Below are 55118 nucleotides of genomic sequence, written 5' to 3'. Positions count from 1 at the left end.
GTTTGAATGGTACCTTTAGCTTCGGGCTGACGGGCAATGCTTTCGATGGCTTTGCCGGTGCAGATACCGTCACCAACAGCGGCACCCAGAGCGCCTAAACCAACGGCCAGGCCGGTAGCGATGGCAGCAGCAGCAGTTACTTCCATTCCTTTTCCCCTCCTTTCTAAAGTGTTTAATACGCAAAACCTAGTGGTGGTCAGCATCGTGGTGAGCAGCAAACTGTGATACGTAGGCAATGGTCAGCATGGAGAATACGAAGGCTTGCACAAAACCTACAAAAACTGAGAATGCCAGCCAAATAACCGACGGGATAAATCCACCGAAGACATAGGCGTTAATGTTGATCAAACCTAACAATACCGCGATCAGTACCTCGCCGGCAAAGATGTTGCCGTAAAGACGGAAAGCCAGCGTCACCGGCCGGGCCACTTCTTCAATCAGGTGCAGCACCACAAAGGGCTTGAAGGGCTGGAAATAGTGGCCGATGTGGCCGCCGATACCGTTAGATTTGATGCCGTGGTAATGAATTAAAAAGACAACAATTAAGGCTAAGCCAAAGGTGGTGTTTTTGTCTGCCGTGGGCGAACTTAAGGTTGGTATCAGGCCCAGCAGGTTGGCAAAGGCAATGTAAGTAAACAGGGTTATGACAACGGGCAACATGGCATTGCCTACTTTGCTTTTGCCCAGGTTGGCAAATACCTGCCCGCCCAGGAATTCCCACAGCACCTCAAAGGTGGCCTGTGCTTTGCCGGGGCTCCTGACATTCAGGTTTCTGGTGCAGGCCCAGGCAAACAGCAGCACCAAAGCCATGGTGAGCCAGGTCATAATCATGGTCCGGGGACTGATGCTGAGACCCATGATCTGCCAGTATTTGTCGTACTCCGAAAACAGCGGAATGCCCCAGTAGTTGAGGGCCACTTCCACCTGGTGCAGCATATCATGATGCTCTGCTGCATGCGCAGCTCCCGCCGCAGCGCTCATGCGTTTTCACCCCCTTCACGTTGAAATGGTTTCACTTTATTATCGAGGGCGCCCCCGGGGGGGACACTCTCTTTTAGCAACGTGACAATAAAATCGGCTATGGACAGCACCGGGGCAACAAACAAGCCTACCGCTGCGGCATGCACGCTGATACCGGGAATTCTGACAGACAGCCACAGGGTGGCCATAATGATAATCAGGCGGATAAAAAAGCCCCTGCGCATGTATGCAATTGCTTTGCCCACTTCTTTAATGGCGGATGCTTTTTTAATTCTCTTGCTGAGCAAAATGGCATTTTGCAGGCTGACCAGGGAACCCACCAAAAAACCCTTATACAGGTGGTTGTGGTAGTCCAGCGCCACCGCCAGGGCCAGCACGGCCACCACCGCCGCCGTGTGTTTGACAGTGCGCTTTAGTTGTACTTCCAGGCTTGGCATGGTAGCAGACCCCAGCATGTACTCACTCCTTGTCTTTCTGGCGGAAGGACTCCAGTGTATGATACACGCCCCACATGCCGCCGGCCATGCCCAGCAAAAGCCCGGCCAGCATCAGCCAGGGGGCGGTGTTAAGCTTGGCATCCAGCCACCGCCCGCCCCAAAAGCCTGCCACCGTGGCAGCGGCAATTTCTACACTGATGGAGGAAGCCAGGGCCAGGGCCCGCAGCGGGTTTCCTTTACCGTTTCCACTCATGTTTTTTAGCATTTCCTTTCGGGTTGGCAGTCATGCACCGGCGGTGATGGTACTGTATATTATTGTAAAGGGCTAATTCCATTATTCACAATTGACCGCACCTTACGGGGACAAGGTTTTGTCAGCCAGGCGTCATTTGCCTGTGATTTTTTATATAACTTCTACAAGTTTTTCATTATTCCTCCAGCCCCGCAAGCATTTTAGCAAATTTTTTAAATTATTTTTTAATCTGACAACTTTCGACTATGTTTGTCATACAGGTTTGCTCTTATTTTTGGGGCCAAAATTCCTCCGGCGGCCGGTCGGCTAAATGAAATTTGTAACAAAGGAAATCCACAATGCGCCGGGACGCCTGCCCGTCGCCGTAGGGATTAACCGCCTCAGCCATGGCCCGGTAAGCCTGCGGGTTGTCCAGCAGTTGTTTTGTGACAGCCAGAACAACCTCCCGCTCGGTACCCACCAGTTTGACCGTGCCTGCTGCCACCGCTTCCGGCCGTTCGGTGGTATGCCGCAGCACCAGCACCGGTTTGCCCAGGGCGGGGGCTTCTTCCTGCAGGCCGCCGGAATCGGTAAGCACCAGGTGGCAGCGCTGCATCAGGTTGATAAAGGGCTCGTACTGCAACGGCTCAATTAAGTGCACCCGGGGCAGGTGGCCCAGGATTTCCAGCGCCACCCGGCGGACGGCCGGGTTTTTATGCACCGGGAAGACAACGGCCACATCCGGGTAGGTTTCGGCTATTTCTTTCAGGGCCAGGTAGATTTCCCGCATGGGCTGACCCAGGTTTTCCCGGCGGTGGGTGGTCACCAGCAGGACACGCTGCCTGCCAAAATCTATTTTATTCAGCAGCGGGTCGGTAAATACATAGTTTTCTTTAACGGTGGCTTTCAGGGCGTCGATGACGGTGTTGCCGGTGACAAAGATGTTGTCCGGGTTGACGTTTTCTTTTAATAGGTTCTGCATGGCCTGCTGGGTGGGCGCAAAATGGTATTCCGCCAGGGCGCCCGTAAGGTGGCGGTTCATTTCCTCCGGGAAGGGGGAGTATTTGTTATGGGTGCGCAGGCCCGCCTCCACATGGCCCACCGGTATTTGCCGGTAGTAGGCCGCCAGGGCCGCCACAAAGGTGGTGGTGGTGTCGCCGTGCACCAGCACCAGGTCCGGGTTGCTCTTGATCAGCACCTCTTTCAGCCCTTCCAGGGCCCGCACGGTGACATCGTAGAGGGTTTGCCCCTGCTGCATGATATTAAGGTCGTAGTCCGGTTGAATGTCAAACAGTTGCAGCACCTGATCCAGCATCTCCCGGTGCTGGGCGGTAACCGCCACCAGGGAACGGATTTGATCCGGCCGGCGGTTCAGTTCCTGCACCAGGGGGGCCATTTTGACAGCCTCCGGTCGGGTGCCGAAAACGGTGAGTATTTTAAGCATGTTTTAAGCCTCCTGAAATGTCCGGCGTTATTGCGGCGGCACGCCGGACCGGCTTGGCGCGCGTCTTTTATGTATGAACAGCTCTTTATTTGCTGAGGTAGCCCTTGCAAACCAGTTTTTCGATATGCTGGTGCCGGGCTTTTTCAATGTCTACCCCGAAGTGTTCTTCCAGCACAAACATCATGCTGACGGCGGTTTGCGCCACGTCCAGCAGTTCTTTGGTGATCAGTTCCATTACTTCCTGTTCCCGGCGCCCGGTGGGCTCGCCGCTCATGCCCCGCAGTTTGCCGATGGCCTGGGCCAGTTCCCCCGCTTCTTCCATCAGCTTAAGGGCGGTGGATTCCAGGGTGGGCGAGAGGTTATTCAGTTTGGGCAGGGCAATGGTTTTGGTTTGCAAGAGCCTTCTCCCCCCCACAGCAGTATAGTATACGCTCAATAAAAAATCCCTTCAAGACGGATAATTTTGGCTGCGGGGGGCGGTTCAGGCGGGGAACCGCCCCCCGCTTACCTCAACGTGCAGGCCCGCTTCGGCCAGGATGCGGCGGGCCAGCTCATCGGGGTAATCCCCGGCTATGACCACCCGGGCCAGTTTGGCATTGACAATCATTTTGGCGCACATGACGCAGGGCTGGCAGGTAACGTAGATGGTGGCCCCGGCCAGCGCAATGCCGTGGACGGCGGCCTGCAGCAAGGCGTTTTGTTCCGCATGCAGGCCCCGGCACAGTTCGTGGCGCTGGCCGGAAGGAATATTCATTTGCTCCCGCAGGCAGCCGATTTCCAGGCAGTGGGCCAGGCCGGCGGGGGCGCCGTTGTAGCCGGTGGTGAGGATGCGGTTGTCTTTCACGATCACGGCCCCCACCTGCCGGCGCAAACAAGTAGAACGGGTGGCAACCACCCGTGTAATTTGCATGAAGTATTCATCCCAGGAAGGACGCATGGCCGCTGCCACCTCCGCCGGTTTATCGGGCCGCCCGGGCGGCCGGGTTAAGGCACTGCCCGCCGGTTAGTACAGCGGGTACTTGTCGCACAGGTCTTTCACCATGGCCCGGGCTTTTTCTTTGACGGCCGGGTTGTCCTGGCCCCGCAGGGTTATGGCAATAATTTCCGCCACCAGGTCCAGGTCGGCCTCCCGGAAGCCCCGGGTGGTAACGGCCGGCGTGCCCAGGCGGATGCCGCTGGTGACAAAGGGTTTCTCGGGGTCGAAGGGGATGGCGTTTTTATTGCAGGTAATGTGCACTTCGTCCAGCAGTTGTTCGGCTTGTTTGCCGGTAATGCCGGTACCCCGCAGGTCCACCAGCATCAGGTGGTTGTCGGTGCCGCCCGACACCAGGTTGAAGCCCCGCTGCATCAAGCCGTTGGCCAGGGCCTGGGCGTTGTTGATAATTTGCTGCTGGTAGGCTTTAAATTCCGGCCGCAGGGCTTCGCCAAAGGCAGCGGCTTTGGCGGCGATAACGTGCATCAGGGGGCCGCCCTGGCTGCCGGGGAAGATGGCTTTGTCAATCAGCTGGGCGTACTGTTCTTTGCACAGAATCATGCCGCCCCGGGGCCCCCGCAGGGTTTTGTGGGTGGTGGTGGTAACCACGTCGGCGTAGGGCACCGGGTTCTGGTGCAGCCCGGCGGCCACCAGGCCGGCAATATGGGCCATATCCACAAACAGGTAGGCCCCTGCTTCTTGGGCAATTTCGCCCATCAGTTTAAAATCAATGGCCCGGGGATAAGCGCTGGCGCCCGCCACAATCATTTTGGGTTTTTCCCGCAGGGCAATTTGCCGCACCTGGTCGTAGTTGATGCGGCCGGTGGCTTCTTCCACGCCGTAGGCAACGATGTTAAAGTATTTGCCCGAAACGTTAACCGGGCTGCCATGGGTCAGGTGGCCGCCGTGGGCCAGGTTCATGCCCAGGATTTTATCGCCGGGCTGCAGCAGGGCAAAGTACACCGCAAAGTTGGCCTGGGCGCCGGAATGGGGCTGCACGTTGGCATGGTCTGCCCCGAACAACTGCTTGGCCCGCTGGATGGCCAGGTTTTCCACTATATCGACATATTCACAGCCGCCGTAGTAGCGCCGGCCGGGATAACCTTCAGCGTATTTGTTGGTCAGCACCGAGCCCTGGGCTTCCAGTACGGCCGGGCTGACAAAGTTTTCCGAGGCAATCAGCTCAATGTTGCGCTGCTGGCGCTGCAGTTCCAGTCGGATGGCCCGGGCCAGTTCGGGATCGCTGTGCAGCAGTGGTTCTTTAAACATGCGGTTCTCTCCTTTTAGCCTGGGCCGCCGGTTCAGGTGGCGGCAGCCGGCCGTTAGATTAATGTTTTAGCAAAATTTTTGCTCAATCTCGGCAATTTTTTGCACCCGCCGGGCGTGGCGGTCACCGGCAAAGGCGGTGGTGATAAATTTTTCCACAATCTGACAGGCCTGGGCCAGGCTGAGAAAGCGGGCGCCCAGGGTAAGGACGTTGGCGTCGTTGTGTTCCCGGGCCAGTGCGGCAATGGCCGGGTCGAATACGTTGGCTGCCCGCACGCCGGGCACTTTGTTCACGGCGATGGCCATGCCGACACCGCTGCCGCAGATCAGGATGCCCCAGCGGCATTGGCCGGAGCGGATTTTTTCGCCCACCGCCAGGGCAAAATCCGGGTAATCGCAGGATGCGGTGCCCTGGCAGCCCACGTCTTCCACTGTGTAGCCCTTTTCCTGCAGGTAGCGGCAAATTTGTTCTTTCATGGCAAAGCCGGCATGGTCGCTGCCGATTACGACGGTCATCTCAGTCATGGTTTAGCTGCCTCCTGTATGTCGATATTTGTTCTTCGTCCGGCCCGGTAAATCCTTCGTGGCGAGGAAATTTGTTTAAGAGGACGCCGGCTCACGGTCAATTTTTTGCAGCGCCTGACAAATCAGGGTGTTTAATTCTGCCGCACAGCGGCGGTAATGGTCTGTTGAGCCGCCGAAGGGATCCGCCACGTCGCCGGGCCGGCCGGCAAATTCCCCCAGGGTAAAAACTTTGCCGGCCGCTGCCGGCACCAGGCGCAGTATATGCCGGCGGTGGCTGTCGGTCATGGTCAGCACCAGGTCGGCTTGCTGCACCAGTTCGGGGGTGAGCAAGGCCGCCCGGTGCTGCGACAGGTCGATGCCCTGGGCCGCCAGGGCTTCCACCGCCTGTGCCGAGGCCTGGTCGCCGGGCCAGGCCAGGATACCGGCCGAGCTAAATTGCAGGTCCGGCCGGTTCATGGCTGCCGCCGCCGCCCGGGCCAGGGCCTCGGCCATGCTGCTGCGGCAGGTGTTGCCGGTACAAACAAAAAGAATTTTTTTGGCCATCTTGCAATCCCTCCACCGGTAGTATTGCCGCCGTTAGTTCATAAGAAAACTGTCCGGGTGGGCGGCGGACAGTTAAAAAAACAGCTTGATGCCGATACCGGCCAGGATAATCCCCCCTGCCAGCTGGGCTTTGTCGCCCAGCCAACCGCCCACATATTTGCCCAGGGTGAGCCCGGCCAGGGTCATTGCGCCTGCCACCAGGCCGATCACGCCGGCGGCCAGGGCCAGGGAAACCTGCCGGGTGCCCAGGGTAAAGCCGACGCTTAAGGCATCCATGCTGACACCGGCGGACAGCAGCAGCAGGCCGGCGGTATTGGTGATGACAAAACGGGGTTCTTCCCGCCCCGGTTGCAGGGCTTCCCGAATCATTTTCAGGCCCAGGTAAACCAGCAGCAGGGCGCCGGCATAGGCAGCCGCCCGCCCCACTTTGCTGCCCAAGAAACCGCCCACATACCAGCCCAGCAGGGGCATGACGATGTGAAAGACCAATACCGTGAGGCTGATGACAGCAATTTGCCGGCGGTTAACGCCGCCCATGCCGATGCCCACGCACAGGGAAAAGGCATCTGACCCCAGGGCTACGGCCAGGGCCAGCAGGGTAAATAAATCCAAAGTAACACCGTCCTTATTTCAGTTAATTCCTCCCGCCGCAGCCCTTTCAGCAGCGGACGATCTCCGAGGCAGCCCGGCGCAGGCGGTTCATTACCGCCAGCCCGAGGCCCCGGCCGGGAATGCCTTCGGCCAGGATAATATCCACCGGCAGCCGGTCAAACCGGCGCAGCCGGGCAAACAGCAGGGCGGCCGCCCGGGCCGGGTTGCGGCGGGAGCCCAGGGTGAGCAGGTGAGCTGCCCCGGGCCAGCCGGCGGCGGTTTCCTCGCTGACCAGCAGGCCCACCCGCCGGCCGGCGGCCAAAAGCTCCGCCGCCCGGCGCTGCATGGCCTGCTGCACCCGGGGCAGCTCTCCTTCAAAGAGTATCAGGGGCGCCGCCGGCGCATAGTGGATGTATTTCATGCCGGGGGAGCGGGGCGCCTGGCAGGACGCCGTCTTTTCCCCCAGCGCCGCAGGGTCCAGGGCCACATCCGGCAGCAAGCGGGCCAGCTGCTCGCAGGTAACCCCGCCGGGCCGCAGGATCAGCGGCTGCGGGCCGGTTAGATCAAGTACGGTGGATTCCACGCCCAGCCCCGCCGGGCCGCCGTCCAGGATGGCGTCCACCCGCCCCTGCAAGTCCGCCCAAACGTGCCGGGCGGTGGTGGGGCTGGGGCGGCCGGAGCGGTTGGCGCTGGGGGCGGCCACCGGCACTCCGGCGGCTTTGATGAGGGCCAGGGCCACCGGGTGGTCGGGCATGCGCAGGGCTACCGTATCCAGGCCGCCGGTGACCTGCCGGGGAATCTCCCCGGCCCGGGGTACCACCAGGGTAAGGGGCCCGGGCCAAAAGGTTTCCATTAAAAGGGCGGCCGCCGGGGGCAGCCGGTGGCTGAGGCGGTGAGCCATGGCCCGGTCGGCCACATGCAAAATCAGCGGGTTGTCTGAGGGCCTGCCTTTGGCCCGGTAGATGCCCGCCACGGCCGCCGGGTCAAGCCCGTTGGCGCCCAGGCCGTAAACCGTTTCGGTGGGAAAGGCCACCAGGCCGCCGGCTTTAATAATTGCCGCCGCCCGGTCAATCACGGCCGGCTCCGGGCAGCGGGCATCCAATTGCCACACTTGGGTGTCTTTATGTTGCATCATTATCTCCGTCCTTATGGTGGAAATTATATCATGTTTTTCCCGGCTATGCCAAGGCGGCCCGGTATATCCGGGCGGGCGGCCGGCATACAATTTGGTGACAGTGTGTTGACTGCCGGCCAGGCCGGCAAAGGTTTGTACGGCGGCAAGTGCCGGTTGGGAATTGATGAGCAGCCGGGCATGGCTGTGCGGGAGGAATGGATGTGGATTTTTGGTTTTATTTTTTCTCTGCCCTGGGCATCGGGGCGCTGCATGCCCTGGAGCCGGGGCACGGCAAAAGCATTATGGGGGCTTATTTAATTATGTCCCGGGGCCGGCCGCGGGATGCCATACTGCTGGGCCTTACTTCGGCGGTAACACACACGCTGGTAATTGTGGTCATGGCGGTGCTGGCCCACTCGGCGGCGGCCGTGGCCCTGGCCGGCGCCCCGCTGCCCCGGGAGCGCCTGGAGCTTTGGCTGAAACTGGCGGCCGGGATAATTATTGTGCCGGTGGGGCTGCGTCTGCTGCTGCGCCGCAACTCTGCCTGCAGTTGCGGCTGCGGGACAGCCGGGCCGGCGCGCCGGTTCTCCGGCAACCTGCCGGACGTGCTGCTGCTGGGTTTTACCAACGGCCTGCTGCCCTGTCCCAGCGCCCTGGCGGTGTTGCTGCTGTCGGTCAGCAGCGGCGCCCTGGCAAGCGGCCTGCTGCTGGTGCTGGCCTTTGGGGTCGGCGGGGCGGTGGCGCTGATAGCGGTGGGGCTGGCATTTGTTAAGCTGTCGGCCCTGGCCGGCAATTTGTTTGAGCGGGGGCCCTGGCGCCTGCTGCCCCGGCTGAGCGGCCTGTTAATTGCGTTAATCGGCGCCCTCACCGCTTACCGGGCCCTAAGCCAAATTGTCACTTAGGCCCTTTCGCTCCTCAAATGCTGTTGCCGGCGCTTCGATAAGTCGCCGGCAGGGGAACATAAAACCACTTTATTTTTGCGCCCGGGTTATTTTGCGGGCGGTGACCAGGCGCCGGCGGCCGGCCAGGTCGTGTTTTACTTCGGCCTGCCAATCTTCCGGAGGCAGCATTTGGCAGGCGGCTTCTCCCTGGCCGGGGCCGATTTCCATCAGCAGCAGGCCCCCGGGCTTCAGGAAACGGTGGGCGGCGGGCACCAGCCGGCGGTAAAGATCCAGGCCGTCCAGGCCGCCGTCTAAGGCCAGGTGAGGTTCGTAATCTTTAACATCCGGCATCAGGCCGTCTATTTCGCCGCTGGGGATGTAAGGCAGGTTGGCGGCAATAACATCCAGGCGGCCCTGCAGGGACGGCGGCAGCGGTGCCAGCAGGTTGCCCTGCAGGAAGGTTATCCGGTGGTCCACCCGGTGCAGTTGGGCATTTTGGCGGGCGACGGCCAGGGCCTCGGCCGACAAGTCCACCGCCCACAGCCGCAGGCCGGGCAGCAGGCAAGCCAGGCTGACGGCTATGGCGCCGCTGCCGGTGCCCACGTCGGCGGCCAGCGGGCCGGGCTGTTGCCGCAAATGGGCCAGGGCGGTTTCTGCCAGCAGCTCGGTATCCGGCCGGGGGATCAGCACCGCCGGTGTTACGATAAAGTCCAGGCCCATAAACTCTTTGTGCCCGGTCAGGTAAGCCACCGGCTCGCCATAGGCCCGCCTGTCCAACAGGCGCCGGTATTGTTGCTGCTGCTCGGCGGTCAGCGGCTGCCGGGACTGCAGCAGCAAAGCGGTGTAATCCAAGCCGGTCACATGGGAGAGCAGCACCCGGGCATCCAGGTGGGCGGACGGAATGTTGTGCCAGGTTAAAAACTGACGGCCTGTTTGCAGGGCTTCTTTTATTAGCATGGGAATCCCTCGTTTGGTGAATATTGCAGCGGGGCCTGCCAGCCTCTTGCAGGCAGACAGACCCCGGGTTTAAAGGGCAGGCAGCCGGGCTGCCGGCCGGTTTACGGCAGCAAGGTTTATTGTTCCGCCTTCAGGCGTTCGGCCTGGTCGGTGGTGATGAGGGCTTCGATAAGTTCGTCCAATTCTCCCTGCAGAACGCTTTCTAAGCGGTGCAGGGTAAGGCCGATGCGGTGGTCGGTAACCCGGTTTTGCGGGAAGTTGTAGGTGCGGATGCGCTCGCTGCGGTCGCCGCTGCCCACCATGGATTTGCGGGCGCCGGCAATGGCCTTTTGCTGTTCTTCCTGGGCTTTGTCCAGCAGGCGGGCCCGCAATACCCGCATGGCCTTTTCTTTGTTTTTATGCTGGGACTTTTCGTCCTGGCAGGACACCACCGTGCCGGTGGGCAGGTGGGTAATGCGCACCGCCGATTGGGTGGTGTTGACGCACTGGCCCCCGGGACCGCTGGCGCAGAACAGGTCGATGCGGAGGTCGTTGGGGTTGATTTCAATATCCACTTCTTCCGCCTCGGGCAGGACGGCCACCGTGGCGGCAGAAGTGTGGATGCGGCCGCCGCTCTCGGTGGCGGGCACCCGCTGCACCCGGTGGACGCCGCTTTCAAATTTCAGGGTGCTGTAAGCCCCCTTGCCTTCAATGACAAAGGTAACTTCTTTAAAGCCCCCCAGGTCGGTTTCGTTGGCATCAATCACCTCGGTGCGCCAGCCTTTCTTTTCGGCATAGCGGCAGTACATGCGGAACAGGTCGCCGGCAAACAGGGCCGCTTCTTCGCCGCCGGTGCCGCCCCGGATCTCCATGATGACGTTTTTCTCATCGTTGGGGTCTTTGGGCAGCAGCAGTATTTTTAGCTTTTGCTCTAATTCTTCAATTTTGCTTTCTAATTCTTCTATTTCCAGTTCAACCATTTCCCGGAAATCAGGCTCCAGTTTTTCTTCCAGCATCTGCTTGTTATCCTGGAGATCCTGCCGGGCTTTTTTGTAGCGGCGGAACACATCCACCACTTCGCCCAGTTCCGAATGGCTTTTTACCAGTTGCTGCCATCTGGCCCGGTCGGCCATCACCGCCGGGTCGCTGATCTGGCTTTCCAGTTGCAGGTATTTGTCCTCCAGCGCCTGGAGTTTAGCTAACATTGATGTCACCTTCCTTACGGACTGCTTTAAAGGCTTTAATGGCTACTTCCACCTGGCTGTCATCCGGCTCCCGGGTGGTCAGCTTTTGCAGCCAGAGGCCGGGCGCAATAAAGATGCGGCAGAGACCCCGGTCCTGGTACTTGCCGGACAGTTTAAGCAGCTCATAGGCTACCCCGGCCACCACCGGCAACAGCAGGATGCGAAAGAATATCTGGCCAAATAAACCTGACGCGGTAACGCCGGAGAAAATAACCACTTTAATGAGGATAACAATAAGCAGGAAGCTGGTGCCGCAGCGGGGGTGCAGGGTGGAGAACTTTTGTACTTCCTCTACGGTCAGCCGGCCGCCCGCTTCGTAAGCATTAATTACTTTGTGTTCGGCCCCGTGATACATAAACACCCGCCGGATGTCCGGCAGCCGGGCCACCCCGGCCACATAGCCGAGAAAAATCAGCAGGCGGATGGCCCCCTCCACCAGGTTGCGGATAAAGTTATCCTGAATGGCCGCAGCGGTATAGTAAGTGAGGGCGGTAGGAATGACAATGAACAGCAGGATAGCCAGGCCCAGGGAAAAAGCAATGGTTAAAAACATTTCCCATTTACTTATTTTTTCCTCCGGTTCCTCCCCCGCCGCCTGTTCGGCCGAAAAGGCCAGGGCTTCCAGGCCCATCATCAGGGATTCAAACAGCATCACCACGCCCCGCACGAAGGGCAGTTTGAGAAAGGCAAAACGCCGGGTTAGGGAACCCACCGGTTTTTCATCAATAACAATGGTGGCGTCCGGCCGGCGCACGGCCACCGCCCGGTGATCCGGCCCCCGCATCATCACGCCTTCAATAACCGCCTGGCCCCCATATTGAAAAGACATATTACTCTCCTCCCTGCCGCCCTCCGGCGGGGGACGGCTCCGGAGAACCGCCTCCCGCCGGAAGGCCCTGATAAGGAAAAAGCAGAGCCGCCGCTCTGCTAACCAAGCTATTTCAAGCCGTATTTCTTACGGAATTTCTCGGCCCGGCCACCTACTTCAATTTGCCGCTGGGCTCCGGTGTAGAAGGGATGGCAGTTGGAGCAAATTTCCACTTTAATCTCCTTCTTGGTGGAACCGGTTTTGAAAGTGTTGCCGCACACGCACTTAACTTCTACTTCATTATAGTTAGGATGAATTTTTTCTTTCATTACACTCACCTTCTTTCTCCAGCAAATGCATACCCGATAATAGCTGCTTATAAACACACGACGATATTATAGCACAGAAAAAAACGGCAGACAAGAGCGGGTTAACTGCCTGGTATAAGAAAAAAATCATTTCCATAAAAAGGAATTTTGCGGCGGCCGGCGTATTATATAATCGGATGCCAAAAAGTGGAAATTGGCACCTTAATTCCTGCGGCAAAAGCATTTATGATGCGGGGAGGGGTCATACCCCCGCCGGGAGCAGGCAGCTCCGTTAGCTTTGGCAGGAAAGCCGACAATTCAATATGGTTGGTTCCTGGACTGAACCTGCATGTTGAGGGAGGCGATTAATATGTATGCAGTACCTTGCTCCCCTGAATCCAGCCAAGCCTTCATTAATTGGCCCTGCGGCCCGCCGCACAGGCGGCCCTGCCGGGAGCGGCAGGCGGCGCCGGGCCCCGGCAGCGGCCCGGCCGGTGGCTCGGGCCAAGCCGGAGATCCCGGCCATCCCAGGCCACCAACCAGGCAGCAGATGATGTTAGGAAAGGGGCGTGATAACCGGGGTGGTCATTTTTGCCACCCGTCTTGAAAATCACCTGTTTGGCAAGGTTTTCATGCCGGCATGACCGATTTATTTATATTTCCCCTTCTTGCTTAGATGCCTTATGTTCCCGCGCGGCACAGCCGGCGGCACTGCCGGGCCCAGGCAGCCAAGTACGGGCCCCGGGCCGTCCCGGCCATCACTTCAACACATGCAAAGACGTCCTCACCCCTGCACACATAAGGCAGCAGCCTTTGACCCCGGTTTTCGGCGCAGGCAGCGGGCTGCTTTTCCGGAGGGCAGCCCCCGGCGAGCAAATGAAACGGCAGTTAGCAAGCGGGCCGATCAGGGGCGGGCGTTACGGACAATTTCATAAGGCCATGTTTTACCCCTATCCTGCGGATAGGGGTTTTTTATACAAAAAGTTTGTCTGTAAGAAACATCAGGGGGTCCAGGGGTATCCCCTGACGCAGGATTTCCATATGCAGGTGGGGCCCGGTGGAACGGCCGGTGCTGCCCACTTCGGCAATGGGCTGGCGGCGTTCTACGGTTTGCCCCTCTTGCACCAGCAGTTTGGCACAGTGGGCATAGAGGGAGCGGATACCGCCGCCGTGATCCAAAATTACCGTCAGGCCGTAGGTGCCCCGGGGACCGGCCCAGACTACCCGGCCCCGTTCCGGAGCGGTGATGGTGGCGCCTGCCCCGGCACCGATGTCAATCCCTTCGTGGGGGCGGTCGCCCCGGATACCGAAGGAGGAGGTAATCTCGCCGGCCACCGGCCAGGCCCAGCCCCCCAGTTGTATTTTGCCGGCCTGCCCCGCCAGGGCTGTGGCCGGTTGGCCGGATACCGGTATGATCAGCCGGTCGCCCTGCCGGATTAAGTGGGGGTTGGCCAGGTGGTTGGCCTTAACCAGCTCGTCCAGGGAAATGCCGTACTGACCGGCAATGTGGGAGAGGGTTTCCCCGCCGGCCACCAGGTGGTAGCAAACCTCCCGGCCGGGAATGGTCAGGGTACGCCCTACCGCTAATATTTCGGCTTCGTTAATGTTGTTGGCAGTTGCCAGTTCAGCCACCGTAAGGCCGCACCGCCCGGCAATGCTCCACAGGGTATCGCCGGGCCGCACCCGGTATTCCATAGGCAGGCTGCCGGCCAGGGCGGCCGGCTGTTTAACTGCTGCCACCGGGCGGGCCGCCGGCAGGGTATATGCCCCGTCGGTTACCAGTTCCTCCAGGCCGGCGCCGGCCGGCCCGGGCCCCGGGGCGCCAACCGCCAGGACAATGGCCAGGGCGGCCGCCAGGAATTTTTTATTTATCTGAATGCTCATAAAAAATCACCTCGAAATAAGCAAACTGTTAATAGTTTGCCCGAGGTGACAGGAAAATATACATGGCTGTTCTACAGCCTGGCAGTTTCTGCCGCACTTTTTCTGCGGCCGGCTCGCTTCGGCAGGGCGCTTGCCGGTTCGCCCGGCTCGGCGGCTGCCGCCTGCAGCCGGTTTTTGGGCTTAAAATCGCCCAGTATTTCCTGGTTGCTTTTGCTGTTTTTTATGCGTTCCAGCAGGTTTTCCAGGGCTTCCAGGGGGCTCATGCCGGCAATGGCTTTGCGCAGGCTCCACACGTATTCCAGTTCCTCTTTGGTGAGCAGCAAGTCTTCCCGCCGGGTACCGGAACGCTGGATGTCGATGGCGGGAAACAGCCGCCGGTCCGCCAGCCGCCGGTCTAATATCAGCTCCATGTTGCCGGTGCCTTTGAATTCCTCAAAGATTACATCGTCCATGCGGCTGCCGGTTTCCACCAGGGCGGTGGCCAGGATGGTAAGGCTGCCCCCTTCTTCTACGTTGCGGGCCGCACCGAAAAACCGCTTGGGCTTGTGCAGGGCCGCCGGGTCAACGCCGCCGGACAGGGTGCGGCCGCTGGGCGGAATGATCAGGTTGTGAGCCCGGGCCAGGCGGGTGATGCTGTCCAGTAAAATCATGACGTGGCGGCCGCTTTCTACCAGCCGTTTGGCCCGCTCCAGCACCATCTCGGAAGCCTTGACATGGTTTTCCGGCGGCTCGTCAAAGGTAGAGCTGATAACCTCCGCCTTTACCGAACGTTCAATATCGGTTACTTCTTCGGGCCTTTCGTCAATTAGCAGGATGAACAGTTCAATTTCCGGGTGGTTAACGGTAACGCTGTTGGCAATTTCTTTGATCAGAATGGTTTTGCCGGCTTTGGGCGGGGCTACGATGAGACCCCGCTGCCCTTTGCCGATGGGGGCAATGAGGTCGATGACGCGGGTGGAAATCCTGTCGGGGCTGTTTTCCAGCCGGATGCGTGCTTGGGGATAAAGGGGTGTCAGGCCGGCAAAGTGCATGCGTTCGGCTGCCAGCTCCGGCCGGCCGCCGTTGACCTGTTCTACCCGCAAAAGTCCGTAATACCGCTCGTTGTCTTTGGGCTTGCGCACCTGGCCGTAAACCAGGTCGCCGGTGCGCAAATCAAACCGGCGGATTTGCGATACCGAAACATAAATGTCGTCGTTGCTGGGCACATAGGTGGACGGCCTTAAAAACCCGTAGCCGTCCGGCAATATTTCCAGCACCCCGCCGGCGAAGGAAACGCCGCTTTGCTTGGACTGCAGTTTGGATATTTCAAAAACCAGTTCTTTCTTGCGCAGCTTGTAATAGCCGGGAATTTCCAGCTCACGGGCAATGGCATACAATTCCCGCATGGTTTTGGCTTCTAAATCAGCCTGCAGGTTGACAGGCTTATCTTGCTCAGACAAGTACACTCCACCTTTAAAACGTATTGTGGTTTATCACCTATATTGCCAGGGCTGCGACCTTTTATTCGCAGCAGCGGCTTTCAGGGTTTTTTTTTATGGCCTTTTGCCGGGCTTCTAAAAACTTAACGGCGGCATAATAAACCAGCAGGCCGGCCCAGACAGCGTTGGTCACGCTGCCCACCAGGAAAGGCAAACCTAAGGCTTTAATTTGCAACAGGGCTTTGGTCAGCAGGGGAACGCCGTGGGCAATTTCTTCGCTGATGGGCGAGGGGGCCGAACCCACCAGCAGTTTGCCCACAAAAATATTCAGGGTAAAAAACAGGGGAACCACCGGTTTAAACAGACAAACCGTCAGGGTGGCGGCCACTGCATGCACCCGTACCAGTTTGGCCACCAAAAAGGAAAGGGGAATGCTGATAAAGGGAACCGGCAAAAAGTCAAAGGCAACGCCCAGGGCGATTCCCTGGGCCACCTGCCGGGGAGCCTCCGGGAGATTTAAGAGCCGGTGGTAGGAATCCAAACAGGTTTGCTTACATTTGTTGATTAATTTTCTGACAATACTGACCACCTCATAATCCTCCTAAAAGGCAGAAAAAGCCCGGCTCAGCTGTGCCACACTGCAAAGGCCCGGCTTTTCTTCTACTTGCCGTGCCGGCGGGCGCTGCCCGCCGGCACTGTTTACAGTATAGCTTAGGCAGGAGGATTGGTCAACTGTCAGCCGCCGGCCGCGCTTTAACCCTGCTTGGGCAGCTTGGCCCAATCGGCCAGAAAAGCATCAATGCCTTGCTCGGTCAACGGGTGTTTGATCATCTGCAGCAGCACTTTATAGGGCACTGTGGCGATATGGGCACCGGCTTTGGCCGACTGCAGCACATGCAGCGGGTGGCGGATGCTGGCAGAAATAATTTGGGTGGGCAGGCCGTAGTTATCAAATATCTCAACAATATCATAAATTAAGCCAATGCCGTCGTGGCCGATATCATCCAGGCGGCCCACAAAGGGGCTGACGTAGGTGGCGCCCGCCCGGGCCGCCAGCAGCGCCTGGTTGGCTGAAAAAACCAGCGTTACGTTGGTTTTGATGCCCCTGGCGGCGCAGGCCCGGGTGGCCTTTAAGCCTTCGGCGGTCATGGGTATTTTTACCACAATGTTGGGGTGGATGGCCGCCAGTTGTACCGCCTCCTGCAGCATACCGGCCGCTTCCAGGCTGATAACTTCCGCACTGACGGGGCCGTCTACCAGGGAGGTTATTTCTTTGACCACTTCAGCAAAATCCCGCCCCTCCCGGGCAATCAGGGAAGGGTTGGTGGTAACACCCGCAATAATGCCCAGTTCATTGGCCGCACGAATCTCGTTGACATTGGCGGTATCGATAAAAAGCAGCATGGTAGTCCCTCCTGATTAATGTGTGGGCCGGCCGCCCGGCCGGTTTTAGGCTTTGCCGGCGCTGCCAAAGACCCTGATTTTTTCTCTGATGACCTGGGTCGCTGCTTCCCGGGCCGGGCCTAATACTTTGCGGGGATCAATTTCTTTGGCGTTGCTGTCCAGCACCTGACGGCAGGCGGCGGTAAAGGCTTCCCGGATGTTGGTATCGATGTTTACTTTGCGCACGCCCAGGCGGATGGCTTCTTGCACCGCCTCGTCAGGCACGCCGGAGGAACCGTGCAGTACAATGGGTATTTTAACCAGGCCGGCAATTTTTTCCAGGCGGGGGAAGTCTAATTGAGGTATCCCTTTATACTGGCCGTGGGCTGTGCCGATGGCTACCGCCAGGGCATCCACGCCGGTTTTTTCCACAAAATACCGGGCTTCTTCCGGATCGGTGAAGAAAGCGTCCTTTTCGTCCACATGAATATCATCTTCGGTGCCGCCGATTTTGCCCAGCTCTGCTTCCACCGACACACCGGTGGCCCGGGCCACCTCCAGCACTTTGTTGGTAAGGGCAATGTTTTCTTCCAGGGGCAGTTTTGAACCGTCAATCATCACTGAAGTAAAGCCCACCCGGATGCACTTCATGCACTGCTCAAAGCTGGTGCCGTGGTCCAGGTGCAGGGCCACCGGCACGCTGGCCCGGCCTGCGGCCAGGCTGGCCAGGGCGTAAATATACTCGATGCCGGCATATTTTATGGCGCCCTGGCTGGCCTGCATGATCACCGGCGCCCTTTCCGCTTCCGCCGCCGCCACGATGGCCTGAACAATTTCCATGTTGTTGACGTTAAAGGCGCCAACGGCGTACTTTCCTTCTTCTGCACGTTGTAACAGTTCTTTGACAGATACCAGCGGCATAACAAAACCTCCTTAAAATTTTACTGAACCAAATTGACAACGGCCCGGACAGCGTCCGGGCCGGTATGACGGGTTACTGCGTTTATTTCTGAAAACTTCCGGCGGAAGCTGTCGGCACTTGCCCGGTGGCCCGGGCAAACAGTAACAGCAAATGGTGCCGTCCCTGACTTGCTTTACAGTATGGCCAGGGTTGCCCGGAATTATGTTGCTAGGAATGTTTATTTCGCTTGCGCCGGGTTTTTTTGGTTAGTTTGGGGGTATTGGCAAGGCTGTCGAGAAACTTGAAGCCGTGTTTGGTCAGTTCGATGGTGTCTACCTGTTGAATGACCTGCAGGTCTTCTTCGGTTTCGGCATAAACAATATTGATGCTGTCGCATTCTTTGCAGTGCAGTTCCAAGCGGTCCAGGTATACGTCCACTTCGATGTGGTTGTTGCCGCACTGGCAGTAAAGGCCCCCGTTGTCGGCAATCTCTTGCAGGCAGGCCATAACCTGGTGCATTACCGCCGGGTTGGTAAAGTAATCGTCATAACCCAGTTCTTCCATAAGGGCTTCCAGGCCGGTGTCCAGGGATTCCGCCAGCGCTTTTACTTCTTCCGCCCGCCCCAGGTAGCCCAGCTCCAGCCCGGATTCCGGGCAGGTGAGGTGAAGGGTCTGCGGGCCCCAGAGCCGCGTGCCGGAGATTTCCCGAATGTGCTTGGTTTCACAGAAAACACAGGGTATTTGCAGCCAGTAGCTGCCGGGCGATTTGCTGACAACCCCCAGCAGGAAAGCGCCGCAGGAGCAGCTAATTTGCAGTTTGCCCCGGCCGGACAGGGCAAAGCGGGAGAGGTTATGAAATTCTAATGCGCCGCACTCCGGACAGCGAATGGCTAATGTGGTGGCTGTGGTTATAAGCACCTCAATAACCTCCTCTTTGCATAAGAGTTCGCCGCCGGCAGGTAAATTCCTTTTTTGAAAATGAAATAACCGGTCGTGCTTCAGCCAATATCAGCCTGCCGCCCTTTAACGGGCAGGCGTTCGGCCAGGACTGTCCTGACCAGCAGCCGCACTTCGTCTAAGTCAAAGGGCTTGCTAAGATAATGCGTCACTTCCAGATGCCTGGTTTGCTCCATCACCTCCAGGTCGCCGTAAGCAGACATCATCACCACCGGTAAAGTCATGTCATGCCTGCGTATTTCCTGCAGGGTTTCCACCCCGTTCATGCCGGGCATTTTCATGTCCAGCAGCACCAGGTAAGGCCGGCAGGCGGCCAGCATTTGCAGGCCCTCTGCCCCGCTGCCGGCTGCTTTAACGGCCAATCCTTCCTCCGCCAGCGCTTCCAACAGCAATCGCCTGACGCCCGGCTGGTCGTCAATAATAAGCACATCAACGTTGTTACTCATTTTATTCGGCACCCCCCAGGTTCATACAGCGCAGATTTTATATTTTTTCGACGGCCCGGGGGTTATACCTGCAGAAAAAATTGGCACTGTTGCAATATTTTAATAATGCTACCAGGTGGCAGGCAGCAAGGCGGACAGGGTGCCGGCCAGTGCCACCAGGGTAACCAGGGCCAGGGCCAGCACGGCCAAAACCGGCGTGACAATCACTGCCAGGGCCCGCCCGGTGCTTATCCGGTGGGCTTCCCGCAGGCCGATGGTCAGTAAAACGGTTCCCCAAACCAGTGTAACCAGGTTGCCCAGGGTGTTGAGCAGCGCCGCCTGGGCGGGTGCCGCCAGGGCGGTCAGCACGTTAAGGGGGATTAAAAATACTTCCGGCAGGCCGGCCAGGCCGTAAATGACAAAAACGGTGCGGGCCCGGCCCCGGCCGCCGTAAAATTCCGCCAGCAGGTGCAGCAGGGCACTGTAGAAAAACCACTTAACGAAGTAAAAGACCGCCCCCAGCAGGGCCAGCACCGGGGCCGCCGCCCGCAGGGCCCGGGCTGCCGCCGGGTGCTGCTGCCAGGGCAGCCCCAGGGCGCCGCCTAATTCCGGGGCGCCGCTGCGGGCATAAATATACAGGCTGGCCAGCATGCCCGCCAGGGCCAGCAGGATAACAATGACAAAGGCAGCCCCCAGGGGCGGGTTGGCTGCCAGCCGCCGCATGGTAGGCACCGGGTCAAACAAAACGCCGTAAATAATTTCATAGTATTTGAGCGGCGGCTCGGGAGGGGCCGGCGGGGCTTGGGCCGGTTCTGCCGCCGCAGCCGGCGGCGAGGCAGCCTGCTCTGCTTCCGGGGCCGGGGTCAGCCGGCCACCGCCTGTGTTTTCTGCCAGGTGATCTTTGATTTCGCTCATAGTGCGCCCTCCCCTATTTGGTTGCGGCCCGCAGGGGCAGCACCGCCGGATCCGGCACCAGCAGCAAGCCGTCCAGGGGCAGCGGCCAGACCGGCACACCGCTTTGGCCCTGCAGGCCGCTGAAAAACTGTTGCCAGAAGGGCGGTTGGCCGCTCATGTCCACCAGCTCCGGCTCTCCTTTCAGGCCGGCCAGTTGAGCGGTTATTTTCACCGCTTCGCTAAAGTCGCCCAATTCGTCCACCAGGCCCAGGGCTTTGGCCTGTTTGCCGGTATAGATGCGGCCGTCCGCCAGCTGCCTGACGCGGGCCGGGTCCAGGCGCCTGCCCTCTGCCACCACTTTAATAAAGTCTTCGTAGGTATCGTTAACCAGGCTCTGGAAGATTTGCCGCTGCTCCGGCGTCAGCTGCCGGTAGGAAGCCCCCATGTCTTTGTTGGGGCCGGTTTTCACGTTGTCAAATTTTATGCCCAGCTTGTTGTATAAATCCTGCAGGTTGGTTAATTCCATGATTACGCCGATGCTGCCGGTAAAGGTGCCGGGATTGGCGACAATTTTATCGGTTTGGCAGGCAATCCAGTAGCCCCCGGAAGCAGCCATTTCTCCCATGGCGGCCACCACCTTTTTGCCCGACCGGCGCACCCTTGCCACTTCCCGGCCAATTTCATCCGAACCTACCACCGTGCCGCCCCCGGTGTTCAGTTTTAAAATCACCGCTTTAATGTCCGGATTTTCCCGGGCCTCTTGCAGCTCGCCGACAATCCGGTCGGCGGCCGCCACGCCCGTGGCGCCAAAGCCGCCCGGCGCGGTAGAAACAATCATGCCTTCAATATGTACCACGGCAATTTTATTGCCGCTGCCGTCCCGGCGGGCAGGCCTGCCCTTGCCCTGCCAGGCCGCCGCAGCCGTCAGCGAAAAAATCACTGCTCCGATGATAAGGCCGGCAATCAGTTTTTTGCGCAAACAAATCATCTCCTTAGGAATTGGGGATACGAAGACAGCTTTGGCAAAAACCAAAGCTGCAGAGTACCGACAAGCATTAACTGTGGTTTATGATCCCCTTTGGCTCCGGTCTACGCACCGACAGCACTATGATTCGCTACGGTCGCCATTGGGGTCGCCTCAAACGGGCCTCCTGGCCCGGTTCGGCTGGCGCCCACGTCCTGTGGGCGCCAGCCCAATGGCTCCTTTCGCTCATCAAGTGCTGTGACCGGTGCTTCGACAAGTCGCCGGCAGGGGATCATAAAACCACCTTGACTTTCCTTGGTCGTCAGTCTGAGCTTTGGTAAGAACCAGAGCCCAGCTTGCTATGCCGCTGTATTATGTTATGAAGCCGGCCAAGGGGTTATACCCCGGCCGGTTTGCCGCACGAAAATTTAATGGCCGCCCCCACAAAGTCCCGGAACACCGGGTGCGGGCGGTTGGGCCGGGATTTAAATTCAGGGTGAAACTGGGTGGCCAGGAACCAGGGATGATCGGGCAGTTCAATAATTTCCACCAGTTTGCCGTTGGGCAGGGTGCCGCTGAAAATCATGCCCGCCCGGGCCAGTTCGGCACGGTACTGGTTGTTTAATTCGTAGCGGTGGCGGTGCCGCTCGTAAATAATTTCTTCGCCGTAAGCCCGGAAAGCCCGGGTGCCGGGTACCAGTTTGCAGGGATAAGCCCCCAGGCGCATGGTGCCGCCCATTTTATCCAGGTCTTTTTGTTCGGGCAGCAAATCAATTACCGGGTAACGGCAGTGAGGGTTAAATTCCGCACTGTTGGCATCCTGCCAGCCCAGCACCGCCCTTGAGAATTCCACCACCGCCAACTGCATGCCCAGGCAAATGCCCAGGAAGGGGATTTTGTTTTCACGGGCATAACGAATGGCGTTAATTTTCCCTTCAATGCCCCGGTCGCCAAAGCCGCCGGGTACCAGGATGCCGTCGGCGCCCTCAAGCAGCCGGGCTGCCGGTATTTTTTCCAAGTCTTCCGAGTTAATCCAGCGGATTTCCACCGCTGTATCGTGATGCAGGCCGGCATGGCGCAGGGCCTCCGCCACGCTGAGGTAAGCGTCCGGCAGGGCCACGTATTTGCCCACCAGGGCAATGGTGGCGCTGCGCTTGAGGTTTTTCATGCGGTTAACCATATCCCGCCAACCGCTCATGTCAGCCTCGCCGCACTGCAGGCCCAAGCGCTCCACCGCAATATCATCCAGCCCCTCCTGTTCCATCTGCAGGGGGACTTCGTAAATGGAGAAAGCGTCCACCGCCTGGATGACGGCTTCTTTGTCAATGTCGCAGAATAAGGCCAGCTTTTCCTCCATTTCCTTGGGGAAAGGCTTCTCGGTACGGCAAACAATCACGTCCGGTTGGATGCCCAGGCTGCGCAGTTCCTTCACCGAGTGCTGGGTGGGCTTGGTTTTAAACTCGTTGGCCATGCGCAGGTAAGGCATCAGGGTAACATGGATGTACATGACGTTGTCCCGGCCCAGGTCGGTGCGCAGTTGCCGGATGGCCTCCAAAAAGGGCAGGGACTCTATATCGCCCACCGTGCCGCCGATTTCGGTAATAACCACATCGGCTTCCAGTTCCCGGGCCATGCGCAGCACCCGGTCTTTAATTTCGTTGGTAATGTGGGGGATTACCTGTACGGTGCCCCCCAGGTAGTCGCCCCGGCGTTCTTTGCTGATGACCGACCAGTAAATGCCGCCGGCTGTCACGTTGCTGGTTTTGTTCAGGTTGGTATCAATAAACCGCTCGTAGTGCCCCAGGTCCAGGTCGGTTTCTGCACCGTCTTCGGTTACAAATACCTCGCCGTGCTGGTAGGGACTCATGGTCCCCGGGTCCACGTTAATGTAGGGGTCCAGTTTTTGAATGGCGACTTTTAAGCCGCGGCTTTTCAACAACCGCCCCAGGGATGCCGCCGTGATACCCTTACCCAGGGATGACACCACTCCGCCGGTTACAAAAATAAACTTGGCCATGGTTGCCTCCTGTCAAAATCAGTTGAATTTTGGCTGCCTATCCCATTCTAACGACCGGGCTATGTCCTGTCAATAGTTAACGCATGCCAATGCGCGTGGCCAGCACATACCCCAAAAACATCCCGACAATGCCCATAATGCCGGCCACGCTGGGGGGCGCCGGCACCGGCAGCTTCAGCTTTGCAAAAAGGACGCCCACCGCAAACCCGCTAACGGTGGACAGTAAAATCTCTTTCACGGCGCACAGCCCCTACATCTTTTCGGGGGCCGTCAGTCCCAGCAGGCCCAGGGCGTTCCTTAAGACAATGCGCACGCAGTTTACCAGCACCAGGCGGGCCTGGGAGAGGGCGGTGTCCTCGGTGATAACCCGGTGGCTGTTGTAAAAGCTGTGGAACAAGCCGGCCAGGTCATGCAGGTAGCGGGCTATGCGGTGCGGCGCCATCAGTTCCGCCGCGGCGGCAATTTCGCCGGGGAAATCGGCCAGTTTGCGCAGCAGGTCCAGTTCGGCCTGCTCGGTCAGCCGGCCGGCCTGGATCTCCTCCGGCCGGGGCAGCCGGCCGCCCTGCTCTTGCAGCTGGCGCAGGATGCTGCAGATGCGGGCATGGGCATATTGAATGTAAAAGACCGGGTTGTCATTAGTCTGGGATTTGGCCAGGTCCAGGTCGAATTCCAGGTGGCTGTCCGGACTGCGCATGACAAAGAAGTAACGGGCGGCATCCCGGCCTACTTCTTCCATTAATTCTTCCAGGGTGACAAACTGGCCGGTGCGTTTGGACATGCGGACGATCTCGCCGCCCCGGTACAGGCGCACCAGCTGCATGAGGATGATTTGCAGGTCATCCCGGTTGTAACCCAGGGCTTCCATGGAGCCCTTCATGCGGTTGACATGGCCGTGGTGGTCGGCGCCCCAGATGTCAATGACTTTATCAAAGCCCCGCTCAAATTTGTTTTTGTGATATGCAATATCGGCGGCAAAGTAAGTGGGTATGCCGTTGGAACGCACCACCACTTCATCCTTTTCGTCGCCAAAGGCGGTGGCTTTAAACCAGAGGGCGTTTTCATGTTCATATATATAGCCTTTTTCCTTTAATTCATCCAGGGTGCGCCGGATGGCCCCGCTGTCATGCAGGGACTGCTCGGAAAACCACTCATCATAAACCACCCCGAAGTCCAGCAGGGTGTTGCGTATATGGCTCAGCTTTTCCTGCAGGGCGTAGCGGGCCAGGGTTTGCCGGCGGGTTTCGGCAGGCGCCTCGGCCAGGCCGGTACCGTATTTTTCTATATATCCCTTGACGGTATCAATAATATCAACCCCGTGATAGCCTTCTTCGGGCATGGGAATATCCTGCCCCAACTGCTGCAGGAAACGCACCTCCAGGGAACGGCCGAAGTTTTCAATCTGGTTGCCGGCATCGTTAATGTAATACTCCCGGCTCACCCGGTAGCCGGCAAAATCCAGGACGGCAGCCAGGCTGTCACCCAGGGCGGCCCCCCGGGCATTGCCCATATGCAGCAGGCCGGTGGGGTTGGCGCTGACAAATTCCACCTGCACCCGGCGGCCCTCGCCGATCTCCAGCCGGCCGTAGTTCCTGTCCTGCTCGATGATCATGGGTATTACACCGTACACCCAGGACGGCTGCAGGTAAAAATTAATAAAGCCCGGGCCGGCAATCTCCACACGCTCCACAGGAGTATCCGCCAGGTCCAGGTTTTCCACCACCGCTTCGGCAATTTTTCTGGGCGCCAGCCGGGCCGGCCGGGCCAACTGCATGGCTAAATTGGTGGCAAAATCCCCGTGCCCCTTTTCCCGGGGAACTTCAATAACAATATCGGGAACCGCCACCGGGTTCAGCAAACCCTTGTCTGTCGCACCGGCAACCGCCTTTTGCAGAGCGGCCGCCAAACGCTCCTTCATTTGTTCAACTAATCCTTGCAAGGGGGAATTCCTCCTATCTTTAACCTGTTTGTCAGATGCTCTTGATGTCGCCCGTGCAGCCGGCGGTCAGCCGGACCAGAGTGTTGACAAACATTAATTGTGCTTTATAATCCCCTTTAGCTCCGGTCAACGCACCCACAGCCCTATGATTTGCTCGCCGGCAATAATTTTTTTACCGTAATTTCCAAGCTATTGGTGCCTGCCGGCACACCGGCCAAGACCAACTCATATTCTAGCTTAATACTTCCCCCATGCTCTGTCAAGTCAACCTCAATCTGCCAGGGACAGATTACTGTTTCCATGCTGCTGAAGCCGGTTTGGTAAACAGAACGGTGGCTTTGGCCCGGTTCAAACACCTGCCGCATGCTGACGCTGCCGTTTCTTATGACGGTGACTGTCCGGCCGTCACTTTTAAATGGGGGTGGTGGTATCATCCATGCCCTGTGAGGGCTGGTTTCCCGGTAAAATAAGTAGTAGGTTGTTGTTTTTGCAGTAGTAGGTACCCGGCGATACCACTTCAATGGTTTCCCGGCGGGCTGTCCGCATCCCGGCGGGTAACCTTTAACGGTTACCAGTACGTCTTGCCCCATTGCAAGCCCTCCCCAGATAGTGTATCCTCTATAATTCGGGCAAATACAAGCAACTTAACAACTTTGGAGCAGGCACCATGCAAAAAGGGCGGCTCATACCGCCCTTCAGAGTGTCGACAAACATTTCCGGCGGTTTATGCCCCCCTTTGGCTCCGGTCTGCGCACCGGCAGGAATCACAAAACCGCCTCGCTTTGTGTTACAACCTTTGTCTACAGCCTAAAGGGCGGCTGGCGCCGCCCTTTGGGTAAGTGTTTATTCTTCTTTCAGTTTGCCGGGGGTGTGGTCTTTGCCGGCCAGGGTTACGTAAGAGGTACCGATGTAAAGGTATTCTACTTTACCTTCTTTGGCCAGTTCGGAGCAAGCCTTGTCAACTTCTTTTTTGTTGGCGCCGATTTTTTCGGCAATGACGCGGGGCTTTTCCTTGCTTACGCCTTCCAGATAGGCCAGGATTTTAGCTTTTAATTCTTCCATTTTAATAACACCACCGTTTCCTACCATCCTTACGGGTGGTAAAATGTTGAGATGCTGCTGAAGCCGGTTTGGTAAACAGAACGGTGGCTTTGGCCCGGTTCAAACACCTGCCGCATGCTGTCGTATAACTTCGTATAATGTATGCTATACGAAGTTATTACGCGGCGATACCACTTCAATGGTTTCCGGCGGGCTGTCTGCATCCCGGCGGGTACCTTTAACGGTTACCAGTACGTCTTGCCCCATTGCAAGCCCTCCCCAGATAGTGTATCCTCTATAATTCGGGCAAATACAAGCAACTTAACAACTTTGGAGCAGGCACCATGCAAAAAGGGCGGCTCATACCGCCCTTCAGAGTGTCGACAAACATTTCCGGCGGTTTATGCCCCCCTTTGGCTCCGGTCTGCGCACCGGCAGGAATCACAAAACCGCCTCGCTTTGTGTTACAACCTTTGTCTACAGCCTAAAGGGCGGCTGGCGCCGCCCTTTGGGTAAGTGTTTATTCTTCTTTCAGTTTGCCGGGGGTGTGGTCTTTGCCGGCCAGGGTTACGTAAGAGGTACCGATGTAAAGGTATTCTACTTTACCTTCTTTGGCCAGTTCGGAGCAAGCCTTGTCAACTTCTTTTTTGTTGGCGCCGATTTTTTCGGCAATGACGCGGGGCTTTTCCTTGCTTACGCCTTCCAGATAGGCCAGGATTTTAGCTTTTAATTCTTCCATTTTAATAACACCACCGTTTCCTACCATCCTTACGGGTGGTAAAATGTTGAGATGCCGCCGCCTGACGGCGGCGGCTCACAATTCTATTTTACTCAAGCGCAAGCAGCTATATGCCTACCACTTGAACTGAGTAGTGCATCTGAAGGTTGTTTGGGCCAGGGTGAAGTCGTCGATGTGCTTGTCTGTGAAGGGCAGACCGGTAATTTCGAAGAACTTCTCCCAGCTGATGCGGTCGATCCACTCAGCCATGCGCTCGCCCGGTTGAGCATTGGCAGCCCATACTTCAACCAGCTTCTTAACTGCATCAACAACTTCCGGCCAGCGGGGCGGGTTGTTGGGCAGGAAAGGAATAGCCAAGCGAGAGAATCTGGGACCAATACGGCTGTTGGAGATTTTGCCGCCCACCCAGATGGACACAGCATCGTTTTTGGGGTCGATGATGTGTACAGAGGGGCACATGGTGTAGCAGTTACCGCAGTACATGCAGCGTTCGGCCTTAATTTCGATAGACTTCAGTTTGGGGTTAGGACGAATGGCTGCAGTGGGGCAGCTGGCGGTCAGAGTGGGAATCTCGCACAGCTTATGCAGGTTTTCGTGATCGATTTTGGGTACGGTTCTGTGAATACCCAGAATGGCGATGTCGGAGCAGTGTACAGCACCGCACATGTTCAAGCAGCAAGCCAGAGCGATTCTCAGCTTGGCAGGCAGCTTCATGGTGGTGAAGTACTCAAACAGCTCATCCATAACGGCTTTCACAATACCGGAAGCATCGGTAGCCGGGGTATGGCAGTGTACCCAACCCTGGGTGTGTACGATGTTGGTAATGGAGTTGCCGGTACCGCCAACGGGAATCCCCAGTGCTTTGAGGTCTTCAATCAAGGGATCGATTTTGGACTCATCGCTCAACAGGAATTCAATGTTGTTGCGGCTGGTAAATCTCAGGTAACCATCGCAGTATTTGTCTGCCAGGTCGCAGATTTCACGAATGAAGTAAATAGAAATCAGACGCGGAGAACCTGCGCGTACGGTGTACAGCTTGGCTCCGGTTTCAGATACGTGTACGAGCACGCCGGGCTTTAAAATTTCATGGTAACGCCACTTGCCATAGTTTTCTTTGATAATGGGCGGTAACATGTCTTTATAAAGCGGCGGTCCGATATCGGTTCTTGCTTGTGCCAATGTGGTTCACCTCTCCCCGTTTCATTATTTTATGCGGCATGTGCCAGCATATTTTGCCAATTAGTCTTGCACAACTTCTTCAGGCCACCAGAAGAAGAAGGGGTTTGCACGCGGTGCCTGCACCATTTGCGGAATGGGCTCCAGATCAACGGCGCGCAGGAAGTTGCGCATACCCAGACGGAGGATCAGCTCACCAATACGCTCACGGGTCTTGCCGTTTTCATCCCACCACTCCCAAACTTTTTCGAGGAACTCTTTGAGTTCTTCGTAGGGAGGCTCCAGTTTCATGAAGGGGATGATTACCCAACCCATCATGGCGCCTTGCAGGATGGGAGCTTTACCACCGATCAGGATGGTGGCGCCGCGATCGTCGCCAGGACGCAGGGCTTTGCACATTTTGTTGATGCAGTGCATGCAACGGGTGCAGTTTGCGTTGTCGATGGTCAGTTCGTTGCCGTCCCAGCTCATGCACTTGGTGGGGCACTTGGCAATGACCAGACCTTCAATGTCAAAACCTTCTGCCACATACTGGCGAACGGCTTCTTGGTCGATCTTGATATCGTCTCTCCAGGTACCTTGGATGGAGATGTCGGAACGAGCGATCGAAGCTACGCAGTCGTTGGGGCAGCCGGAAATCTTAATTTTGCACTTGTAAGGCCACATGGGGCGGTGCAGGTAATCCTGGAACTCGTTGGTCAGGTCGTGGCAGAGATCCAGGGTGTCGATCATGGCAAACTCGCACCGGGCAGGACCGGCACAGCAGCTGGGGGTACGCAGGTTGGAGCCGGAGCCGCCTAAATCGAAGGGATGCTCTTCAAAGTTGGAAACTTCATCAAAAATGGTTTGAATTTTGTCGGTTTGGGTGCCCAGCAGTACCATGTCACCGGTGGAGCCATGCAGGTTGGTCAAGCCGGAACCGTACTTTTCCCACACGTCGCACACTTGGCGCAGGGCCTTGGTTGTGTAATACCAACCGGAAGGCTGGTTGAGGCGGATGGTGTGGAACATTTCCACGTTGGGGAATTGCTCGGGAACGTCAGAGTAGCGACCGATTACACCGCCGCCATAACCCATAACGCCTACCAGACCGCCGTGCTTCCAGTGAGCTTTCTTGTCAACATAGGAAAGCTCCAGCTGACCAAGCAAGTCTTGGGCGGAAGGGCTGTTAGCAGCAGCTCTCTTCATTTCTTTTACGAAACTGGGCCAGGGGCCTTTCTCGAGTTCGTCCAAGAGAGGAGTCTTCTTGGCTTCGGTCATTAAGTTCACCTCCGTTTTTTTGTAAAAAAGGATAGATTATTCCTACCCCGCCATAAATGGCACAGCCGCTTCTCCTGCCAGACCATAATGATCCAGTTAGTTAGACAAAAAAAGACAAACTTGTCCAACCCGGAAAAGCAGGCAATATTGTCTCAAATTGCACAATGTTGGCGTCAATATACAACTGTACTCCACAAAAATATTAACACCTGTCCTGTCTGTCTGTCAACAGATATTCAGCCGACAGTAATGTGGAGTTTTTCACATAGTTTGAATAGTAAAAAAATTTCTTTTAACCACTGCAGTTAAATTAATGCTGTCGGTTGAAGCTAATTATATCACAAGGGTATGAGCATGTCTTGCGGGTTTGTCTGGAAAAAAGGGTTAACCGGGAGGTACCGGCAAACCCGGGCGTATACATGCAGGTATTGAACTTCAATAATATGTTCCTATTAGTTAATATACGCCTTATTTTTCCCACTGGCAAGAGTAAATTCGCTAAAAATTTCGACAATTCTTTGGTTAACCCAATGGCCGGTTTCTGATGACGGAACAAAAGCAAACATCCCGTCCCACTTTTCCGTGCAACGGGATGTTTCTCGAACAGGCCGCTTTAAAGGTTATAACCCCGCTCAAAGGCCTGCAGGTTAACTTCTATAAATTGGGCCGGCACCCGCTGCCGCAGGGCTTGCAGCCAGGTAGCTTTGTCTATGGGCAGCCGCCTGGCCAGCAGCCCCATGAGCACCACATTGGCCGCCCTGGCATTGCCGCATTGGATGGCAATATTTAAAGCATCCACCGCCACGGTTTGGGGAACCGCCTGCCGGACGCGGGCCAGGCAGTCGTCAGGATACGCCGCCGCGCCGGTGAGCACCGGCACCGGCGGGATAGCCTGGTCGTTAATAATCATATGACCGTCGGCTTTTAAGTAAGGCAGCCAGCGCAGGGCTTCCATTTTTTCAAAGGCCAGGATAACATCCGCACTTCCCTGGCCAATGACCGGCGAGTAAACCTTTTGCCCCAGCCGCACCTGGGTTACCACGCTGCCGCCCCGCTGGGCCATGCCTTTGATTTCTGATACTTTTATGTCGTAACCGGCGTCCTGGGCAGCTTTGGCCAGCACCCGGGTGGCCAGGATGGTTCCCTGGCCGCCGACGCCCACCAGTAAAATATTAACCGGTTTAAGCATTTTCTTCACCCCGCTTTGTGATCGCACCCGGTTTGCAAACCTGCAGGCACAGGCCGCAGCCGCTGCACTGGATGGCGTTGATGACGGCTTTGCCGTCCCGGCGGGAAATGGCCGGGCAGCCCAGCTGCAAGCACAGGCCGCAATTGACGCAAACCGCCTCATCCACTGCCACCGGCTGGCCCGGGGCGTTTTTCTTTAGCAGCATGCAGGGGCGCCGGCAAACGATGACCGACGGTTCCGGTGCTGCCACTTCTTCTTTAACGGCTGCTTCGATTTCTGCCAGATTCATGGGGTCTACCGTGCGCACCCGCTTAACCCCCACCGCTTTGGCCAGGGCAGCCAGGTCTGTCTCGGGAGCCGGCCGGCCCTGCAGGGTGGTGCCGGTGGCCGGGTTTTCCTGGTGACCGGTCATGGCGGTGGTGCGGTTATCTAATACCAGCACGGTGGACGTGCCGCCGTTGTAAACCACATCCATTAAACCGGTTACGCCCGAATGCAGGAAGGTGCTGTCGCCGATCACCGCTACGGTGCGGCGGGCCAGTTCCGGGTCGGCCTTCTCCATGCCCAGGGCGGCCCCGATGCTGGCCCCCATGCAAATGCAGGTGTCCATGGCACTGAGGGGGCTGAGGCTGCCCAGGGTATAACAGCCAATATCGCCGCTGACAACCAGCTTCAGTTTTTTCAGGATGTAAAACACGCCCCGGTGCGGGCAGCCGGCACACATGACCGGGGGACGGCCGGGCAAATCGGCGGCAGCGGCTGCCTGATCGCTTGCCGCTGTCACCGCAACCTCAGGCGCCACCGCTATACCCGCCCGGGACAGGCGCTCGGCCAGCAGAGCCGGGCTGAGTTCGCCGTAGGCAGGCAGCAGTTCTTTGCCCTGCAGCGGGATGCCCAGGGCCCGGATTTGCAGTTCCAAAAAGGGATCCAGCTCTTCTATGACCAGCAGCCGCTCCACGCCGGCGGCAAACTGCCGGATCAGGTTTTCCGGCAGCGGGTTGGTCAGCCCCAACTTAAGTACGGAAGCCCGGGGCAGCACTTCTTTAACGTACTGGTAGCTGATGCCGCCGGTGATAACGCCCAGGCTGCGGTCCCCCCATTCAATAAAGTTAACCGGGCAGTTTTCGCTGTATTCCTTAAGCCGGGCCAGCCGCTCTTCCAAAAAGACCCGGCGCAGCCGGCCGTGGGCCGGCACCATTACGTACTTTTGGGGATTTTTGCTGTAGGGGCGCCGGTTATAGGGCACCGGCTCCTTTAATTCCACAAAACCCTGGGAGTGGGAAATGCGGGTGGTAAGCCGCAGCATCACCGGGGTATCAAACTGTTCACTGATGGCCAGACCCAGGCCCACCATGTCTTTGGCTTCCTGGCTGTCGGCCGGTTCCAGGCAGGGAATTTTGTTCATCAGGGCGTAATAACGGTTGTCCTGCTCGTTTTGCGAGCTGTGCATGCCGGGATCGTCGGCAGACACCAGCAGCAAACCGCCGTTTACGCCGGTGTAGGACAATGTGAACAGGGGATCGGCGGCCACATTTACTCCCACATGTTTCATGGTCACCAGCACCCGGGCCCCGGCGATAGCAGCGCCCGCCCCCACTTCCAGGGCGACTTTTTCGTTGGGTGACCACTGGGCGTAAACGCCCGGGTAGCGGGCAAAGTTTTCTAAAATCTCTGTGCTGGGGGTGCCGGGATAACCGGCCCCCACCGTCACGCCCGCTTCGTAGGCGCCGCGGGCAATGGCAGCATTGCCGGAGAGAAGTTCTTTCATTGACGTTGCCTCCTGGTTAGTTGAATATTTTCGCCCGTTGGGACAGCACCCCGCACAGGGGAGCCGCCGGCAATCCGGTTAAATGGTTATTTTTGACGCAGGTCGATAACACGTTTGGCTTTGCCGGTACTGCGTTCCAAGGAACGGGGCTCCAGCAGTTTCACTTTAGGGTTGATGGAAAGAACCGCCAGCAGCCGCGACCGGACTTTTGCTTCCAATGCTTCCAGATCCCGCCAGTTGCCGGTAAAGGCGGCATCGCTCATTTCCACCTGGATTTCCATGGCATCCAGATAACCTTTTTTCGTTACTATAATCTGGTAGTGGGGTGCCACACCGTCAATTTGCAGCAGCACGTCTTCGATCTGGGAGGGGAACACGTTGACGCCGCTGACAATCAGCATGTCATCCGTCCGGCCGCTCACCTTGCGGATGCGGGCATGGGTTCTGCCGCAGGCACAGGGCTCGCCGGTTTTAACGGTAATATCCCTGGTGCGATAGCGGATAATAGGCAGCGCCTCTTTGGTCAGGCTGGTAATGACCAGCTCCCCTTCTTCCCCGTCGGGTACCGGTTCGCCGGTAGCCGGGTTGATCACCTCCACCAGGAAGTGATCTTCGGCAATGTGCATGCCCTGCCGCTGCCGGCACTCGCCCGCCACGCCCGGCCCGATTATTTCGCTGAGGCCGTAGTTGTCGGTGGCAAACAAGCCCCATATTTTTTCTATCTCGTCCCGCATGCTTTCGGTCCAGGCCTCGGAACCAAAAAGCCCCACTTTAACCCCCAGGCTTTTGGGGTCGATGCCCATGCCCCGGGCCACTTCTGCCATATGCAGGGCGTAGGTGGGAGTGCCGATCAGGGCGGTGGTGCCAAAATCCTGAATCAGCATGATTTGTTTTTCGGTATTGCCGGTGGAGGAAGGCACCACGGTGGCGCCGACCTTTTCCAGCCCGTAGTGCAACCCGAAGGCGCCGGTAAACAAGCCGTAGCCAAAACTTACCTGGGCCACATCCTCATCGGTTACGCCGGCTGCGGTAACCATGCGTGCCACCAGTTCCGACCAGGTTTCGATATCCTGGCGGGTATAACCCACCACAGTGGGCTTGCCGGTGGTGCCGGAGGAAGCATGCAGCCGTACCACTTTTTTCATGGGCACCGCAAACATGTTAAAGGGGTAGTTGTCCCGCAGGGCGGTTTTGGTGGTAAAGGGCAGTTTGACAACATCCGCCACGCTTTTGATATCTGCCGGGCTAACCCCGTGGCGGTCAAACAGTTCCCGGTAAAAGGGTACCCTTTGGTAAACATTGGCTACGGTTTGCTGCAGCCGGGAGGCCTGCAGCCGCTGCAGTTCCTCCCGGTCCATGGTTTCACACGCTTTGTTCCAAATCATAACTGTTCCACCTTCTTGTTTTTCACTAACAGGGTACGCCGGGGCGCCCTGTCGCCAAACACACTGCACAGGTGATCCTCCGGCAGCGGCTCACTGACCAGGCTGACCAGGGGCAGCACAGCCAGCGGCACCAGCATGGCCAGGGAACCTACCAGGGGAATTTTGCCGGCATCCAGCTTAAAGTAAAAGGAAAAAATTACCGATATGGTCAGCCCGGTGAGGGCGGCCAGCCAGGCCCCCCGGGCGGTGGCCCCCCGCCAGTATAAGCCGTAGAGGTACGGGGCCAGGAAAGCGCCGGCCAAAGTGCCCCAGGAGATGGCCATCAGGCTTAAGATGAGGGTGGGCTTGAGCAGGGCCAGGCCCACCGACAGGGCAATGAACAGGGTGCAAAACAGCCGCATCAGCCGCACCTGGTGACGCTCGCTGAGGGCAGGACAAACACCCTGGAGCAGGTCGATGGTTACGGCAGAGCTGGCCACCAGCACCAGGGAGGCCAGGGTAGACATGGAAGCCGACAGCACCAGCAGCAAGATCAGGGTTACCGCCCATTCCGGCAGGTGGTTCATCATAATTTGCGGGATCATCAGGTCGGGGTTGGGTTTGCCGGTTACGGCATCCACCGGCAGCCGGTCAAAAAACAGTCTGGTCATGCTGCCGGTAAAATAAGCGCCGGTGGTAATAACCAGGGCAAACAGGGTGGCCACTATGGCGGCGGGTTTGATGGCCGCCTCGTCTTTAATGGCATAAAATTTTTGCACCATCTGGGGCAGCCCCCAGGTACCCAGGCTGGTGAGGATAACCAGGGAAGCAATGGGCACCAGGCCGGGGGGACCCACCGGCGCCGTCAGCCGCGGGTCGACGGCGGCCAGTTTATTGATGGCCGGCAGCAAGCCGCCCACCGGGGGCGCCCCCAGTACATAGTAAATTAATGTGCATACCCCGAAAATCATGACCGTTCCCTGAACCACGTCAGTCAGGGCTACGGCCCGGTAGCCGCCGGTAACCAGGTACATGGCGGTAAGCACCGCCATGGCCACCGCCGCATAGGTATAGGGAATGGCAAAAACCCGTTCAAACAGGTAGCTCAAACCCATGTATACGGATGCTGAGTAGGGAATCATAAAGACGAAGATAAGCAGTGCGGCAAATATCTTGAGGCCGGGTGACAGGTAACGGGCCCCCAGGAACTGCGGCATGGTCATGGTGTTTAAACGCACAGTCATCTGCCGGGTGCGCCGGGCCAGCACCCACCAGGCCAGCAAGCTGCCCAGCAGGGTATTGCCCACCGCCAGCCAAAGGGCGGACAGGCCAAAGCCCCAGCCCACTTTGCCGGCATAACCGATAAAGATGACGGCGGAAAAATAGGTGGTGCCAAAGGCAAAGGCAGACAGCCAGGGACCCACCGTCCTGCCGCCGAGAAAAAAGTCGTTAAGGGTTTGGGCCCGCCGCATGCAGTAAAGCCCGCTAAATAAAAGAAACCCTATAAAAAGGGTAAGAAACAGCCCTTTCATTCTACCATCCTCCTGTTCTGCTATGTGTGATAAGCCGGGCAACCTGCCCGGTTTTGTTCTAATACTGCCTAACCAAACCATCCCGCTTGCCTGCTCTCCTGCAAATCTACCGTACTGCCGTCCTGCCATCACCTCCGAAACTGTAAAATATAAATCTTATTCTATATAATTATGCTGATTCCTGCCCGGTTTGCACATTTTTTGCGGCAGCTCGGGGCAGCTGCCGCCCCGGCCCGGCAAGTGTGGTTGCCGGCGGGTCGGTTGTTAAAGATAAACCACCCTGGCCCGGCCGGCTGTGCGGTTTTTAATAAACCGGCCCATGCGTTTAACGGCCTCGGTTAAGTCATCCACCGAGGAGGCATAAGAACAGCGGATACACTGTTCGCCGCCCGGACCAAAGACATCGCCGGGAATAACAGCTACTTTTTCTTCCCGCAGCAGGTTCTCGGCAAACTCCGCAGCGCTCAAGCCGGTATGGCCAATGTAGGGAAAGGCGTAAAAGGCACCGCCGGGTTCAAAACAGGGCAGGCCGATTTCCTTAAATCCCTGCAGCACCAGGCGCCGGCGCCGGTTATACTGGGCCACCATTTGTTCCATGGCGCTTTGGCCGTGGCGCAGGGCTTCCAGGGCAGCCACCTGGGCGGTGATGGGAGCGCACAGCATGGTATACTGGTGGATTTTCGTCATGGCGGCGATAAAATCCGGGTGGGCGGCGGCGTAGCCCAGGCGCCAGCCGGTCATGGCATAGGCCTTGGAGAAACCGTTCAGCAGTATGGTGCGGTCCCGCATGCCCGGCAGGGCGGCAAAACAGGTGTGCCGGCCGGTGTAGGTCAGGCGGTCGTATATTTCATCCGAAATTACCAACAGGTCGTGTTTGGCCACCACTTCCGCTATCGCCAGCAGGCTCTGCCGGTCCATTACCGCCCCGGTAGGGTTGTTGGGGTAGCAAAGCAGCAGGGCCTTGGTGCGGGGTGTAATGGCAGCCTCCAGCCGGTCGGCGGTAAGCCGGAAATTATCTTCCAGGCGGGTGGCTACGGTTACCGGTACGCCGCCCGCCAGGGTGGTGCAGGGAATGTAGGATACATAGCAGGGGGTGGGAATAATAACTTCGTCGCCGGGTTGAATCACCGTACGCAGGGCCAGGTCCAGGGCTTCGCTCACGCCCACGGTCACCAGCAGTTCCCGGCGGGGATCATACACCGCCCCCTGGCCGGCCAGGTAGCGGGCAATTTCTTCCCTTAGTTCCGGCAGCCCCTGGTTGCTGGTGTAGGAGGTTCTGCCCCGGTGCAGGGAGTAAATGCAGGATTCCCGGATATGCCAGGGCGTGGCAAAGTCCGGTTCGCCTACGCCCAGGGAGATAACCCCTTCCATCTCGGCGGCCAGGTCAAAAAAGCGGCGGATGCCGGAAGGCGGCATGTTTTGCACCGCAGGATTGATGTAATCTGTCCATTTGCCTGTACTCACGGGCTAATCACCAGCCTTTTGTCAGTTTCTTTATCTTCAAAAATAAAGCCGTCTTGTTTATAAGTCTTAAGGACAAAATGGGTGGCGGTGCTTAACACATGCTCGATGGTGGCCAGTTTGGTAGCCACAAAAAGGGCCACTTCTTTCATGGTGATGCCTTCCACCAGCACCGCCAGGTCGTAGGCGCCGGACATCAGGTGAACGGTTTTGACCTCCGGAAAGCGGTAAATGCGTTCCGCCACCGCATCAAAGCCCACATCCCGCTGGGGGCTTATTTTTACTTCAATGAGGGCGGATACTTTTTCCACGCCTGCTTTTTCCCAGTTAATCAGCGTGAAATACTTGATAATGGTTTTATCCGCCTCTAAACGCTCAATTATTTGCCGCACCTCTTGCTCATCCCGGCCGGTCATGGCGGCAATTTGTTTGGCAGTCAGCCGGCTGTTGTTTTGCAGGATCTCCAAGATTTCCAGCATACTGGCACCTCCGTAGTTTTGTCGCTTAAATAAAAAACCCCGTCCCCAAAAGGGACGGAGTTGACATCCGTGGTACCACCCTCATTGGTTACCGGCGGCACAGCCGCGGCAACCCACTCGGACTTCTGTAACGGCGAAGCACCGGCAAGGCTTACTCCCGGTTAACTTACCGGCAGGAAAGTTAACCCTGTTGTTTCGGCCTGCACTCAGGGGCGGCCCGGCTGCTTCCTTGGCCGGGCTTGCACCAAACCCCGGCTCGCTGGGCAATTTACACAACCTTCTTCCCCGTCATGGTTTTGTTTATGGGGTATTAAGTGGTATCTTACCACTTATTCAAGACGCTGTCAATTTACATTGTTAAAGTTCCGTTGGGGGCTTGAATTAATTTTAACACCTGATCGGTTTTACCGGTTATGGCATTGACATACACCAGGAAGGTTTCGCCGTTGATGCGGCCGGTAACTTCATAGGAAAACCTTTCTTTGCCCCCGTCGGTGGGTATCATCACCAGCCGGGTGTTGATTACTTCCATGCGCGGGTTTACTTTGCTTTTGGCCCGGGCAGCGGTAATTTGCGGCATGGGAATGTTTCTTGGTTTGTGCGCCATCAGGTAGCCCCGGGCATCAAAGCCCACAATTTGGCCGTTATCCAGGGCAACATTGACTTTCACCTGGTCCGGGTAGAGCAGCACGCCTTTTTCTTCCGGCGCAAAGTTAATGACGGCAATGCCGTTTTCTACCTGGTGGTAAATGCCAACCATATTTTGATAGCCGCGGTCGGCCAGGAAGCGTTGGGCCCGGGCAACCGCCTGCTCAATTTTTACTTGGGCGCTGCCAACCGGCCGGCTGTTCAGGTACCACACCACATGGCCGCCCTTTTCGCTGACACTGCCCGAGATGCGGCCCTCGCCTCCCCGGCGGGGCAGCAGTTCCACCTGGTAGCCGGGTATTTTTTCCCGCACCCGGCCGGTAACCTGGGCCCGGTAGTCTTTGTCATCCTTCAGGTCAACAAATTGCCGCAGGATATTCCTGGCTTCGTCAGCGCCGGCGGGTTCACCCTTTAAGGCAGCAGGTTGCACCCGATCCAAGTGATCGGAAAAGGGGCCGTCGTAAATCAGGGTGGGGAAACCCTGCATATCCCGGTCGATGCTCTGAAAGTCAGCTGCTCCGGTGCCGGGACTGCCCTTCGGCAGTTCTTGCCGCCCGGCCCGGGCCAGTTCTGCCAGGCTCAATTTGCCGTCGGCCACTTTACCCTCCATGTTATGCAGTTCCTTGTTCAATTGTGCCGCCTGCCGGTAAAGATTGTGCAGGTTGCGGTAGTCTTCTTCCGACATGCTTTGGCCGCTGTTAATTTCCCTGGCCTTAACCCGGGCAAAGTCACCGGCCTGGCTTAAAAATTTGGCTGTTCTGGCCACTACGTTGGAAGTTAAGGGCAGTTGGGTGAGATTTTCCCTGGCCCCTTCGGATTGCAGCCAGATTTCGGAAAAAATTATGGTATCGTCCGGCTGGCCGGAAACCGCCAGGGTTTTGGCCAGTAAAACCTCCATGCTTTGCACCCGGCTGATCAGGTTGTAAAATGACATCTGGTAGCGGTTGTTGACGTGGGTTTCCAGTAAAATTTTATCCTGATACTGCTTGTAACCCCAGGTTCCTGCAGCTATTAAGACCATAACGCCAATCAGGGCCGGCAAACCCCATTTTTTCATTGCGGTATCCCCTTCCCTTTAGTGTGCAAACACGTGGTTGCCAATTTGGGTAACAATTCGGCGCGACCAAATCCAGCGGCTCACCGGCTTGCCGGGATTCCAGAAGAACAGCGCCCCGCCGGTGGGATCATAGCCCGCCAGGGCATCCTGGGCAGCCCGCAGGGCCTCCTGGCTTAAGGGCCGGTTATACTGGCCGTTGGCCACCGATTCAAAGGCCAGGGGCTGGTAGATAACGCCGGCCAATGTGTTGGGAAATTGTGAGTTTTTCATGCGGTTGAGCATTACCGCCCCTACGGCCACTTTGCCGATATAGGGTTCATCGGCCGCTTCGCCCATGATTACCCGCGCCAGCAGGTTAACGGTATCCCGGTTGGAAACAAAGCCCCGGGAGGTGGTGGCTGTATAGGTGGTTTTTTTGGGCGGCGTGTACAGGCCCAGGGCCTGGTAGGTTTGAGGCCCCACCACGCCGTCCACCCGCAGGCCGTTCCGGGCTTGAAATTTTCTTACGGCAGCGACCGTCTGCCCGCTGTAATAACCGTTGACCGGACCGTTGTAGTAGCCCCAGTCTTTTAACCGCTGCTGCACCGCCCGTACTTTGCTGCCGCCGGTTCCCCAGTAAAGGGTATCCTGGGCCAGGGCCCGGCTGTAAAATAACAGGCCGCCCAGGCAAAAGAAGATCAGGCTGATGAGGGCAATCCCTATTCTCCGCTTGTTTTGCATGCTTCCCCACAGCATTAAGCATCACCCCATGTTTTTTTGTTATTTTTACCTGAGGAGGCTGGCTTTATGTGGTTTGGCAGTCCTTGAAAAAAATAAAACTTCGGGCAAGACCCGAAGTTTCAATGTGTCAAGAATTATTAACGGCGGTTTATGATCCCCTTTAGCCCCGGTCTGCGCACCGGCAGGGGATCATAAAACCACCTTGGCTTACCTTTGTCTGCAGCTGTTTCAGTGTGTCGGGAAACACTAACGGCGGTTTCCGGTGCCCTTAGTTCCCGCCCGTGCGCCGGCTGCGGGCCAGCTTTACAAAGTTGCGGGCCCAGTCCGGTTCCGCCACGGCGTGAAGGTGGTTGTACAGGGCCAGTACATTTTTATAGCACAGGCCGTCGTACTCGCCGTTGATGCCGTGGCCCCGCAGCACCCGGCAGGCAAAGCGGCATTCAGGATCCAGGTTGACAACCCGGGAGTTGTGGAACTCATGGCCCCGGATAATTTGGCCGGCGGCAAAGTACGGCGTGCCCGGCAGCACTTCCAGGTGCATATAGCCGTGTCCCTGGGGTTTTTTGACCATTTCCACTTCCAGGGGCAGTGCCCCCACCATCTCGAAAGACTTATCTTCCCAGTGAATGCGCCGCCCTAAATACATTAAACCGCCGCATTCGGCGTATACCGGCAGTCCCTGTTCAATTTTTTGCCGCAAATCCTGCCGGAAGGAACGGTTGGCGGCCAGTTCTGCAGCCAGCACTTCCGGGAAGCCGCCGCCGATGTACAGGCCGTCGACATCCGGCAAGAGCGGATCATCAATGGCACTGACAGACAGCAAGCCGGCCCCCGCTGCCACCAGGGCTTCCAGGTTTTCCGGGTAATAAAAGGAGAAGGACCGGTCCCGTATAACCCCTATGACAACAGGCGGCCTGGGGGTGGCTGAGCCGCGCTCCAGCCATTGCACCGCCGGCGCCGGGGGTATTGCCTGCCGGACGGTGAGGCCGGGCCAGCGCCGGGCCATTTGCATGATGCCGTCTAAATCCAGGTACCGGGCGGCGGCCTCACCCAGCTGCCCGATGGCCTCCAGCAGGGCCTCGTTTTCGCCCGCCGGGATCAGGCCCAGGTGGCGGTCGGGTATGGTGAACCGGCTGCCTTTGGGCAGTGCGCCCAGCACCGGCACACCGCAATATTCGTTAATGGCCGCCCGCAGCATTTTTTCATGCCGGCTGCGGGCTACCTGGTTTAAAATCACACCGCCGATCTTAACCGCCGCATCAAAGTGAGCAAATCCGCTAACCATGGCAGCCACGCTGCGGGTCATGCGGGTGCAGTTAACAACCAGCAGCACCGGTGCCTGGACGATTTTGGCAATCTCGGCTGAGCTGCCGCTGCCCGCCAGGTCCACCCCGTCAAACAGCCCCATCGCCCCTTCAATAACTGCTATGTCTGCATCCTGGGCATGACTGATAAAGGTTTGCCGGATGGACTCTTGGTCCATCAAGTAGCTGTCCAGGTTGCGGCAGGTGCGCCCGGCCACTTTGGTCAACCAGCTGGGGTCGATAAAATCCGGCCCCTTTTTGTAGGGCTGTACTCGGTAGCCCCGGGCCGTTAAGGCTGCCAGCAGGCCGATGGTGACGGTAGTTTTGCCCGACCGGCCCTGGGGGGCGCCGATCAGCAGCCTGGGTATGTGATAGGTGTAAGTCAAAAGATCACCGCCTTAGTTAGCCTTTAGCTGTCAGTTATCAGCTGCCGACGGCTTGTTTGGCAAGTCGGCGTCAGGCAGTTCCCACGTCCTGGGGGCGCCGCCCGATGTTTGTTCGCCCGTATGCGCTGTTGCCGGTGCTTCAACAGGTTCCTGCCAGGGTTTCATAAAACCGCCTTATATGGTTAACCCCGGCCGTATGCTGCATAAAGATAGTATGTTAAAAACAGAAAAGCTAATATACGCTTTTCTTTGGCTGTCTTTCCGGGTGCCGCCGGCAGTTGATGACTGACAGCTAATAAGAACACCCCCACCCGGCACAGGCCAGGTGAGGGTGAGCATAACCTTGATTATTACACGCAACCGGTGGGCTTGGGCAGACCAGCCAGTTTGCAGGCGCCTTTAGCAGGGCCGGTGGGGAACAGTTCATAAATGCCCTTCAGGCTGAAGCCGGTGTCTTTGCACAGCTTGCGAACCATGGGAGCAATACCGAACTGGAAGAAGTAATCACGCAGGTATTTAATTACTTTCCAGTGGTCTTCAGTTAATTCTTCAATACCTTCTTCTTTAGCAAAGTATTTAGCTACATCTTCGCTCCAGGTATCGGGGTTTAATAAGAAACCATCCTCATCAACTTCGATTTGCTGGCCGTTAACTTCAATAAATGCCATCGGAAAGAGCACCTCCAGGAATTTTTTATTTTTTAATTTAAACGTTACCGCACGGGCGGAACATTATTACCAGTTTATATTATATACGCTTTGGTATTTTTTTGTAGTACCTGGCACATATTTTTTAGAAATGCAATAAAATATAGTTTACTTGTTCACCGGCGGGTAAAGGGCCAAACCAACCAGGTCGATTAAGCCTTTTACTTCTACGCCCAGCTCGTGTTCTTCCACCATCGGGTAGAGCTGCGCTTTGCAGATGGAGCAAGGGGCGCAAAGGATGCCGTCGCCGTTTTTGCCAACCCCGGTTTCCCGCACCTGCTCTGCTTTCTTAGCCGAGAACTTAATGCGCAGGTCGTACATTTCGGGGTCGTCAAAGAGAATGGCCGAACCGCCGCCGCAGCAGAAGTTGCGCTCCCGGTTGGGCGTCATTTCCACAAAGTTGGTGACGCTGGCATTCATCACAACCCGCAGGGTATCGCACATATTGCAGGCCCGCCCAAAGTTGCAGGGGTCGTGCAGGGTAACCGGACGGGTGTTAACTTCTTTGTGCAGTTTGAGGGCGCCCTGCTCAATGTAGTAGCGCACTTCATCATGCAGGTGCACAATGGGAATCCGGCCGGGACGGTCTAACATGCCGGGCAGGTACATTTTGCCGGTACGCCAGCCGTGGCCGCACTCGCCCCAGACAACTTTCTTGGCGCCCAGCTTGAGCGCTTCGTCGATAACCCGCATGCAGTTGGCCCGCATGGTAGCCCGCTGGTCAAACAGCAAGCCGAAGTTGCCGGCCTCGGTAATTTCACTGCTGATGGTCCACTTAACGCCCAGGTAGTGGAAGAACTTGGCCGCCCCGGTCATGGTGTTGGGGTTGAGCAGGAAGTCTGCCGAAGAAGGAATGTACAGGATGTCGGCCGGCTGGTCAACGGGTATTTTGATTTCCACGCCGGTTTCTTCCACAATTTCTTCTTCCAAGAACTCGCAGGTATCCACAATGCCGGCTTTGGTTAAGCCGGTGTGGTTGCCGGTTTTGGCCATGGCCGCACCCACCGCGGCGTGCAGTTTGGGCACCATGCCCAGCCAGTGCAGCAGCTGGCGGCCCGCCATGGTCACTTCGCAGGTGTCCAGCCCGAAGGGACATACCAGCGAACAGCGACGGCACTCATTGCACTGGTAGAAGTATGAGAACATTTTCTCTAAGTCTTCCAGCTCAAGGTCTTTGGCGCCGATCAAGCCGGGGAAAAACTTGCCTTCCGGGGTGAAATAACGCTTGTAAACCTTGCGCAGCAAATCGGCCCGGTTGGTCGGGATGTTGTAAGGGTCTCTGGTACCCAGGTAGGTATGGCAGTTTTCCGCACAGGCACCGCACTTAACGCAGGACTCAAAGGTGAGCATTAAGGAACGGAACTTTTGACCCAGTTCGTTCAGGTGCTTGATGGCGGCTTCCACCTTTTGGTCGTCGGGAACGGGATTGATGTTGATTTTCAGCATGTCAGCCACGCTGGCTTTAACAGGCTGCTTCAAACCGGTTTCGGTTAATGGCATTTACTGCACCCCCCCTGAAGCGGATTGGCCGCCGGAAACCGCATGACCGGTGCCGCCTACGGCTACGCCGGGCATACCCGGTGCCGGTTCAACATAGGGCCGGTTGATAATCCAGCGGTGGGCAAACATGCCGGGAATATGCAGCAGTTTGCTGAACGGTAAATAAATCATAAGTATCTGCACCAGCAGCAAGTGGAGAACAAATAAGGGCTTGTGCATTACTTCCATGTCCGGTGTGACGGGCGTAAGGGTTAACAGGTTAGCCACATAGTCGCGCACCGGTTCATAGTGAATGCCCCATTCGGGAACAAAACGCATCAGGTTGCCCACCGATACGATGGCAATCAGCATCAGCAGGTGCAAATAGTCACTGGGAGCAGAAACCTGCTTTACTTCGTTAACGGTCAGCCGGCGGTACAGCAGGTACAACAGGGCCAGCAGCACCACTACACCGAAAGAAGTGCCCAGCAAGTTGGACAGGTATTCACTGGTATGCTCGGATGTAAGACCAATGTAATAGAACTGTAAACCCAGCAAGCCGATACCCATGATATGCCCGCCCAAAATGGAGAAGAGCGCCACATGCATAATCCAGCCGCCGGTCCAAAGCGGCTTGTCTGCCTTGTACAGGCTCCGGAAGAAGACTACCTCGGCAGCAATATCAAGCAAGGCGCCGGCCTGGGTGGTGGGAGCCGGGGTCAGGGTGATGTTGTGCACGATGCGCCCGCCGGCCCATCTGCCCATTCTGTAAAGAAGCCCAAGAACCAAAACACTGACTGAAATGTAAGGAAGAATCTGTAAAATAAAGTAGGTCACCGCTACACCTCCTTTGGTTTTGCCAAAGCTGCTTGTCATTTGCTTTTGTGCTTAATTAGTTAATAAATTCTGGTTTGTAAAATTGTAACCTTGCATCCGCAAACCACATCCCAGCCCACCGGGCGGCAAACATGGCAACTGACTGTTTATACTTCCTGCAGGGAACAGGCTTCGTTCGGGCAGGTTACCACACAGGTTTCACAACCCATGCAGTCGGTTTCCGCCCCGGTTACCTCTGCTTTGCCGTCAACCATGCCCAGGATGCCTGCCGGACAGGCATCGATACATTCGCCGCAACCTTCACACCGGTCGGCGTTAATTGCTACAATATACAAGATCATCCCTCCTTTGATATATATTTTAAGTTCCGGGCCGGCTGGGGGCGGTTAATTCCTCAGATGATCTGTTGGCTACAATCTGAAAACCGGGACAAAAATGCATATATAATGCCTATTTCGGTGTAACTTAGATTATTCCTTCTTAAAATCGTCACTTTTTTTTGACAAAGGGATGCCGGCCGGCCGACATGCAGGGACGTTGTTACGCCCGTCAGGGACAACTTACTATAGAAATATAACATTGATTAATGCAGCCGTAAAGATCATCTAACCGACCTGCCGGGGCCACAACCGCAGCTTTTGGCGGCTTTGCCGGCCCGGGGCGGTTAAATCAAAGTTAAATTAGACATTTTCATTTTCTGCCATTTTTATTTTTTGTCTTACTCCTTGCTTTAGGTAGGATTTTTATAATATGCCGGAGAAACTAACAGTATGGAGGTGATGGCATGTCGGTTTATGAGATGGCGGTGGAACTGGGTAAAAAATTATCCGCCACCGAGGAATATCAAAGGGTTTTAGCGGCCCAGCAGGCGGTAGCCCAGGATCAAGAAGCCCGCAACCTGGTCAAAGACTTTCAACAACTGCAGCAGGCTTACCAGCGCATGCAAATGATGGGCCACCGGTTAACCGAGGATAATTTGAAAACCCTGGAGGAAGCAGAGAAAAAAGCCTCTGCCCATCCCCTGGTAAAGGATTACCTGAACGCCCAGGCGATTTTTTACGAGGTTGTCAATGAGGTTAACTTAAAAATACAAGAAGGCTTAAAAGGCACCCCGGCGGCGGAACAGTCCCGGGAAACGGGCGGCTGCAGCTGCTCCTCGAACACCGACGGCGTTTGCGGCGGTTCCTGCTCCGGCTGCTAGACAAGCCGGCATTAAAGGGTTGGGAATTTCCCAACCCTTAGAGTATCGACAAACATTAACTGTGGTTTATGATCCCCTTTGGCTCCGGTCTACGCACCGGCAGCACTATGATTCGCTCCGTTCGCCCTTGGGGTCGCCTCAAACGGGCCATCCTGTCCCGGTTCGGCTGGCGCCCACGTCCTGGGGGCGCCACCCCAAGGGCTCCTTCGCTCATCAAGTGCTGTTACCGGTGCTTCGACAAGTCGCCGGCAGGGGATCATAAAGCCACCTCACTTTGTTTTACAACCTTTGTTTACAGTCTGAGGGTTGGGAATTTCCCAACCCTTTAATTGTTTGCAAACAGTATGGTTGGATTATGATCGCCTTTCGCTCCGGTCTCCGCACCGGCAGCTCAGTCCCGGGATTTAATGACCAGCAGGCGGCCGGCGGCGATTTCTATTTTGCCGGTGGGGGCCTGCAGGATATTGCTGATGCCCAGGGATTGTCCCAGGGTCAGGGTGGCCCGGTGCAACGGATACCGGAAACCGGTGAGGGTAATGCCGGTTACCCGGTCGGTCAGGGGCAGCAGTGAGATGTGGCTGAAGCGGCCTTTTGTGATTTCTGTTGTGTCCTGGATAAGCATAACCTCGTTTTTTTCATCTGCCATGCGGCAGGGAATCCCTTCTTGCAGGGCCCGGGCCAGCAGGTGGAGGTTGGCCAAAGTGTGATCCAAACGGCTACCCGTTGCCCCCAGCAGGAGAATTTCCCGGGGCCGCCGGGCCAGGGCCCAGTTAAAGGCCAGCTCGGTATCCGTTTCGTCTTTGGCCACCGGGTCGCAGGACAGGCATTGCTTGCTGGCCTGCCGGATCAGCGCAAATTCTGTGGGGGTAACTGAATCAAAATCGCCGATGGCCAGGTCGGGCTGTCTGCCGTTTTCTATGAGAAAAAGGGCGCCCCGATCGACACCCAGAAGAAAATCGCCGGCGGCTATTTCCTGCAGGGCCCAGGGCCCCAAGGCGCCGCCCGAGAAGATTAAAATGCGGCCTGTCATGGCGCTTCTCCTTCCTGCTCTAAAAAACCGGTTTGCAAACGGCTGTACAGCGTTTCTTTCAGTTTTATGAAGGCCCGGTCGGTGGTGAGCCGGGGGCTGCGGGGCCGCGGCAGCGTCACGGTCAGTTCCGCCAGGATGCGGCCCGGCCGGGGCGAAAACAAATATATGCGGTCGGACAGCAGGATGGCCTCTTCAATGTCATGGGTAACAAACAGCACCGAGTGCTGAAAACGCTGCCAGATGTCCAGCAGCCATTCCTGCATTTGTATTTTAGTTAAGGCATCCAGCTTGCCAAAGGGTTCGTCCAGCAGCATGAGTTCCTGCCGGCAGAGGTAAGTACGCAAAAAAGCCGCCCGCTGCTTCATGCCGCCGGACAGCATATGGGGATAGCTGTCTGCAAAACCCGCCAGGCCAAACAGGGGCAACAACTGCCGGGCGGTCTGCCGGGCTTCCTTGGTTGCCATGCCTTGCAATTGCAGCGGCAGGATAACGTTGTCCAGTACCGTTCGCCAGGGAAACAGCACGTCATTTTGCGGCATGTAGCTGACATGTCCCCGGCAGCCGGCCACCGACCGTCCCTGCAGCAAAATGTCGCCCTGGTCCGGCCTGGCCAAGCCGGCCACCAGTTCCAACAAGGTACTTTTGCCGCAGCCGCTGGGCCCGATCAGGCTGACAAACTCCCCCTCCCCCACTGTCAGGGAAACCCGGTCCAGGGCCAGGATTTTTCCCCGGCCCGGCCGGTCGTAACTTTTGCTTACGGCCTTAACGGCCAGCCTGACCGCAGGCATGCACATCACCTTCTTCAGGGTGTTTCGGGCAGGAATTGATTGGTAAAGGCCTGTTTAACATCTATGTTTTGCGGGATCAGCTGCCGCTCAAACATCCAGTTAGCATAACGGGCCCAAACTTCTTCCCGCTGTACGCCCCAGCGGGGGGCAGCCGCCCGGTATTGCCGGCTGACCCAGGCCTGGCTGGCTTTAACCAGCTCGGCATTTAATTCCGGAGCATTTTTCAGTAAAATGTCTGCCGCCTCTGCGGGATGCTCGATACTCCATTCGTAGCCCCGGGCAGTGGCTGCCATAAATTTTTTCACCAGTTCTTTTTGTTCAGCGATATGTTTTTCGCCGGTGACTATTACCGGTGTGTAATAATCCAGGGCCGGGTCCAGGTCTTTCAGCATAATCAGGTTTAAATCCAGGCCCCGCCGTTTGGCTTCGATCCCGTCCCAACCGTAGTAAATCCATTCAAAATCAGCATCCCGCCCGATGGAGGCAAAGAAATCGGTGGCTCCCAGGGTAACGTATTTTACTTTGGCCGGGTCGCCCCCCGCCTTTTCCATCACCGCTTTGATGACGGCTTCCTCCACCGGTGATCCCCAGCCGCCGTAGCGTTTCCCCGCAAAATCCCGGGGTGAGGTAATGTTGGCCTCTTTCAGGGAGGCAAAGGCAGAGGTGTTATGCTGCAGCACAGCGGCAATTGACACCAGAGGGATGCCGCGTGCCCGGGCCTGGGTAACACTTTCCTGGTAACTGATACCAAAATCCGCTTTGCCGGCCGCCACCAGCCGGTCGGCGGTACTGCCCTGGCCGGGCTGGATTATTTCCACCGCCAGCCCCTGTTGTTCGTAAAAGCCCTTGTCCTTAGCCACATAAAGGCCGGTATGGTTGGTATTGGGATACCAGTCCAGCACGACGGTTACTTTGGTCAGGGCTTGCGGAGCGGTCTTTCGGTCACCGGCGCAACCGGCGGCAGACAACAGCAAGGCCGGCAGCAGCAGGCAGAGCATCAGCTTAATTTTGTTCATTTCGTTTTCCCCTTTACAGTTTGCTTATAAAATATCTTTGGCCCGGTAATGCCAGGGCATGACCAGCCGGGCCAGGCCCTCCACCAGCAAAAATATCGCCAGGCTGAGGGCGGTAATTACGGCAATGGCGGCAAAAACCCGGTCGGTGAGGTAAGACTGGGATGCCCTGGTCATATAAATCCCTAATCCCTGGCTGGCACCCAGCCATTCGCCGATCACCGCCCCCATCACGCTGTAGGTGCCGGCAATGCGCAGGCCGGAAAAAAAGTAAGGGAGTGCCGCCGGCAGTTTCACCAGGCGAAAAATTTGCCCGCCGGTTGCCCCCATGGCGGCCAGCAGGCGGATCATGTCCGGTTCTGCCGAACGGTAGCCGTCAGCCAGGTTAACCGTTACCGGAAAGAAACAAACCAGGGCCACCACCAGCACTTTGGGCAGCCAGCCGTAACCGAACCAAATAAGCAAGAGGGGCGCCACCGCAATAATGGGGATGGTTTGGGAAACCACCAGCAGGGGATAAACCGCCTGCCTCAGTTTATGGGACCACTCCATGCAGGTGGCCAGCAAGACGCCGGCCGCCACCGCCAAAAGCAAGCCCAGCAGGGTTTCGGCGACGGTCTGCAGGCTGTGCTGCCAGAGCAGGTCTTTGGTTTGCCAGAGGGCCCCGCCAACCCGGCTGGGGGCCGGCAGCAGCCAAGCCGGCAGCCGGCTGAAATGCGCCAGTCCTTCCCAGACTGCCAGCAACAGCAGCAGGGTGACACCCGGCAGCAGCAGGCTGCCCGGTTTTGGGCTAGCGGTATTTAGCCATTTTTTCATCGATGGTCACCCCGCCGGGGCGGTAGTGAATTTTCACAAAGGTCATTACTTCCGAAGCCCCGGCGGCCAGGCAGGCCTCCTGGGCTTGTTTTACGATGGCCAGCAGGGTGTCCAGCTCTCCCTCCATGACGGTTTCCATGGGACCCACCTGGTATTTGACGCCGGACCGCTGAACCACTTCGATGGCCCGGTCCACCGCCGCATAGGTGTTGCCGTCCGGCACTTTGGGCAAAACTTGAAACCCGAGGTTAATAACCGGCATGATGCAATCACTCCTTTCGTCAGGCTTAGTATGGTGTCATCCGGCCAAAAATAAAAGCTGCCTTCATGAGGCAGCTCAGGTTGTCGACAAATATTAGCTGTGGTTTATGATCCCCTTTGGCTCCGATCTACGCACCGACAGCACTATGATTCGCTACGGTCGCCCTTGGGGTCGCCTCAAACGGGCCCTCCTGGCCCGGTTCGGCTGGTGCCCACATCCTGTGAGCGCCACCCCAACGGCTCCTTTCGCTCATCAAGTGCTGTAACCGGTGCTTCGACAAGTCGCCGGCAGGGGTTCATAAAACCACCGTGTCTTTCCTTTGTCTACAGCCTGAGCGCCTTCCGGAGGCAGCTGTTATTTGAGATACAATAATTATCCGTATTTCCCTCCGCTGGCATTACCCAGATCAGGTTCACGGGTCGGTACCCTGCGGTACCCTCTCAGCCGGCCACCCCCAGCTCCCCAAAGCCATATTAAGTTGTTTGTTAAAGATACTATAGCAGCGGTTACCCGGTTTGTAAAGCGTTATACGCCCGGGCCGATATTACGCCTGCCTGGCACGCTGGCGAAGGTTCAATAGGTACGCCAGCACCAGCAGCCCCAGGCCCACTAAATCGGTCAGCAGGTTAGGATCGATCATTAATAAACCGCCGCCGAAAAAGACCAGCCGTTCCAGCGGGCGCGCGGGCGCCGCCAGGTAGCCCGAAAGGGCGGCGGCAATGGCGGTCATGCCCAGCAGGGAAGTGGTTATCATCAGCAGCACCTTGGGCAAGGTGGTATTGATCAGCAACAGGGAGGGTGACAGCACAAAAATGTACGGAATCAGGAAGGCCGCCACCGCCAGTTTGGATGCTTCCACACCGGTTTTCATGGGGTTGCTGCGGGCAATACCCGAGCCGGCAAAGGCAGCCAGCGCCACCGGCGGGGTTACGTCAGCAATAATGCCAAAATAAAACACAAACATATGGGCTGCCAGCACCGGTACCCCCAGTTGGATTAAGGTGGGAGCCGCAATGGTGGAGGTAATGACATAGTTGGCGGTGGTAGGCACGCCCATGCCTAAAATAATAGAAGTAATCATGGTAAAGAACAGGGTGGGCAGCAACCGGCCGCCGGCCAGGTCGATGAGGGCAGAGCCCAGTTTAAGGCCCAGGCCGGTTTTGGTGACAACCCCGATAATGATACCGGCAGTGGCACAGGCAATCACTACCCCCAGGGCCGAGCGGGCGCCTTCTTCCAAACCCTTAAGCACATCCCGCCAGGATATGCGGGTGGAGCGGCGCAGCAGCGAGGCGCCGATAGCCAGGGCAATGGCCCACAAAGCGGCATTCATGGGCGAACGGCCGGATACCAGCAGGTAGACAATGGCTAGCAGGGGAAGGGCCAGGTGCCCCCTTTCCAGCAGGATGCTGCCGATGCGGGGCAGTTGATCCCGGGGAATCCCCTGCAGCCCGGCCTTTTTGGCTTCCAGGTGAACCCCGATCCAGATGCCGGTAAAATACAGCAGGGCCGGAATGGCAGCCGCCTTAACAATATTTACATAGGGCGTGCCTACCATTTCCGCCATTAAAAAGGCCGCGGCCCCCATAATGGGCGGCATCAGCTGGCCGCCGGTGGAGGCAGCCGCTTCTACCGCCCCGGCAAATTCCGGCCGGTAACCCAGTTTTTTCATCATGGGGATGGTCAGGCTGCCGGTACCCGCCACATTACCCACCGAGCTGCCGGAAACCGTTCCCATTAAACCGCTGGAGAGGACCGCCACCTTGGCCGGCCCACCCCTGGCCCAACCTGCTACCGCATTGGCCAGGTCAATGAAAAACTTGCCCAGGCCGGTTTTTTCTAAATAAGCGCCAAACAAAATAAACAAGAAAATAAAGGTGGAAGAAACCCCCAGGGGGATGCCGAACACTCCTTCGGTGGTAAAAAACAGGTGCCCCACCAGGCCGCTCAGGTTAGTTCCCTGATGGGCAAAGGCCCCGGGCAGGTACGGACCGGCAAAGGCATAGCCCAGAAAAAGGGTTGCTACAATAACAATGGGCCACCCTACCACCCGGCGGGCCGCCTCCATAACCATTAAAATGCCCAGCCCTCCCAGCAGCATGTCGGCCGGGGTAACAATGCCGGCCCGCATGATAATTTCCTGGTAATATATGATAATATACAGGGGACCGGCCACCGCCAGCAGGGCCAGCAGGCCGTCAAACCAGTGCAGGCGGTGGCGGGGCCAGCTTTTCCTGGCGGGGTACAGGAGGTACACCAGGGCAAGGCCGAAGGATAAATGAACCGCCCGCTGAATCTGAGCATCCAGCACCCCGAAGATAGCTGTATACAACTGGAACAGTGAAAAGGCGACGGCAATAACGGCAACGGCAATGCCGGCCCAGCCGCTCATACGCCGGAAATCCGATTCCCGGTCGTATTTAGCCATAAACCGGTCTATATTCAACCGGTCTTGCGGTTGATGATTGTGCTCTGTCAAGTTTTACCTCCTTCCGGATGTTCAGGATGATTATTTGGGCCAGGGAACACGGTTTAACCTGGATGGCGATTAAAGAGCCGGGTGGGAAATAATCTTCAAAATCATACCGCTCACCCCGGTAAACCAGGGCATGCCTGGTTAAGGGCAGGAAAGCCAGGTTGATTTGTTTAAAATGCCGGTTGATGCCCGATAACACATAAACACCACCGTGATTTTCCAGTTTGCCCTCTTCGGGCAAAAAGGGAGTTCCCACGCCCAGGGCGCGGAAAGTGGTGGCGGTAAGCAGCAAATCATGCCCCGGTGCCAGCACAAAGTGCTCTTGCACCGGGGTTTTGTTTACAGAATGAATATATTCGATGGTAAAGCTTTTGTCAATCAGCAAGGGCAGCCGGAGAACCGCCTCGCCCTGCCGGCTGCTGACAACAAGCGTGGGCAGCGGTACCGCCAGCAAAACCGATACCAATAGGACAGCCAGCACCCATTTGCGGCCGGCCCGCCGCCCCACTAAACCTGCCATAAGACAACCTTACTTTTCATTAAAGAACTTTTCTGCCCCAGGGTGCATGGGGATGGAAATGCCTTCTTTGGCGGTATCCTTGCTGATGTGTTTGCCCACGTTATGTGCTGCCTGCAACTGATCCAAATGGGTGAAGACAGCTTTGGTAATATCATAGGCGGTTTGTTCATCCATTTTGTCGCTGACCACCAGCATAGCCTTGGCGCCCAGGGAGGTAACATCCTTATCCTGGTTGGGGTAGGTGCCGGCGGGAATCACTACCTTGGTGTAGAAAGGATATTTCTTGGTTAATTGCTCGGCCTTGTCATCAGCTACAGACAGCAGCACAACCTTGTGCTGGGCTGAAATATCCTGGATGGCTGCGGTGGGGAAACCGGCGGTAACAAAGGCGGCATCAATATTGCCGTCCTTCAGGCCGTTGGCTGCCTCACTAAAGGACAGGTACTGGGGCTTGATATCGGCAAAGGTGATGCCATAAGACTCCAGCACGTGCTGGGCGTTGGCGGTAACGCTGCTGCCGGCGGCACCCACGGCTACCCGCTTGCCTTTCAGGTCGGCAATGCTTTTAATGCCGGTCTTGTCCAGGGTAACAATTTGAACGGTTTCCGGATAAACGGCAGCCAGGCATCTTAAGCCTTCCACTTTTTTATCCTTAAACATTTCGGTGCCGTTGGCGGCATAATAAGCAATGTCGTTTTGCACAAAAGCTAATTGCACGCTGCCCTGGGTTAACAGGTTGATATTGGCCACGGAAGCGCCGGTGGACTGGGCGGTGGCGTTAACACCGGGCAGGTTTTTGTTTAAAATTTCTGCAATGGCGCCGCCCAGCGGGTAATATACGCCGGCTGTGCCGCCGGTGGCAATATTAATGAATTTCTTTTCTGTTTTTTCGGCGGCCTGGTCGGCCTTTTGCCCGCCGGATTTAGCACACCCGGTCACCAGGAGAGTTAGCATGGCAATGAGAGCCATTAAGGTTAAGCCGTGTTTTTTAATTTTCTTCATATCATCAATCATCTCCTTTGTAATAAGTTTGTTAAATATATGACAAATTTTGTATTTACGCGCCGCCCCCTTTAGCAAAATTTTGCAAATTATTTCTCATCTCTTTGTTTAGTTATTTATACATATTATTTTATATTGTGCCTTTAAAATCCTGCCGGCTGACATAAGATTTAATACATATACAAAATACATGCCGGGTGGTGACAATGGCTGTAACCGGTTAAATCTGCGCCAGGCCGGCGCGCAGCCCGGTTAAATAAGCTCCGGACCGTTTTTCTCCCATTCTTCAATTATTTTCACGCCGCTGCTGGTGCCGATGCGGTTGGCGCCGGCCTGCAGCATTTGTATGGCCTGCCGGGCCGTTTTGATGCCGCCCGAAGCTTTAACGCCCATCTGAGTTCCCACGGTTTGCCGCAGCAGAGCCACATCCTGCAGGGTGGCGCCGCCGCTGCCAAAGCCAGTGGAGGTTTTGACAAAATGGGCGCCCGCTCTTTGGGCCAACCGGCAGGCGGCAACCTTTTCTTGTTCCGTCAGGTAACAGGTTTCCAGGATAACTTTGACGGTCTGCCCTTCAGCGGCCTGAACCACCCCGGCAATATCCCGTTCCACATAGTGGTAATCCCCGGCTTTTAATGCCCCCAGGTTGATCACCATATCAAATTCGGCTGCCCCCTGCTGCCGGGCACGGGCGGTGGCAAAGGCTTTAACCTGCGGCTCCGCTGCCCCCAGGGGAAACCCAATAACGGTGCAGACCGCAACCCCGCTGCCTTGCAGCCGGTCGGCGACCAGCCGCACATGCCAGGGATTGACACAAACGGCAGCAAAATTATACTGCCGGGCTTCCTGACAGAGTTTGATAATTTCTGCCGGCGTAGCGTCTGCTCTGAGCAGGGTATGGTCGATGCAGCGATGCAACCGGTATTCCATTTAGCTTGTCTCCTTTTGACTTAATTTTTATCAATAACCGATAATTTATTTTATCTCTATTGAGATGTTTTGTATAGCAAAAAACCGCCCTGCAACGGGCGGCCGGAATATGACTGACCCTGGCTTTGGCTGTGTTTTGAGCACCGGCAGCACTGTGATTCGCTCCCGCCGCCAGGGGGGAGCTGCCGGTGCGGGCGGCGCAGTACGGCCGGACAGTTATGGATCACTTTTATCACCGGCGGCTTCCATGTAAAACGGGCAGCACCTGTGATAATTGGTTTTGCAGCAGCAATGACGGTAGTAGTCACGGCAGTGATCCTGTATTTTGCTGCCCCTGACACGGCAGTAATCGTCTTGCAGGTAAGGGCAGCACTTGTCAGGCGACAGCGGGGGGCGGCATTTGATGCGGGACACCCTGTCGTGGAAAAAAGGACATTTTTTAAGGTAATCGGTGGTAGTGCATACATAGCTGTAATATTTGCGGTTTTTATCGTAAATATTTACCTGCCGCAATCGGCAAACACTGCTTTCCAGGTAAGGACAGCAATAGGATGCCTTAAAATATTTGTTTTCCTTAATGGTTTTCAGTTTGTCACGGAACATTGAGCAGCGGTCATAATACCCGGAGCTACAGCAGCTGCTTTGGTAAAATCGCCGGTTTTTCTTAGCCACGTCAAAGTCCCGCAGCGAGCATCTGGAATCTTCCAAATACGGGCAGCAAACGGCCGGTTCCACAAAGTAATAAGTCTTTTGGGCGTATATCTTGCCAGTTTTGCCAGACTTTTCCATACTTCTCCCCTCCTGGCACTGTTTCTTCTCCAGCTTATTCAGGAGGGATTAAAACTGTGCCGGGCAGCCGGCTGTCCCGGCGGAC

Annotated in this window: 64 protein-coding genes, 1 riboswitch and 1 other annotated feature (1 of these 66 cut by a window edge); of the genes, 8 read left to right on the top strand and 56 right to left on the bottom strand. The window is 56.9% G+C overall.

What is annotated here, in order from left to right:
• The 12 genes from atpE to DESHY_RS07975 form a co-directional block, all read right to left on the bottom strand.
• Window positions 1-146: the 5' portion of a F0F1 ATP synthase subunit C gene (gene atpE, locus DESHY_RS08030; RefSeq protein ID WP_008411844.1), read on the bottom strand. It extends 88 nt beyond the left edge of the window; the window shows 146 of its 234 coding nt (coding positions 1-146); its start codon is at window positions 144-146; the stop codon falls past the left edge of the window.
• Window positions 147-186: 40 nt separating this feature from the next.
• Complete coding sequence (gene atpB / locus DESHY_RS08025) at window positions 187-981, bottom strand: F0F1 ATP synthase subunit A (RefSeq protein WP_008411843.1); 795 nt, start codon at window positions 979-981, stop codon at window positions 187-189.
• Window positions 978-1436 carry an ATP synthase subunit I gene (locus tag DESHY_RS08020; protein WP_008411842.1) on the bottom strand — a complete coding sequence of 153 codons (459 nt, stop codon included), beginning with the start codon at window positions 1434-1436 and terminating at the stop codon, window positions 978-980. The genes atpB and DESHY_RS08020 overlap by 4 nt, the downstream gene beginning before the upstream one ends.
• 4 nt (window positions 1437-1440) lie before the next feature.
• Entirely contained in the window at window positions 1441-1671 is a 231-nt protein-coding gene (locus tag DESHY_RS08015; protein WP_008411841.1) for an AtpZ/AtpI family protein, read from the bottom strand.
• Between the two features lie 268 nt (window positions 1672-1939).
• The gene (gene wecB / locus DESHY_RS08010) at window positions 1940-3094 is read right to left on the bottom strand and encodes a non-hydrolyzing UDP-N-acetylglucosamine 2-epimerase (RefSeq protein ID WP_008411840.1); all 1155 of its coding nucleotides are present in this window, start codon (window positions 3092-3094) and stop codon (window positions 1940-1942) included.
• A gap of 85 nt (window positions 3095-3179) precedes the next feature.
• Window positions 3180-3491, bottom strand: coding sequence for a MazG-like family protein (locus DESHY_RS08005; RefSeq protein ID WP_008411838.1), 312 nt, complete (start codon window positions 3489-3491; stop codon window positions 3180-3182).
• Window positions 3492-3575: 84 nt separating this feature from the next.
• Window positions 3576-4031, bottom strand: coding sequence for a deoxycytidylate deaminase (locus DESHY_RS08000; protein ID WP_008411836.1), 456 nt, complete (start codon window positions 4029-4031; stop codon window positions 3576-3578).
• 66 nt (window positions 4032-4097) lie between these two features.
• Window positions 4098-5336 carry a serine hydroxymethyltransferase gene (locus DESHY_RS07995; protein WP_008411835.1) on the bottom strand — a complete coding sequence of 413 codons (1239 nt, stop codon included), beginning with the start codon at window positions 5334-5336 and terminating at the stop codon, window positions 4098-4100.
• A gap of 66 nt (window positions 5337-5402) precedes the next feature.
• Window positions 5403-5858 (bottom strand): ribose 5-phosphate isomerase B, encoded by a 456-nt coding sequence (gene rpiB, locus DESHY_RS07990; RefSeq protein ID WP_008411833.1) that lies wholly within the window; start codon window positions 5856-5858, stop codon window positions 5403-5405.
• 75 nt (window positions 5859-5933) lie between these two features.
• A complete protein-coding gene (locus DESHY_RS07985) occupies window positions 5934-6401 on the bottom strand; it encodes a low molecular weight protein arginine phosphatase (protein WP_008411831.1) in 468 nt (155 codons plus the stop codon).
• A gap of 72 nt (window positions 6402-6473) precedes the next feature.
• Window positions 6474-7013 carry a manganese efflux pump MntP gene (locus DESHY_RS07980; RefSeq protein WP_008411830.1) on the bottom strand — a complete coding sequence of 180 codons (540 nt, stop codon included), beginning with the start codon at window positions 7011-7013 and terminating at the stop codon, window positions 6474-6476.
• 46 nt (window positions 7014-7059) lie between these two features.
• The gene (locus tag DESHY_RS07975; protein WP_008411829.1) at window positions 7060-8124 is read right to left on the bottom strand and encodes an L-threonylcarbamoyladenylate synthase; all 1065 of its coding nucleotides are present in this window, start codon (window positions 8122-8124) and stop codon (window positions 7060-7062) included.
• Between the two features lie 33 nt (window positions 8125-8157).
• Here DESHY_RS07975 and DESHY_RS14045 point away from each other — a divergent pair, with 33 nt between their 5' ends.
• Window positions 8158-8424, top strand: coding sequence for a hypothetical protein (locus tag DESHY_RS14045; RefSeq protein WP_160162490.1), 267 nt, complete (start codon window positions 8158-8160; stop codon window positions 8422-8424).
• A complete protein-coding gene (locus tag DESHY_RS07970) occupies window positions 8328-9008 on the top strand; it encodes a HoxN/HupN/NixA family nickel/cobalt transporter (protein WP_008411827.1) in 681 nt (226 codons plus the stop codon). The genes DESHY_RS14045 and DESHY_RS07970 overlap by 97 nt, the downstream gene beginning before the upstream one ends.
• 69 nt (window positions 9009-9077) lie before the next feature.
• On the opposite strand, the gene prmC is transcribed toward DESHY_RS07970, so the two are convergent.
• From prmC to rpmE, 4 genes are all read right to left on the bottom strand, one after another.
• Complete coding sequence (gene prmC, locus DESHY_RS07965; RefSeq protein ID WP_008411826.1) at window positions 9078-9944, bottom strand: peptide chain release factor N(5)-glutamine methyltransferase; 867 nt, start codon at window positions 9942-9944, stop codon at window positions 9078-9080.
• Between the two features lie 116 nt (window positions 9945-10060).
• Window positions 10061-11128, bottom strand: coding sequence for a peptide chain release factor 1 (prfA, locus tag DESHY_RS07960; RefSeq protein WP_008411824.1), 1068 nt, complete (start codon window positions 11126-11128; stop codon window positions 10061-10063).
• Complete coding sequence (locus DESHY_RS07955; protein ID WP_008411822.1) at window positions 11118-11996, bottom strand: DUF1385 domain-containing protein; 879 nt, start codon at window positions 11994-11996, stop codon at window positions 11118-11120. The genes prfA and DESHY_RS07955 overlap by 11 nt, the downstream gene beginning before the upstream one ends.
• Window positions 11997-12103: 107 nt before the next feature.
• The gene (rpmE, locus tag DESHY_RS07950) at window positions 12104-12304 is read right to left on the bottom strand and encodes a 50S ribosomal protein L31 (RefSeq protein ID WP_008411820.1); all 201 of its coding nucleotides are present in this window, start codon (window positions 12302-12304) and stop codon (window positions 12104-12106) included.
• 349 nt (window positions 12305-12653) lie between these two features.
• Here rpmE and DESHY_RS07945 point away from each other — a divergent pair, with 349 nt between their 5' ends.
• Window positions 12654-12890, top strand: coding sequence for a hypothetical protein (locus DESHY_RS07945; protein WP_143147816.1), 237 nt, complete (start codon window positions 12654-12656; stop codon window positions 12888-12890).
• Between the two features lie 365 nt (window positions 12891-13255).
• Here the strand turns inward: DESHY_RS07945 and DESHY_RS07935 are convergent, their stop codons facing one another.
• From DESHY_RS07935 to sppA, 9 genes are all read right to left on the bottom strand, one after another.
• The gene (locus tag DESHY_RS07935; protein ID WP_008411818.1) at window positions 13256-14167 is read right to left on the bottom strand and encodes a peptidoglycan DD-metalloendopeptidase family protein; all 912 of its coding nucleotides are present in this window, start codon (window positions 14165-14167) and stop codon (window positions 13256-13258) included.
• A gap of 71 nt (window positions 14168-14238) precedes the next feature.
• Entirely contained in the window at window positions 14239-15606 is a 1368-nt protein-coding gene (rho, locus tag DESHY_RS07930) for a transcription termination factor Rho (RefSeq protein ID WP_008411816.1), read from the bottom strand.
• A gap of 61 nt (window positions 15607-15667) precedes the next feature.
• Complete coding sequence (locus DESHY_RS07925; protein WP_008411814.1) at window positions 15668-16174, bottom strand: DUF2062 domain-containing protein; 507 nt, start codon at window positions 16172-16174, stop codon at window positions 15668-15670.
• A gap of 164 nt (window positions 16175-16338) precedes the next feature.
• Window positions 16339-16989: a fructose-6-phosphate aldolase gene (fsa, locus tag DESHY_RS07915; RefSeq protein WP_008411812.1), complete on the bottom strand. Its 651-nt coding sequence runs from the start codon at window positions 16987-16989 to the stop codon at window positions 16339-16341.
• Window positions 16990-17034: 45 nt separating this feature from the next.
• Window positions 17035-17889, bottom strand: coding sequence for a class II fructose-1,6-bisphosphate aldolase (locus DESHY_RS07910; protein WP_008411811.1), 855 nt, complete (start codon window positions 17887-17889; stop codon window positions 17035-17037).
• Window positions 17890-18097: 208 nt separating this feature from the next.
• Window positions 18098-18787: a hypothetical protein gene (locus tag DESHY_RS07905; protein WP_008411810.1), complete on the bottom strand. Its 690-nt coding sequence runs from the start codon at window positions 18785-18787 to the stop codon at window positions 18098-18100.
• 80 nt (window positions 18788-18867) lie between these two features.
• The gene (locus tag DESHY_RS07900; protein ID WP_008411809.1) at window positions 18868-19272 is read right to left on the bottom strand and encodes a response regulator; all 405 of its coding nucleotides are present in this window, start codon (window positions 19270-19272) and stop codon (window positions 18868-18870) included.
• 108 nt (window positions 19273-19380) lie between these two features.
• Window positions 19381-20166, bottom strand: coding sequence for a Yip1 family protein (locus DESHY_RS07895; RefSeq protein ID WP_008411808.1), 786 nt, complete (start codon window positions 20164-20166; stop codon window positions 19381-19383).
• Window positions 20167-20179: 13 nt separating this feature from the next.
• Entirely contained in the window at window positions 20180-21133 is a 954-nt protein-coding gene (gene sppA, locus DESHY_RS07890) for a signal peptide peptidase SppA (RefSeq protein ID WP_420795114.1), read from the bottom strand.
• 80 nt (window positions 21134-21213) lie between these two features.
• Here sppA and DESHY_RS14145 point away from each other — a divergent pair, with 80 nt between their 5' ends.
• Window positions 21214-21450 carry a hypothetical protein gene (locus DESHY_RS14145; RefSeq protein ID WP_162470942.1) on the top strand — a complete coding sequence of 79 codons (237 nt, stop codon included), beginning with the start codon at window positions 21214-21216 and terminating at the stop codon, window positions 21448-21450.
• Window positions 21451-21506: 56 nt separating this feature from the next.
• Here DESHY_RS14145 and DESHY_RS07885 read toward each other — a convergent pair whose 3' ends face one another.
• The 21 genes from DESHY_RS07885 to DESHY_RS07775 form a co-directional block, all read right to left on the bottom strand.
• Window positions 21507-23126: a CTP synthase gene (locus tag DESHY_RS07885; RefSeq protein ID WP_008411806.1), complete on the bottom strand. Its 1620-nt coding sequence runs from the start codon at window positions 23124-23126 to the stop codon at window positions 21507-21509.
• 76 nt (window positions 23127-23202) lie between these two features.
• The gene (locus DESHY_RS07880) at window positions 23203-23364 is read right to left on the bottom strand and encodes a XapX domain-containing protein (protein WP_008411804.1); all 162 of its coding nucleotides are present in this window, start codon (window positions 23362-23364) and stop codon (window positions 23203-23205) included.
• Window positions 23365-23376: 12 nt separating this feature from the next.
• Window positions 23377-25062: an arginine--tRNA ligase gene (gene argS / locus DESHY_RS07875; RefSeq protein WP_008411802.1), complete on the bottom strand. Its 1686-nt coding sequence runs from the start codon at window positions 25060-25062 to the stop codon at window positions 23377-23379.
• A 143-nt stretch (window positions 25063-25205) separates the two neighbouring features.
• Window positions 25206-25652 (bottom strand): YwiB family protein, encoded by a 447-nt coding sequence (locus DESHY_RS07870; RefSeq protein WP_082210479.1) that lies wholly within the window; start codon window positions 25650-25652, stop codon window positions 25206-25208.
• 253 nt (window positions 25653-25905) lie between these two features.
• Window positions 25906-26124, bottom strand: a complete 219-nt coding sequence (locus tag DESHY_RS07865; RefSeq protein WP_008411796.1) for a hypothetical protein — start codon at window positions 26122-26124, stop codon at window positions 25906-25908.
• A 499-nt stretch (window positions 26125-26623) separates the two neighbouring features.
• Window positions 26624-26842, bottom strand: coding sequence for a hypothetical protein (locus DESHY_RS07860; protein WP_008411796.1), 219 nt, complete (start codon window positions 26840-26842; stop codon window positions 26624-26626).
• A gap of 114 nt (window positions 26843-26956) precedes the next feature.
• A complete protein-coding gene (dsrB, locus tag DESHY_RS07855; RefSeq protein ID WP_008411795.1) occupies window positions 26957-28021 on the bottom strand; it encodes a dissimilatory-type sulfite reductase subunit beta in 1065 nt (354 codons plus the stop codon).
• Window positions 28022-28081: 60 nt separating this feature from the next.
• Window positions 28082-29278: a dissimilatory-type sulfite reductase subunit alpha gene (gene dsrA / locus DESHY_RS07850; protein ID WP_008411794.1), complete on the bottom strand. Its 1197-nt coding sequence runs from the start codon at window positions 29276-29278 to the stop codon at window positions 28082-28084.
• Window positions 29279-29891: 613 nt separating this feature from the next.
• The gene (locus DESHY_RS07845; RefSeq protein WP_048817988.1) at window positions 29892-30467 is read right to left on the bottom strand and encodes an indolepyruvate oxidoreductase subunit beta; all 576 of its coding nucleotides are present in this window, start codon (window positions 30465-30467) and stop codon (window positions 29892-29894) included.
• Window positions 30460-32235 carry an indolepyruvate ferredoxin oxidoreductase subunit alpha gene (iorA, locus tag DESHY_RS07840; RefSeq protein ID WP_008411790.1) on the bottom strand — a complete coding sequence of 592 codons (1776 nt, stop codon included), beginning with the start codon at window positions 32233-32235 and terminating at the stop codon, window positions 30460-30462. Before iorA ends, DESHY_RS07845 begins: the two co-directional genes overlap by 8 nt.
• Before the next feature lie 86 nt (window positions 32236-32321).
• Window positions 32322-33620 carry a phenylacetate--CoA ligase family protein gene (locus tag DESHY_RS07835; RefSeq protein WP_008411787.1) on the bottom strand — a complete coding sequence of 433 codons (1299 nt, stop codon included), beginning with the start codon at window positions 33618-33620 and terminating at the stop codon, window positions 32322-32324.
• The gene (locus DESHY_RS07830; protein ID WP_008411786.1) at window positions 33617-35131 is read right to left on the bottom strand and encodes a sodium:solute symporter family protein; all 1515 of its coding nucleotides are present in this window, start codon (window positions 35129-35131) and stop codon (window positions 33617-33619) included. The genes DESHY_RS07835 and DESHY_RS07830 overlap by 4 nt, the downstream gene beginning before the upstream one ends.
• A gap of 264 nt (window positions 35132-35395) precedes the next feature.
• On the bottom strand, window positions 35396-36595 hold the full coding sequence (locus DESHY_RS07825; RefSeq protein WP_008411785.1) for an aminotransferase class I/II-fold pyridoxal phosphate-dependent enzyme: 1200 nt from the start codon (window positions 36593-36595) through the stop codon (window positions 35396-35398).
• On the bottom strand, window positions 36592-37071 hold the full coding sequence (locus DESHY_RS07820) for an Lrp/AsnC family transcriptional regulator (protein WP_008411783.1): 480 nt from the start codon (window positions 37069-37071) through the stop codon (window positions 36592-36594). Before DESHY_RS07820 ends, DESHY_RS07825 begins: the two co-directional genes overlap by 4 nt.
• Before the next feature lie 47 nt (window positions 37072-37118).
• Window positions 37119-37372: a binding site (T-box leader), on the bottom strand.
• A gap of 48 nt (window positions 37373-37420) precedes the next feature.
• On the bottom strand, window positions 37421-38776 hold the full coding sequence (gene ypeB / locus DESHY_RS07810) for a germination protein YpeB (protein WP_008411781.1): 1356 nt from the start codon (window positions 38774-38776) through the stop codon (window positions 37421-37423).
• 18 nt (window positions 38777-38794) lie between these two features.
• A complete protein-coding gene (gene sleB, locus DESHY_RS07805) occupies window positions 38795-39511 on the bottom strand; it encodes a spore cortex-lytic enzyme (RefSeq protein WP_008411780.1) in 717 nt (238 codons plus the stop codon).
• Window positions 39512-39764: 253 nt separating this feature from the next.
• Window positions 39765-41186: a cobyrinic acid a,c-diamide synthase CobB gene (locus DESHY_RS07800; protein ID WP_008411779.1), complete on the bottom strand. Its 1422-nt coding sequence runs from the start codon at window positions 41184-41186 to the stop codon at window positions 39765-39767.
• 350 nt (window positions 41187-41536) lie between these two features.
• Complete coding sequence (locus DESHY_RS07790) at window positions 41537-41854, bottom strand: TusE/DsrC/DsvC family sulfur relay protein (protein WP_008411778.1); 318 nt, start codon at window positions 41852-41854, stop codon at window positions 41537-41539.
• Between the two features lie 147 nt (window positions 41855-42001).
• On the bottom strand, window positions 42002-43393 hold the full coding sequence (locus DESHY_RS07785) for a (Fe-S)-binding protein (protein WP_008411777.1): 1392 nt from the start codon (window positions 43391-43393) through the stop codon (window positions 42002-42004).
• Window positions 43394-44209: a respiratory nitrate reductase subunit gamma gene (locus DESHY_RS07780; protein WP_008411776.1), complete on the bottom strand. Its 816-nt coding sequence runs from the start codon at window positions 44207-44209 to the stop codon at window positions 43394-43396.
• Window positions 44210-44355: 146 nt separating this feature from the next.
• Complete coding sequence (locus DESHY_RS07775) at window positions 44356-44544, bottom strand: 4Fe-4S dicluster domain-containing protein (RefSeq protein ID WP_008411775.1); 189 nt, start codon at window positions 44542-44544, stop codon at window positions 44356-44358.
• A 449-nt stretch (window positions 44545-44993) separates the two neighbouring features.
• Here DESHY_RS07775 and DESHY_RS07770 point away from each other — a divergent pair, with 449 nt between their 5' ends.
• Together DESHY_RS07770 and DESHY_RS13640 are read left to right on the top strand one after the other, a co-directional pair.
• Window positions 44994-45410 carry a YlbF/YmcA family competence regulator gene (locus tag DESHY_RS07770; RefSeq protein ID WP_008411774.1) on the top strand — a complete coding sequence of 139 codons (417 nt, stop codon included), beginning with the start codon at window positions 44994-44996 and terminating at the stop codon, window positions 45408-45410.
• A gap of 68 nt (window positions 45411-45478) precedes the next feature.
• Complete coding sequence (locus DESHY_RS13640) at window positions 45479-45739, top strand: hypothetical protein (RefSeq protein WP_235695543.1); 261 nt, start codon at window positions 45479-45481, stop codon at window positions 45737-45739.
• Window positions 45740-45801: 62 nt separating this feature from the next.
• On the opposite strand, the gene DESHY_RS07765 is transcribed toward DESHY_RS13640, so the two are convergent.
• From DESHY_RS07765 to DESHY_RS07745, 5 genes are read right to left on the bottom strand one after another with little or no spacing between them, the layout of a single operon-like run.
• Window positions 45802-46440, bottom strand: a complete 639-nt coding sequence (locus tag DESHY_RS07765; protein ID WP_008411773.1) for a thiamine diphosphokinase — start codon at window positions 46438-46440, stop codon at window positions 45802-45804.
• On the bottom strand, window positions 46437-47228 hold the full coding sequence (locus DESHY_RS07760; protein WP_052307681.1) for an ABC transporter ATP-binding protein: 792 nt from the start codon (window positions 47226-47228) through the stop codon (window positions 46437-46439). Before DESHY_RS07760 ends, DESHY_RS07765 begins: the two co-directional genes overlap by 4 nt.
• Window positions 47229-47242: 14 nt before the next feature.
• Complete coding sequence (locus DESHY_RS07755; protein WP_008411770.1) at window positions 47243-48244, bottom strand: ABC transporter substrate-binding protein; 1002 nt, start codon at window positions 48242-48244, stop codon at window positions 47243-47245.
• Window positions 48245-48268: 24 nt separating this feature from the next.
• Entirely contained in the window at window positions 48269-49057 is a 789-nt protein-coding gene (locus DESHY_RS07750; protein ID WP_008411768.1) for an ABC transporter permease, read from the bottom strand.
• Window positions 49032-49319: a thiamine-binding protein gene (locus DESHY_RS07745; protein WP_008411766.1), complete on the bottom strand. Its 288-nt coding sequence runs from the start codon at window positions 49317-49319 to the stop codon at window positions 49032-49034. Before DESHY_RS07745 ends, DESHY_RS07750 begins: the two co-directional genes overlap by 26 nt.
• A 106-nt stretch (window positions 49320-49425) precedes the next feature.
• On the opposite strand from DESHY_RS07745, the gene DESHY_RS14270 reads away from it, so the two are divergent.
• Window positions 49426-49584, top strand: coding sequence for a hypothetical protein (locus tag DESHY_RS14270; protein ID WP_162829802.1), 159 nt, complete (start codon window positions 49426-49428; stop codon window positions 49582-49584).
• A gap of 101 nt (window positions 49585-49685) precedes the next feature.
• Window positions 49686-49794, bottom strand: a riboswitch (TPP riboswitch).
• A 69-nt stretch (window positions 49795-49863) separates the two neighbouring features.
• Here DESHY_RS14270 and DESHY_RS07740 read toward each other — a convergent pair.
• From DESHY_RS07740 to deoC, 4 genes are all read right to left on the bottom strand, one after another.
• Window positions 49864-51798: a TRAP transporter permease gene (locus tag DESHY_RS07740; RefSeq protein WP_008411764.1), complete on the bottom strand. Its 1935-nt coding sequence runs from the start codon at window positions 51796-51798 to the stop codon at window positions 49864-49866.
• Window positions 51740-52315 (bottom strand): DUF1850 domain-containing protein, encoded by a 576-nt coding sequence (locus tag DESHY_RS07735; RefSeq protein WP_008411762.1) that lies wholly within the window; start codon window positions 52313-52315, stop codon window positions 51740-51742. The genes DESHY_RS07740 and DESHY_RS07735 overlap by 59 nt, the downstream gene beginning before the upstream one ends.
• A 9-nt stretch (window positions 52316-52324) precedes the next feature.
• A complete protein-coding gene (locus DESHY_RS07730) occupies window positions 52325-53317 on the bottom strand; it encodes a TAXI family TRAP transporter solute-binding subunit (RefSeq protein ID WP_008411761.1) in 993 nt (330 codons plus the stop codon).
• Window positions 53318-53569: 252 nt separating this feature from the next.
• Window positions 53570-54244, bottom strand: a complete 675-nt coding sequence (deoC, locus tag DESHY_RS07725; RefSeq protein WP_008411760.1) for a deoxyribose-phosphate aldolase — start codon at window positions 54242-54244, stop codon at window positions 53570-53572.
• A gap of 109 nt (window positions 54245-54353) precedes the next feature.
• On the opposite strand from deoC, the gene DESHY_RS14040 reads away from it, so the two are divergent.
• Entirely contained in the window at window positions 54354-54497 is a 144-nt protein-coding gene (locus tag DESHY_RS14040) for a hypothetical protein (RefSeq protein ID WP_160162489.1), read from the top strand.
• Here DESHY_RS14040 and DESHY_RS07720 read toward each other — a convergent pair.
• The gene (locus DESHY_RS07720; protein ID WP_008411758.1) at window positions 54461-55033 is read right to left on the bottom strand and encodes a hypothetical protein; all 573 of its coding nucleotides are present in this window, start codon (window positions 55031-55033) and stop codon (window positions 54461-54463) included. The genes DESHY_RS14040 and DESHY_RS07720 overlap by 37 nt on opposite strands.
• Between the last annotated feature and the right edge of the window lie 85 nt (window positions 55034-55118).

It is taken from the genome of Desulforamulus hydrothermalis Lam5 = DSM 18033 (genome assembly GCF_000315365.1).
Lineage (GTDB): Bacteria > Bacillota > Desulfotomaculia > Desulfotomaculales > Desulfotomaculaceae > Desulfotomaculum > Desulfotomaculum hydrothermale.
This window is presented reverse-complemented; position numbering and strand designations above follow the sequence as displayed.

Coding starts and splice junctions, on each gene's coding strand:
- DESHY_RS07735 (WP_008411762.1), bottom strand. CDS start 52,315: ATGGCAGGTTTAGTGGGGCGGCGGGCCGGCCGCAAATGGGTGCTGGCT.
- DESHY_RS07750 (WP_008411768.1), bottom strand. CDS start 49,057: ATGAAAAAATGGCTAAATACCGCTAGCCCAAAACCGGGCAGCCTGCTG.
- DESHY_RS07945 (WP_143147816.1), top strand. CDS start 12,654: ATGTATGCAGTACCTTGCTCCCCTGAATCCAGCCAAGCCTTCATTAAT.
- DESHY_RS07755 (WP_008411770.1), bottom strand. CDS start 48,244: ATGAACAAAATTAAGCTGATGCTCTGCCTGCTGCTGCCGGCCTTGCTG.
- DESHY_RS07935 (WP_008411818.1), bottom strand. CDS start 14,167: ATGAGCATTCAGATAAATAAAAAATTCCTGGCGGCCGCCCTGGCCATT.
- DESHY_RS07785 (WP_008411777.1), bottom strand. CDS start 43,393: ATGCCATTAACCGAAACCGGTTTGAAGCAGCCTGTTAAAGCCAGCGTG.
- ypeB (WP_008411781.1), bottom strand. CDS start 38,776: ATGAAAAAATGGGGTTTGCCGGCCCTGATTGGCGTTATGGTCTTAATA.
- rpiB (WP_008411833.1), bottom strand. CDS start 5,858: ATGACTGAGATGACCGTCGTAATCGGCAGCGACCATGCCGGCTTTGCC.
- DESHY_RS07995 (WP_008411835.1), bottom strand. CDS start 5,336: ATGTTTAAAGAACCACTGCTGCACAGCGATCCCGAACTGGCCCGGGCC.
- DESHY_RS07985 (WP_008411831.1), bottom strand. CDS start 6,401: ATGGCCAAAAAAATTCTTTTTGTTTGTACCGGCAACACCTGCCGCAGC.
- dsrA (WP_008411794.1), bottom strand. CDS start 29,278: ATGACCGAAGCCAAGAAGACTCCTCTCTTGGACGAACTCGAGAAAGGC.
- DESHY_RS07835 (WP_008411787.1), bottom strand. CDS start 33,620: ATGATTTGGAACAAAGCGTGTGAAACCATGGACCGGGAGGAACTGCAG.
- wecB (WP_008411840.1), bottom strand. CDS start 3,094: ATGCTTAAAATACTCACCGTTTTCGGCACCCGACCGGAGGCTGTCAAA.
- DESHY_RS07865 (WP_008411796.1), bottom strand. CDS start 26,124: ATGGAAGAATTAAAAGCTAAAATCCTGGCCTATCTGGAAGGCGTAAGC.
- fsa (WP_008411812.1), bottom strand. CDS start 16,989: ATGCTGCTTTTTATCGATACCGCCAATGTCAACGAGATTCGTGCGGCC.
- DESHY_RS07975 (WP_008411829.1), bottom strand. CDS start 8,124: ATGCAACATAAAGACACCCAAGTGTGGCAATTGGATGCCCGCTGCCCG.
- DESHY_RS07820 (WP_008411783.1), bottom strand. CDS start 37,071: ATGCTGGAAATCTTGGAGATCCTGCAAAACAACAGCCGGCTGACTGCC.
- DESHY_RS07730 (WP_008411761.1), bottom strand. CDS start 53,317: ATGAAGAAAATTAAAAAACACGGCTTAACCTTAATGGCTCTCATTGCC.
- DESHY_RS08020 (WP_008411842.1), bottom strand. CDS start 1,436: ATGCTGGGGTCTGCTACCATGCCAAGCCTGGAAGTACAACTAAAGCGC.
- DESHY_RS07720 (WP_008411758.1), bottom strand. CDS start 55,033: ATGGAAAAGTCTGGCAAAACTGGCAAGATATACGCCCAAAAGACTTAT.
- DESHY_RS14145 (WP_162470942.1), top strand. CDS start 21,214: ATGATCCCCTTTGGCTCCGGTCTACGCACCGACAGCACTATGATTCGC.
- DESHY_RS07830 (WP_008411786.1), bottom strand. CDS start 35,131: ATGAAAGGGCTGTTTCTTACCCTTTTTATAGGGTTTCTTTTATTTAGC.
- DESHY_RS07870 (WP_082210479.1), bottom strand. CDS start 25,652: ATGGGGCAAGACGTACTGGTAACCGTTAAAGGTTACCCGCCGGGATGC.
- sppA (WP_420795114.1), bottom strand. CDS start 21,133: ATGATTTGTTTGCGCAAAAAACTGATTGCCGGCCTTATCATCGGAGCA.
- rpmE (WP_008411820.1), bottom strand. CDS start 12,304: ATGAAAGAAAAAATTCATCCTAACTATAATGAAGTAGAAGTTAAGTGC.
- DESHY_RS07860 (WP_008411796.1), bottom strand. CDS start 26,842: ATGGAAGAATTAAAAGCTAAAATCCTGGCCTATCTGGAAGGCGTAAGC.
- DESHY_RS07745 (WP_008411766.1), bottom strand. CDS start 49,319: ATGCCGGTTATTAACCTCGGGTTTCAAGTTTTGCCCAAAGTGCCGGAC.
- DESHY_RS07770 (WP_008411774.1), top strand. CDS start 44,994: ATGTCGGTTTATGAGATGGCGGTGGAACTGGGTAAAAAATTATCCGCC.
- DESHY_RS07885 (WP_008411806.1), bottom strand. CDS start 23,126: ATGGCCAAGTTTATTTTTGTAACCGGCGGAGTGGTGTCATCCCTGGGT.
- prmC (WP_008411826.1), bottom strand. CDS start 9,944: ATGCTAATAAAAGAAGCCCTGCAAACAGGCCGTCAGTTTTTAACCTGG.
- sleB (WP_008411780.1), bottom strand. CDS start 39,511: ATGCTGTGGGGAAGCATGCAAAACAAGCGGAGAATAGGGATTGCCCTC.
- prfA (WP_008411824.1), bottom strand. CDS start 11,128: ATGTTAGCTAAACTCCAGGCGCTGGAGGACAAATACCTGCAACTGGAA.
- DESHY_RS07910 (WP_008411811.1), bottom strand. CDS start 17,889: ATGCCGCTGGTATCTGTCAAAGAACTGTTACAACGTGCAGAAGAAGGA.
- DESHY_RS14040 (WP_160162489.1), top strand. CDS start 54,354: ATGACTGACCCTGGCTTTGGCTGTGTTTTGAGCACCGGCAGCACTGTG.
- DESHY_RS07845 (WP_048817988.1), bottom strand. CDS start 30,467: ATGCTTAAACCGGTTAATATTTTACTGGTGGGCGTCGGCGGCCAGGGA.
- DESHY_RS07765 (WP_008411773.1), bottom strand. CDS start 46,440: ATGACAGGCCGCATTTTAATCTTCTCGGGCGGCGCCTTGGGGCCCTGG.
- DESHY_RS07760 (WP_052307681.1), bottom strand. CDS start 47,228: ATGCCTGCGGTCAGGCTGGCCGTTAAGGCCGTAAGCAAAAGTTACGAC.
- DESHY_RS13640 (WP_235695543.1), top strand. CDS start 45,479: ATGATCCCCTTTGGCTCCGGTCTACGCACCGGCAGCACTATGATTCGC.
- DESHY_RS07790 (WP_008411778.1), bottom strand. CDS start 41,854: ATGGCATTTATTGAAGTTAACGGCCAGCAAATCGAAGTTGATGAGGAT.
- atpB (WP_008411843.1), bottom strand. CDS start 981: ATGAGCGCTGCGGCGGGAGCTGCGCATGCAGCAGAGCATCATGATATG.
- deoC (WP_008411760.1), bottom strand. CDS start 54,244: ATGGAATACCGGTTGCATCGCTGCATCGACCATACCCTGCTCAGAGCA.
- DESHY_RS08000 (WP_008411836.1), bottom strand. CDS start 4,031: ATGCGTCCTTCCTGGGATGAATACTTCATGCAAATTACACGGGTGGTT.
- DESHY_RS07895 (WP_008411808.1), bottom strand. CDS start 20,166: ATGAGCGAAATCAAAGATCACCTGGCAGAAAACACAGGCGGTGGCCGG.
- DESHY_RS07900 (WP_008411809.1), bottom strand. CDS start 19,272: ATGAGTAACAACGTTGATGTGCTTATTATTGACGACCAGCCGGGCGTC.
- DESHY_RS08015 (WP_008411841.1), bottom strand. CDS start 1,671: ATGAGTGGAAACGGTAAAGGAAACCCGCTGCGGGCCCTGGCCCTGGCT.
- DESHY_RS14045 (WP_160162490.1), top strand. CDS start 8,158: ATGTTTTTCCCGGCTATGCCAAGGCGGCCCGGTATATCCGGGCGGGCG.
- DESHY_RS07955 (WP_008411822.1), bottom strand. CDS start 11,996: ATGTCTTTTCAATATGGGGGCCAGGCGGTTATTGAAGGCGTGATGATG.
- DESHY_RS14270 (WP_162829802.1), top strand. CDS start 49,426: ATGATCCCCTTTGGCTCCGATCTACGCACCGACAGCACTATGATTCGC.
- iorA (WP_008411790.1), bottom strand. CDS start 32,235: ATGAAAGAACTTCTCTCCGGCAATGCTGCCATTGCCCGCGGCGCCTAC.